The following is a 55839-nucleotide window of genomic DNA, read 5'->3' as shown; positions in this document are numbered from 1 at the left end:
TGGCCAGCCCCACACGCTCCAAATCGCCCCAGTCCTCACGGATTTCCCTGACTGCTCGGCCCTAACCGCACGGCCGCCTCAGAGACGATCTCCACCGGTTGTCCGGTTCACGGCCTGCGCTTCCTTGACCGTCACGTCCTGCTCGAAGGTGGACAAACCGTCGGGCAGACCCGGCTGCCGCGGTGGGCCGTCCGGATCAGCCGAGTCAGTCCAGGTCACTCGCCAGGTGATGGACGCCTTAAAGGGGTAGGTGCCGCTGCCGGAGGAACGCCGATAGGTGACGTTGCAGCCGGCGCCCTCGCTGTCGGCTGTGTAGCCGTCCTTGCCCTTGACCAGGTCGTACGTGCAGGTCTGCGGATCTGCATCGGCTGTACCGGCCTCGACCTTGAGCGCCACAGGGGTGGCAACGGTGGTCGCCGCGAGTTGGACGCCCTTGTAGTCGAGGCTGGCGGTCGTCCACACGCGGTCGAGATCGCCCTTGAACGCGACTCGTGCACCGAGGTTCACAAGCAGCCGGTCCGCACGCGGCTGCAACTCCACCGGAGGGGTGGGCAACTTGGTCGAGTTGAAAGCCAGTTCAGAGAGGATCTCGGGCGTCACCTTGTTCGGGTCCGGCTGCGGATCGGCTGGCGGAACCCAGATCTCCCAGTTGTCCGTGGTGACGGGGCAGGCCTCGGTGTAGGTGTCATCACGGAACTGAACCTGCCACCACAGTCCGTCATCGCCCTTGTGGTACTTCTGCGCTTCCCGCTCCTTGGCGTAATCGGCGGCAGGCTTCCCCGCCCCCGCGTACGCGGTCTTGATGAACTTCTCGTACTCCGTCGGCGTGTACATGGGCTCGTACCAGCACACGGGTGGCTTCCAGTTAGCGTCCGAGGAGGTGGCGGATGCGGCGGAGCCACTGGAAACGGGAGTGCTCTGGCTGATACGGATATGGGCACCGATGGAACCGCTGCCGGATTCGGCTCCGGCGTTACTACCGGACCCAGCGCCCGACTGGTCGGTCTCCGTGGTGCCGCCGTCCCCGCCGACCTGAATGTCGCCGGCATGCGCGGGACAACTGACGCTCAGCGCCAGGAGCAGCCCAGCAGCTGCGGCTGCACGAAGAGCCGGGCGACAGGCCCGACGGACCGTCCCCGACCCTACCTCTGGACGCACGATGCGTCCCCCTTCTTCCAGCTCTGCTTCTGCACCTGCCAGTCCCCCCGCGAGTCCTTCGCGGCCTGAAGCGTGAACAGGATGAAGTCCTTGTCACTCGGCTGGGTACGCAGCACCTTTTTCGTGCTGATCTCCTTGCTGTACCCCTTGCTCTGGTCTTCGCAGTAACGCACCGCCGCAGTCCGGCCGTTCGCCACGTCCGTGACCTCGAAGCCGAAGTATCGGTAGTCGCCGCTGACGGTGAGGCCGTCCTTCTTGACCGTCGCGATCCGATCAGTCCAGTAAGTGAGGGCTGAGGCCGCAAAGTAGCGATTCATGTTCGCCGTCTGGCCGCTCCCCTTACCGAAGGCCTCCAGGCGGGACTGAGCCGAGTACGCCACGTCACGCAAAATCGCGTCCTTCGTCGCATCCCCGGTCGGCTCGTTCTCGACCGCCGCCTTGACGTCCGACGGGAAGTCGAACGTCGGCGCGTCCTTATCGCCGGAGGCGGTAGCTGACGGCGTCGCCGCCGACTCTCCCCCACCGACTCCCGCGATCTTGTCGCTGCTCGCCCCGTCATCCGAATCTCCACCGCACCCGGCCGTGGAAAGGGTGACAGCAGCAAGGAGGCAGGCCGCAGCCACCCTCCGGCGCGTGGTCAGCATGGCGCTCGTCCTCAGAGGTAGATGGTCGGCGTGGCAAAGGATGATCTCACGCGAGTCATCCGCCGCCCCAAACGCCAACCAGGGCTGACGCGATCATGTGACCTTTGTGAAGACTTCTTCACGACGTCGATCGCCTGCGTCCATGAACCCATCCTGCTTCACGCCCTGAAGATGACGCGCCGCTGCATGTACATCCTCAAAGCACGAGAATCAGCGCACACCATCGAGAAGTTCGCACTGGCGAACCGCGGAACCAAGCAGATACCGTCAGTGCAGATGGCACACCGTTCTCGTTTCTCGGGGGAGTCACTTGAATCGCCGCCTTCCGCTCTGCACGCCGCCGCGTCCACCGCGGGGCCTCCGTGGCGACTCACAAGGCGAACCGTTCGACCGCGCCCCCGGCATCACCGCCCAGGCACTCACCACCGCCGAAGCTGACGTAGCGCAGGAGCGGTCCGCCGCTCCGCAGGCCGTCATACGCCTACGGAGACGGGATTCCAGCTCGGTGGCGGACATGGCCCAGGCGGCTACAGATACGCGTCAGCTACCATCCCACTTGCCGCATAACCATATGAAAAGCTGTCACACTTTCACGAGGGAGGCTCAGGGACGTGCTGCCTCTTGGAAGTGGTGAGGCGCTTTTTCGGTAACCCTCCCGGTGAATGCGCTCACCGGGAGCGGTCGATCAGTAAGTGCAAACGGAGAGGCCCATGGGGGAGCACGAGCGCCTGGTAGTCGACTACAAACTTTTGGAGTCGTCGAAGGCAAATTTGAGAGACATCAAGAAAGCCCTCAAAGGCATCGATAAACACCGGGCCGACATCCATGACATCTGGGGTCATGACAGCATCGCCGGCAAGATGGACCAGTTCGTCAGCAACTGGGACAACTACCGGCGCGAACTCCTCGAGAATGTCGAGGACTTGGGTAAGCAAGTAGAAACCGCGCTAACGAGCTTCGAGAAGCTGGACCTCGATCTCAAGAAAGCGAACGAAAAGAAGCGCAGCAAGAACGGGGGGAAATGACCGATGGGCACTGCTGAAGGTAGGCGCCGACCGGTCGATTGGCATCCGCTGGCGGAGAAGGACCCGATTCCCGGCGATCCGGAAGAAATCCGTGACGAGGTTCGCCGAATGAAGGATCTCGCCTCGACTCTCCGCGACCAGGCTCGGATTCTTCGTAAGGCCGCCGATGGCGACGCGCTACAGGGCAAGTACGCTGACAAAATCCGTGAAAAGTCGGGCGACCTCGAAAAGCGATTCCGGGAGACGGCCGGCCGGTACGAACGCGTGGTTGGCGACCTCGGCAACTGGGCAAACGACCTGGAGGGATTCCAAGAACGCGCCGACAGCGCCCTTCGAGCCGCAAAACAAGCGGACGAGGAACACGCCGCAGAGGCGAAAAAGAAGGAAGCCGAGGCGAAGAAAGACGGAAAGGATGGCGGCAATAAGTCGTCAGACGAGTCCGACCCGAACAGCCACCTGGCGCCTTACCACAAGCAGCTCAACCAGGTTATCTCAGATCGGGACTCCCGCGCCCAACATTACGCCAAGAACATCGACGGCGACATCTCGGATATCATCAAGGACAGCAAATGGGAGGACTTCAAGGACTGGGTCCACGAGCATGCGGATACGATCAAGACCGTCGTTGAGATCCTGAGCTGGGCAGCGACCATTATTGGCGTTATCGCCCTGCTCTTCACACCGGTCGGCTGGCTGGCGACCCTCATCACGGTGACCACCCTCAGCCTCACGGCGCTCGTCGGCGTCGGGCATACGCTGCTCGCCCTCTCCGGTGACGGGAACTGGGCGGACGTCGCCATGGACGTCTTCGCGTTGGCGACGCTGGGATTCGGCAGCGTCGCACTGAAGGGCGTGAAGGCCGCAACGACAACACTCAAGTCTGCCAGTAGGGCGGGACGTTTCCAGCGGTACGCGAATCTGCGCAAGCTGCTCGACAAAAACATCATGCGATACGGCACCGATTCGGCCCGCGGTGCGAAAGCAGTGCGCGCGAAGGATGCGCTACGCCGCGTCGGGGCGAAGGAAACACGGCCCGGGACGACCCGACTGGATCGCCTGCTGAGCGGCGAGGAGGAGGTCGCCAGCGCGAGCAAGTTCGCCAAGAGCATGCGCGCCGAATTCGGCGGGAATTCCGATGTGGTGAAGGCCGCCGACGCAATGGAGAAGGCAGCGCTGAAGTTCAAGCTGAACTACGGGGCTGCTACCACGGTCGATGTGGGCGACAAGCTAGGAGAAAAGGGCCCTTACGCAAACCAGTACGGTGACGCCAAGGACGTCCTGACGCGTGAAGTCGGGAGCCGCTGGTGACCACCCCGAGGTAGAAATAGACCGACCAGCCAGGCACGGCGCAAATAAGGAAAAACTCGAGGGAGCAGACAGTGGCGACAATCCCGGCTAAAAGCCCACAGGAATCGCGGGCCATGAAATGGCTCACTGCATGCACATTGGCACCGATTCTCTGTTTCGCCTTTCAGGACCTCGGTAGCAAGTACGGAGGTCTCGACTGGCTTACCTACGGCTACACGGCTTGGCCGTTGATGATCGCGCCTGTACTGATGCTGATCCTGTTCCTCAGCAACCGAGAACTTATCCGTAACCCACGGATGGGCTCCAACTTTTCCCAAACGATCAAGATCGTTGCCGCAATGTATCTGATCTGGAACATTATCGGGGCCATCGGCTACAGCTGGCTGGCCGTCATTTCGGTGCTCTCCTCCCTGACGATCCTGGTGGCCGACCGGCAGCTAAAGAAGCAGGCCCGCGCGTGAGCAAGTTCGATCCAGAGCAACAGGCACCTCCCGCCAAGGCGGCCGCTCCCCGCGGCTATGAGCTCGTCCTGCCCCCCGGATGGGTCCGCATCCCCCTCCGTGAGGGCATGAAGGAAGCGCTCGAGAAGGTCCTCTTCTCACACATGGCGCAAGTCCCGGAGGGCATTCCCCGGGACGACGCCATGCGCTTCCGACTGAACATGCGTCGTCAGTTGGAGAAGCAGGCCCGTGCGGCCAGAAGGAATGGTGGCCTTGACCTCTACCTCCCAGTGCTCCCGCGGGGAGGAATCTTCCTCATGGCCTCTTTCATCGTTGCCGAGATGCCGATCGGCCAAGACCATGCGGTTCCTCCGCAGGCGGTGATCGATAAACTGGCCGACGAGGACGTCCCCGACGGAACGGCGACGAAGGTCGAGGTGGCGGGGGCCCCCTCACTCCGCCGTTCCTACCGCTCCGTTCTTGACGAGGACAAGCTGAATTCCTCCGCCGAAGCCGTACCGGAGGCCACTCTGCCGACGCGGCGGGTCGAGTATGTGGTCCCCGTAGTAGACGATCCAGGTCGCTGGATAAGCATCAATTTCTCCACACCGGGTGACGGCGATATCGACAGTGAGTTCACCGACGTGCTGGTCGAGTTGTTCGACGCGGTGGTCGGCACGTTCAGATGGAGTTATGAGTGAGCTGGCTCAACGTCAAGCACGCCATGGAGTTGTCTCCTTGGATTCGCATCCCGCTCATGTGGCCGGAACCAGGCCTTGAGGACGTCGAGGAGGCACAAACGCCCGAAGCGTGGGCCCGCTACTTCGCCGAGGGCCTCTGGGAGGATTGCGCGTCAGACAAGCCAGAAGCGGGAGAAGTCGACCTGCTGGCCAGAATCTTGTTGATGTATGCGATCAGGGCTCCCACAGCCTTCCCGGACTTCGAGGTCTTCCTCCATCTCCCGCACCCGCGGGAAATTCCGCTCCCTGCCTACGTCGACCTGGTGGAAATCGAGGAGGATGAAGACCGGGAAACGGCACTGCGTGAGCTGACCCACGCCGACGCGAGTTACACGGTCGAGCCCCCTATCGTCGAGGACTTCGACTCCCCGCATCTTGGTGCCGGCTTGCGGGTGCTGCGCTACTACCAGGACGAGGACAGCAACGAGGTGCACGTTGGCCTGCGTTACGCCTGGCGCTATGAGAAGGGAACGGAGGCTGCGGACGTTCTGGTCATCGTGGCCGATCCTGACGCCGGCCGGCTCCTCCGGGCTCTCGACGATATCGACGAATTCGCCCGTACCATCCGGATCAGCGCGGATGAGGAAGTGGACACCTGGAAGTCCTCATGATCCTGGTCGTTGATGCAGATGCTAAAGCCGGTCCGGGCTCGTGTGGTCGGCGTGCTCGGCCGGCGTCCAGCAGTTCTTCCGCGGCAGCCCGGCCAGCAGCCTGAGCACGAACTCCCGGGCGGTGGTTCAACTCGCTGGAGCCCGGGAGGCGATCAGGCCCACCAGGGTTTCGAACGTGTCCTGCCAGCGGTCAGGACTTATGTTGTGCCCTGCGGCCACCAGCTGTTCTTCTGGCTTCACACACCGATGATGCAAGAACACGATCTGCGGCTGGAGTACTAGCCGCCTGGAGATGAACATGCCTTGGATTCCGCCCGGAAATGTGCCCCATGGCGCCATCAATGTCTTGATGTGTAGTGGCGGAATCGTCTTCTCGTTCGGTGGCGTGTGGCTTCTGTTCTCCTCCCCAGTTGGACGATTCACCGTGCTGGGTTGCCTGCTGGCTGGGGTGGGAGGGGCAGCCCTGCGCCACTGGTGGCGCTATCGATGACCTCGCGGGCGTCGTGACACTGGTCCCAGGCTGGATTTGGCAGTGGTGATCGACTCCGCCACGCCGCCGCGAGCAGGCTGAGCGAGTGTCACATCAACAACATTCGCCCCGTCTTGCCGGATGGAGCCGCAGCAGGTAGCCGTTGGGCGCGGTCCGCGTAGTCTCGCGGGGTGCATTCCCATCTGAGCTTCGAGAACCCTCCCGCACTGCCCCACGAGGTGGTGGTCGAGACGTTGGAGCGCGCTCTGCGTGACCGTTCGGCAGAGGGCGAGGCGGCGGGAGTTCTGGTAGGCACCGCGTTGAACGACGATGACGCGGGGTTCGTCGAGCACTGGTGCGTGCAGGTCGGGACACGGGCAGTGCCGGGGAGTCCGTTGCTCGGGCTGGCTGGGCTGTGCTTGGGACATACCGCTCGACGCTTTGGGCATCTCAGCGATGAGGCCCGTGCCCTGGTGGAGTCGCTGGCGACGCGGGCCGAGGCGGACCCGTCGGATGTGGACGGTCGCGCCCTCGACGGCTGGGACGATGCCCGGAGCTTCCTTCACCTGTGGTGACGTCGCCTGTTGCCGCTGCTGTTGCAAGGTCAGGTTGCAGTGGCGCAGCTTTGATCGCTACCGCTGCCGTGCCGCCCGGCTCTTCCCCTCCCCCTCTTCCGAAGCCTCCGCAACCTCTCCCGCTCCCGAGCCCGTCGCCGCTCACCCCGTGCCCTGTCCTGGCAATACAGGAGCCAGCCGACCAGACCGGCGCTGACGGCGTACGTCAGGAACGCGGTGCCCGTCCCGGGAACGTACGCACAGGCAGACGACCGGCAGTTCCTACTGCGCAGTCCGCTGAGCAGGTACAGGAACGGGCCGATTGCCGCCGCGCAGCAGACGGAAATGAGGACCGTGTGCCCGACGCGCGTCAGACGGGTCGTGGCGGTGGGCGAAGGCGCGGCGCGGAGGCCTGTCGTCGCGCCCTGGGCCGTGATCAGTCCGAGGGCGGCGCCGGCCACCCAGAAGCCGCCCAGTGCATCCCCCAGTTGAGGGATCGTCTCGCGCGCGAAGCGTTTGGACAGGCCCAGCACCAGCAGGATGACCGCCAGGGCTGCGACCAGGAGGACGACCATCCCGGTGATCCCGAAGCCGTCGCGGACTCGGGACCGGTCATCGGTTCCGGCTTTTCCGTCAGCCGGCTTTCCGGTCTCTTCGGTGAGGGGCTCAGACATTCGTCGTCCTCCTCCGCCTCACTAGACCCGCAAGCCCGCAGACCCGTAGCAGAGGGGGGGTGCGGCGCGGCCAGGAGCTCCGCACCCCGCCGCACCGCCCGAGCTCTCAGCAGGCCGTCACTTGCTCCGAGCCTGCTTCGCCAGCTCCTCGTCGATCTGCTCGAACTTGTCCGCAGCCATGGTCAGGTAGTCACCCATGCCGTCGAGACCGTCCAGCGTGTCCTTCATGCCGCGCACGAACTCGTCGAAGTTCTCGTCGAACGCCTTCGACGAGCTCTTCGTGACGTAACCGCCCTGCACGAGGTTGTTGATGTACTTCTTCAGGCCTTCGAGCTTCTCCTGGAGCTTTTCCTTCTCCTTCACGACATGCTTGGCTGCATCCCGCATGTCCTGATAAGTGACATCAAGGTCCTTGGCCATGAAGCCGCTCCCTTTCACAACGCCGCAGGGCCAACCCCCGTGGCTCCCTGTTTGCGGACTCGTCGGCCCATGAGCCGAGTTGCCGGTCGCACGTGGCAACCGGTGTGATCGTCCGTTCTTGCGTCAGCAGCTTACGGGTGTGGCCTGCGGGGCCACATCCCCGGCTTGTGAACGAGCCGTCATGAAAGCGTGTACGCCGTTGCCATCGGGAACGTCACGGCGCTCCCCATTGCCCCGCCGTCGTACCGAGCGGATATCGTCCCTGTACCGCTGTGACCCGCGTGGCTGAAGAGCACGGCAGACGATCGGCACCGCGGTACCAGCGACAGACACCACAGCGGCCGCACCGGCCCAGTGGCACGGGGAGGACAAGTCGTGCGCCTGACTCTGACCGTCGTCGACCCGTACGGCGGTGGCACCGCCGACGTGGTGCTCGATGCCGATCCTGAGTCCACTGTGGGGGACATCGCGCAGGAGCTGGCCAAGCAGGTGGGGCACAGCGGGGCGCAGGTCATCCCGTTCGGGCAGCACCGGCACGCGCCGGCCAACAACGCGCCCCTCGTGTACGTGGACGGGTACGCGGTCGATCCCGGCGCTACCGTCGTCGGGTCGCCCTTGCGCGAGGGCGCCGTCGTCAGCCTGCAGGATCCCTCCGGATGTCTTCCCGGTGAGCCCACCGGGCTCGTCGAGCTGCGCGTGGTCGGTGGACCGGCCGCCGGGTTCGTGCACCGGCTCGGCGTCGGGCGGTACGACATCGGCAGCGGTGCTGCGTCGTACATCCGTGTCGACGACCCCGAGGTCGACGCCCGGGCCCTCACCCTCTCCGTCGCCACCGACGGCACCTGCCGGGTCGCCGTGCACATGGACAAGGAGCACGTCACCCTCGACGGCACCTCCCTCGCGGAGGACGAGGACAAGGACGAGCCCAGCGGCAAGAAGCGCGGCAGGAAGAAGAAAGGGACCCAGCAGGACAAGAAGGAAGAGAAGAAGGACGGGCCCGTCGAGTGGCCCCTCGGCGCTCAGATCGGGCTCGGCAACACCCTCCTCGAACTCACCCGTTACACACCCCCGAACGCCGCCCTCAAGTGGTCCGACGACGGGATCGGCCTCGACTACAACCGGCCCCCTCGGCTGCGGCCCCCGGAGCGCCAGACCAGCTTCCGGCTGCCGTCACCGCCCCGTGAGTACGAGGCCAGGCCGCTGCCCTGGCTGATGGCGCTGACGCCGCTCGTCGGTGCGGTCGTATCGGTGATGATCTTCCAGCGCTGGTACTACCTGATCATGGCGGGCCTCAGCCCGATCCTGCTCTTCGCCAACTACTACAACGACAAGAAGCACGGGCGTAAGTCGCACGCCAAGCAGGTCAAGGAGTACGAGGAGCAGAAGGAGCGGATCGAGAAGGACGCTCAGGACGCTCTGATCGCCGAACGGAACGACAGGCGGCAGGCGATCCCCGACCCGGCGACCGTGCTCGCCCTCGGGACAGGCCCGCGCACCCGCCTGTGGGAGCGGCGGCGCACCGACCGCGATCACCTTCTGATCCGTTTCGGGACCGGGCAGTTGCCCTCCGAGGTGGTGCTCGACGACCCGGAGCAGGACGACCACCGACGCCAAGTGACCTGGAAGATCGAGGACGCCCCGGTCGCGCTGCATCTGCGCACCCTCGGTGTCGTCGGCATGGCCGGGCCCGGGGATTCCGCGCGTGCCCTCGGACGCTGGGCGGTCGCGCAGACCGCTGCCCTGCACAGCCCGATGGACGTGCAGTTCTACGTGCTGAGCGACAACGCCGCGCGGGAGTCCTGGGACTGGGTGCGCTGGCTGCCGCACGCCCGGCCGTCCGGCGGGCAGGACGTGAACGCGCTGATCGGGACGGACGCCGAGACCGTCGGTGCCCGCATCGGTGAGCTGACGCAGATCCTCGACGCGCGCAAGAAGGCCGCCGAGGAGAACAAGTCGCAGGGCAATTCGAGCTTCAGCGACCCCGACATCGTCGTCGTGTGGGACGGCTCACGGCGGCTTCGGTCGCTGCCGGGCGTGGTGCGGCTGCTGCGCGAAGGACCGTCCGTGTCCATGTTCGCGATCTGCCTGGACGCCGAGGAGCGGTTCCTGCCCGGCGAGTGCCAGGCGTACGTCGTGGCCGAGCCGAAGGCCGAGGAGTTGCAGACGGCCGCCCAGCAGGTGCAGCCGTCCCACCAGGTCGCCAGCGGGTTTCCCTCGTTCCAGGCCTGGCACACCACCGCGCAGCAGCCCGAACAGGCGGAGCGCACCGAGAAGTTGCGGCTGCGGGTGGAGGAGGCCGGTGCCGAGCGCCTGAAGGACGTGCGGCCCGACTTCGTCTCCGCCGCCTGGTGTCTGCGGCTGGCCCGGTCGCTGTCGCCGCTGCGGGACATCAGCGGTGAGACCGAGGACTCGGCGCTGCCGGGTTCGAGCCGGCTGCTGGACGTGCTCCAGCTGGAGCCGCCGACCAGTGACGCGATCGTGGCCCGCTGGCGGATGGGCGGGCAGTCGACGCTGGCCGTCATCGGTGAGTCGTACGACGGGCCGTTCGGCATCGACATCCGCAAGGACGGGCCGCACGGTCTGATCGCCGGTACGACCGGTTCGGGTAAGTCGGAGCTGCTGCAGACCATCGTGGCGGCGCTGGCGGTGGCGAACACGCCGGAGAACATGACGTTCGTGCTCGTCGACTACAAGGGTGGCGCGGCGTTCAAGGACTGTGTGCATCTGCCGCACACCGTCGGCATGGTGACCGACCTCGACGCCCATCTGGTGGAGCGGGCCCTGGAGTCGCTCGGTGCGGAGCTGCACCGGCGCGAGCACATCCTGGCCGCCGCGGACGCCAAGGACATCGAGGACTACCAGGACCTGGTGCGCCGGGACCCCTCGCACCGGCCGGTGCCCCGACTCCTCATCGTGATCGACGAGTTCGCCTCGATGGTGCGTGACCTGCCAGACTTCGTCACGGGCCTGGTGAACATCGCCCAGCGTGGTCGTTCCCTCGGTATCCACCTGCTGCTGGCGACGCAGCGGCCGTCGGGTGTCGTCTCGCCCGAGATCCGGGCCAACACCAACCTGCGGATCGCGCTGCGGGTGACGGACGGCGGCGAGTCGTCGGACGTCATCGACTCGCCCGAGGCGGGGCACATCTCCAAGAACACCCCCGGTCGCGCGTACGCCCGACTCGGGCACGCCTCGCTGGTGCCGTTCCAGTCCGGCCGGGTCGGCGGCCGCAGGCCTGGTGCGGCCGACCCTGCGCTGCTCATGCCCTGGGTGGGCCCCCTGGCCTGGGAGGACCTGGGCCGGGCGGCGCTGGTCAAGCCGAAGGCCGAGTCGCGGGAGGACGAGGAGATCACCGATCTGAAGGTCCTCGTGGACACCATCCGCGACGCCAACCGCTCGCTCGGGATCCCGCCGCAGCACAGCCCGTGGCTGCCGGCACTCGACGAGACGCTGCTGCTGGACGAGATCGAGCTGCCCGCCTTCGCCGGTGGCCCCGGCAAGCTGCCGCCCGCCCCGTACGGCATCGAGGACCTGCCCGCGAGCCAGGCCCGCCGTCCGGTCGTCGTGGACTTCTCCTCCTTCGGCCATCTGATGATCGGCGGTGCGCCGCGCAGCGGCCGCTCCCAGGTGCTGCGCACGCTGGCGGGTTCCCTGGCCCGTACGCACTCGGTCGCCGACGTGCACCTCTACGGCATCGACTGCGGCAACGGCGCGCTCAACGCCCTGACCCGGCTGCCGCACTGCGGTGCGGTCGTGAGCCGTAACCAGACGGAGCGGGTCGTGCGGCTGGTGAACCGGCTCAAGGGCGAGATGGGCCGGCGTCAGGACGTGCTGGCGGAGAAGGGCTTCGCGGACATCGGCGAGCAGCGGGCGTCGGTCTCGCAGGACGAGCGGCTGCCGCACATCGTGGTGCTGCTTGACCGCTGGGAGGGCTGGGTGCCCACGCTCGGCGAGGTGGACCACGGGTCGCTGACCGACGAGCTGCAGACGATGATGCGTGAGGGGGCGAGCGTCGGCATCCACCTGGTCCTGACGGGTGACCGGACCCTCCTGGTGGGCCGGATCGCGACCCTCACCGAGGACAAGTACGGTCTGCGGCTGGCCGACCGCAGCGACTTCTCGGCGCTCGGCATCCCGGCGCGCAAGGTCCCGGAGGAGATCCCGCCGGGGCGTGCGTTCCGCAACGAGTTCGGTACGGAGACGCAGTTCGCGCTGCTGGCCGAGGACACGACCGGTCAGGGCCAGGCGGCGGCGCTGGCGGCGATCGGCGAGGCTGCCACGGTCCGTGACGCCGCCGTCCCCCGGGCACGCCGGCCGTTCCGTGTCGACAGCCTGCCCAGCCGCATCTCCTTCCCGGAGGCGTGGGAGATGCGCGACCCGGAGGCGTCCCGGTCGCGGCTGTGGGGTCTGGTCGGCATCGGCGGTGACGAGATCATCGGCTTTGGCCCCGATCTGGCGGAGGGCGTACCGGCGTTCGTCGTCGCGGGCCCGGCCAAGTCGGGCCGCTCGACGGTCCTGCTGAACTTCGCCCACTCCTTCCTGTCCCAGGGCACCCGCCTGGTCATCGCGGCTCCGCGCCAGTCGCCGCTGCGCCAACTCGACGGCGAGGAAGGCGTGCTGAAGGTCTTCACCGGTGACGACATCGACGAGGACGAGTTCGAGGAGCTCGTCGACCAGGCGGCCCCGGAGGAGCCGATCGCCGTCCTGGTCGACGACGGCGAGATCCTGGAGGACTGCGACGCCGAGAGCCAGCTGAAGAAGCTGGTCTCGCGCGGCGCCGAACGCGGGCTCGCGCTGGTCATCGCCGGTGACGAGGAGGACGTCTGCAGCGGCTTCTCGGGCTGGCAGGTCGACGCGAAGAAGGCCCGCCGCGGCATTCTGCTCTCCCCGCAGGAGTCCTCCAGCGGCGACCTCGTCGGCGTCCGCCTCAACCGCAGCATGGTCGGCGGGCAGGTCGTCCCCGGCAAGGGCATGCTGCACCTCGGCGACGGTGAGCTGCGCACGGTCGTCATCCCGGGGTGAGCGTCGGGCGGGGGCTCGGCGGATCCGCAGCGGAGGAAGGCGGCCGGGCCCGCCTTGCGGTGCGAGCACAGTCCAGGACGTCCACCGCCCCTCCGCCGGGCGAAACCCGTGTCGGAGACCGGTTGTTCGGCTTGCACGGCGCTGCCGGGCTTCGTCCTCCCCGGCTTCGTCCTGCCCGGGCCGGCCGCGGGACACCCGGTCCACCGCGCTGCGGCTCACCTGCTCCACAGCGCCCCGGGCAGCCACCCGCCCGACACCAGCCGGGCCGCGCCCTCGGGGGCCAGTCGGCGGGCCACGTCCGCGGGGGCGGGCCGCGCGCCGGGGTCCTTGGTGAGGCGCGCTGCCGTGACGCCGCGCAACTCACCGTCCAGCAGGCCCAGTTCCGGCTTCTCGTAGACGACCTTGTAGAGCAGCGCGGCGGAGGAGTCCCCGGGGAAGGGCGGCTCGCCGGTCGCCGCGTACGCGAGGACCGCGCCCAGCGAGAAGACGTCGGCCGCGCCGGTGACGGCCTTGCCGAGGATCTGCTCGGGCGCCATGTAGCCGGGCGAGCCGACGGACACGCCGGTGGAGGTGAGGGACGCCGTGCCGTCCGTGGCCCGGGCGATCCCGAAGCCGATCAGCAGGGGGCCGTCGAGGGTCAGCAGGACGTTCGACGGCTTCACGTCCCGGTGCACCAGACCCAGCTCGTGCACGGCCGCCAGCGCCTCGGCGAGGCCCGCGCCCAGGGCCCGTACGGTCGGGGGCGGCAGGGGTCCGCCGTCGGCGACCGCGGCCGACAGGGACGGTCCGGCGGCGTACGCCGTCGCCACCCACGGCACCGGCGCGTCCGGGTCCGCGTCCAGGACGGGCGCGGTCCAGGCGCCGCCCACCCGGCGCGCGGCCTCGACCTCGCGCCGATGGGGGTCCCCCCTGCTCGAGCGCAGCCGAGAGCTTGGGGGAGGGCCCGGAACTCCTCGTCCAGCGCGAAGTGCGGATGCACGATCTTCACGGCGACGGTGCGGCCCCCGGCGCTGCGGCCCAGGTAGACCCGGCCCATGCCGCCGGCGCCCAGCCGGCCGAGCAGCCGGCCGAGCAGCCGGCAGGGCCCCAAGGCCGTGGGTTCGTCGGCGTCGAGCGGTCGCATGGGCGTCACCCCTCCCCCGTGGGCAGGCGGGGACGGCTCCGGTCCCGGTACGCCTGCGTTCCCAGCAGGGTGGTGCGGGAGCGCCGCCCGGCTCAGGGCTGAAGCAGGTCCACCTTCACGTCCGCCGGGAAGCCGGTCGTCGGGCCGACCCGCCGGGCGAACTCGGCGACCGCCGCCAGCTGCGGACCGCCGAACCGGAAGTCGAGGGTCGTGAAGTAGCGGGCGAGGGTCTCCTCGTCGAAGGCCTCCCAGCGGGCCGCCTGCTCGGCGACCTTGCCGACCTCCTGGAGGGAGAGGTTGCGGGATTCGAGGAAGGCCTCGTGCACCCGGCGGGTGATGACCGGCTCGCGCTCCAGGTAGTCGCGGCGGGCCGCCCAGACCGCGAAGACGAACGGCAGCCCCGTCCACTCCTTCCACAGCGCGCCCAGGTCGTGCACGGCCAGGCCGAACCGGGGCCCGTCGAGCATGTTCGCGCGCAGCGCCGCGTCACCGATGAGGACGGCGGCGTCGGCCTCCTGCATCATCAGGCTCAGGTCGGGCGGGCAGGTGTAGTAGTCCGGTTGGACGCCGTAGCGCTCGGCCAGGAGCAGCTGGGCGAGGCGGACGGAGGTGCGGGAGGTCGACCCGAGGGCGACGCGGGCGCCGTCCAGGCGGTCCAGGGGGACCTGCGAGACGATCACGCAGGACATGACCGGGCCGTCGCAGCCGACGGCGATGTCGGGGAAGGCGACCAGGTCGTCGGCGTGCCTGAGGAACTCGACGAGGGTGATCGGACCGATGTCGAGTTCGCCCTGCACCAGCTTCTCGCTGAGCTTCTCGGGGGTGTCCTTGGAGAGCTCGAAGTCGAGGAGCGTGCCCGTTCTCGCGAGCCCCCAGTACAGGGGCAGGCAGTTCAGGAACTGGATGTGGCCGACGCGCGGCCGGGTGCGAGGATTGTCCACATCGTGAGGCTAGCCCTCGGGGCGCGCGGACCGGCGCGCGGGCCCGGCGTCGGGGTGTGGGCCGTTGTGGGCACCCCCTCCGCCAGTCGGCCGGACGATGTTCAAACATTCGGGTGACGTGATCTTGACCCCTATTGCATTCCCCGGTCTGCGTGCTAGGCTCGTCGCAAGTTGCAGTTTGGTTTCCCTTGCAGTACAGAGCCTGCGGAGCATGTGACCGCGGGCTCTCGTCATTCTCAGACATATGCAGTTGTGCAGAATTCATCTTCACACTTGCTGGTTCTGGAGCAGGGCAACCCTTTTGGGCCCAAGGAGGGCTTATGGCTACCGGAACCGTTAAGTGGTTCAACGCCGAAAAGGGCTTTGGTTTCATCGCCCAGGAGGGCGGCGGCCCCGACGTCTTCGTCCACTACTCCGCGATCAATGCGACCGGCTTCCGGTCGCTCGAGGAGAACCAGCAGGTGTCTTTCGACGTCACGCAGGGTCCGAAGGGCCCGCAGGCTGAGAACGTCACGCCGGTCTGATTCGTAGTACCCAAGGAGCCCCGCGCCGCCAGGCGACGGGGCTCCTGCCCTTTCCGGGCTCTGCCGCCCGGTGAATTCCCGGCGAATTCCGGCCATGGGACGATGGGCGGATGCGCAACGACCCGGAGAAGAACGGGGAAGCCGACGGCTCTCCCGCCGACAAGGCCCTGGCCATGGGCCTCTCGACAGGTGTGGCTGTCGGCACGGCCCTCGGCCTCGTGCTCGGCATGACCGTCTTCGACAATCTCGGCCTGGGGCTGGCCCTGGGCATCGGCTTCGGCACGGCGATCGGAGCGGGCGTGGGGTCGGGCATCGGGGCGGCACGGCCGGGCCAGGGGGACGACGACCCGCGCTAATGTCTGCGGCCATGACAGCTGCCGACTTCCTGAGCGAGACCCGCCGGTTCTACGACACGGTCGCCGAGGAGTACGCCGCCCACTTCGGTGACCTGGGCGCGGGGACGCCGCTGGACCTGGGGGTGCTCTACGGGTTCGCCGGGCTGGTGGGCGAGGGGGGCGAGGTCGCCGACCTGGGGTGCGGGCCCGGGCGCGTGACGGCGTTCCTGGCGTCGCGGGGGCTGTCGGTGTTCGGGCTGGACCTGTCGGAGTCGATGCTCGCGATCGCCCGGCGCGAGAACCCGGGCCTGCGGTTCGTGAAGGGCTCGATGCAGGAGCTGGACCTGCCGGACGACTCGCTCGACGGTGTCGTGTCCTGGTACTCGACCATCCACACCCCCGAGGAGCACCTGCCCGCCCTGTTCGCCGGTTTCCACCGCGTCCTGCGCCCCGGCGGCCATCTCCTGCTCGGCTTCCAGTGCGGTGACGAGCCCCGCCACTACGAGGAGGCCTTCGGCCACTCGGTGGGCCTGACCTTCCGCCGCCGCCGGCCGGAGCGCGTCGCGGCGCTGCTGAGCGGTGCGGGGTTCACCGTCCGGGTCACGACGGTGCGAGAGCCCGACGAGGCCCAGGGCGAGCCGGTCGCGCAGGCGAGCCTCGTGGCCCGGAAGCAGGGGTAGCAGAGGGAGCGGGGGTCAGCAGGGGGAGCAGAGGTAACGGGGCCAGGGGCAGCGGGCCGCCCGGGCACGCCCAGCCCGCCCCTACCCCACCCCCGCGATGTCCCGCGCCGCGACATACCCGAACGTCATCGCCGGGCCGATCGTCGAACCGGCCCCCGCGTAGCTGTGGCCCATGACCGCCGCGCTGGCGTTGCCCGCCGCGTACAGGCCCGGGATCGCCGAGCCGTCCTCGCGCAGCACCCGGGCCCGGGCGTCCGTGCGGAGGCCGCCCTTCGTGCCGAGGTCGCCGGGGACGATGCGGAAGGCGTAGTACGGGGGCAGCCAGAGGGGGGCGAGGCAGGAGTTGGGGAGGACCGAGGGGTCCGTGTAGTAGTGGTCGTAGGCGCTGTCGCCGCGATGGAAGTCGGGGTCCTCGCCCTGCCGCGCCTGGGCGTTGAAGCGGTTCACGGCGGCGCGCAGGGCCGCCGCCGGGACGCCGATCGAGGCCGCCAGGGCGTCCAGGGTCCACTCCTTGTGCGCCGCGCCGGAGTCGTACCAGTCGTCGGGCAGGGGCAGCGTCGGCAGGACGTCCTTGAAGAGGTAGCGGTTGCGGTAGTTCTGGTCGACGATCAGCCAGCAGGGGATGGCCGGGTCGGTGTCGTGGACGTCGTACATGGTGTGCACGACGTCGCTGTAGGGCGCGGCCTCGTTGACGAAGCGGCGGCCCGCGCCGTTGACCAGGAGCCCGCCGGGCAGGGTGCGCTCGGCGAGGCAGAAGTAGGGGCGTCCGGGGACCGGGATGGCCGGGCCCCACCAGGCGTCGTCCATCAGGTCGAGTGCCGCGCCGAGCCGCTCCCCCGCACGGATGCCGTCGCCGGTGTTCTCCTTCGCCCCGACGGTCCAGTCCGTGCCGATGGGCTGCCGCTGGAACCGTTCGCGCATGGCGGCGTTGTGCTCGAAGCCGCCCGAGCCGACGATCACGCCCCGGCGGGCGCGGACCAGGCCGGGAGCGCCGTCGCGGGTGACGACGGCTCCGGTCACCGTGCCGTTCTCGACGTGCAGGTCGGTCAGGGGGGTGTTCAGCCAGACCGGCACCCCGGCCGATCGCAGCCCCGCCCGCAGGCCCGCCGCGAGCGCCTGGCCCATCGTCAGGGGCTTCTGGCCGAGCGTCGCCGCCTTCGCGCCGCGGGCGAGGCACTGCGCGGCGACGGCCGCGCCGCGGGCGTTCACCGCGGCGAGGGCGATCCACTTGTAGTCGGCGCTGAAGACGACCATGCCCGCGGGGACGTCCATGTACGGCGGGTTCAGGTGCGCCAGGTCGGCGCCCAGGAGGTTGCCGTCGAACTGGTCCGGTTCGATGGAACGGCCGTTCGGCAGGCCGCCGGGCAGCTCGGGGTAGTAGTCGCTGTAGCCCTCCATCCAGCGGAAGCGGAGCGGGCTGTCGGCCATGACGAGGGAGATCGCCGCCGGACCGTGGGTGAGGAAGGCCCGCTGCCGGTCGGCGGGGACGTCCGGGCCGACGACCGCGGCGAGGTAGGCGGCGGCCTTCGCCGGGGTGTCCGGGACCCCGGCCGCGAGGAGCACCGGGTTGTTCGGGATCCAGATGCCCGCTCCGGAGCGGGCGGCCGAGCCGCCGAAGGTCGGTGCCTTCTCCACGACGACACAGCTCAGGCCGTGGCGCGCGGCCGTCAGCGCGGCGGTCATGCCGGCGGCGCCGGAGCCGATGACGACGACGTCGTAGGTGCCGAGCGGGGGTAAGCCGGCCGCCCTGGCCCCCTGTTGCAGACCCGTGGCGGTCGCGAGACCTGCGCCGGCGGCCCCGGCCAGCAGTCGTCTCCGGGAGGGGGCGCCGGCAGTGCCCGTGGTATCCGTGCGTGTGGTCATGGCCGCTCCAGCCCGACGAGAACGCGAAAGGGGTGGGGAATGTCGCGCGGGCACCCGAGGAAGTCAAGACCCGTGCGGCACCACCGTGCTCGCGCTACTTCAGGCCGATCGCCGCGCAGTCCGCCTTGTACTTCGGCGTGCAGATGTCGTCCACGGTGTACACGCCGTCCGTGATCACCGTGTCCTCGATGTTGTCCTTGGTCAGGGCGACCACCGGGACCAGCATCGCCGGGATGTTCTTCTGCGTCGGGCTGTCCACGGTCTCCCGGGTCAGCGCGGCGAACTCGATCGCACGGCCCTGCACCTTGGCCACCGCGATCTTCGCGGCGTTGGTCGCCTCCAGCAGGAAGGACTTGTACACGGTCATGTACTGCTCGCCGGAGACGACCCGCTGCACCGCGTCGAGGTTGGCGTCCTGGCCGGTGACCGGGGGCATCTTGGTGGCACCGGCCTCCTTGAGGGCCTCGATGACGGCGCCCGCCATGCCGTCGTTGGCCGAGTAGACGGCGGCGATGTTGTTCAGCCCGACCTCCCGGATCGCCTTCGTCATGTTCGCCTTGGCGATCGAGGGCTTCCACTCCTTGGTGTCGTACTGCTCGACGATGTCGACCTGGCCCTGCAGTTCGCTGAGCGCGCCGTCCTTGAAGCGTGCGGTGTTGGGGTCGGCGGGGTCGCCGTTCATCATGACGACCTTGCTCTTCTCGGCCTTGTCGCCGAGTTCCCCGATGATCGCGCGGCCCTGCACCTGGCCGACGAGTTCGTTGTCATGGGAGACGTACGCGTCGATGGGCCCCTCGGCGAGCCGGTCGTAGGCGATGACCGGGATGCCCGCGTTCTTGGCCTTCTGGACGTCCGTGGCGATGGTCTTGGAGTTCAGCGCGTCGACCAGGATGACGTCGACCTTGTCCGCGATCATCTTGCGGAACTGCTCGCTCTGTCTGGACGTGCTCGCCTCGGCGTTGGCGTACCGGACCGTGCCCTGGTTGTTCGTGAGGGAGGCGACCTCCTGCTTGATCAGCGGGTAGTCGAACTTCTCGAAGCGTGCCGTGTCCCGGTCGGGCAGCAGGAGGCCCACCGTGATGTCGTCGCCCTTCTTCGCGGCGGCGTCGTCACTCCCGCCGCCGCCGCACGCGGCGAGGGACAGGGCCGATACGGAGACCGTCAGGGCGATGGCGGTGCGCCGCAGGGCGGCCTGACGGGGGTTGCGCGCTATCACTGCTGGTGCCTTCCGAGGGGGGAGCATCGTGACGAGGTGGTCGAAAGCCAACGGGCAGACGCCGTGCGTCGTCAAGAACCACGTGTGAAGAGATCGCAAAGGTGCGTCACCGCTCGTACAGGCCTTCCACTTCCGCGGCGTACGCGCGCAGCACGGCCTCCCGGCGGAGCTTCATCGACGGCGTCAGCAGGCCCGCCTCCTCCGTGAAGTCCTCGGGGAGGACGGCGAAGCGGCGGATGGACTCCGGGCGGGAGACCATCTTGTTGGCCTCGTCGACGGCCCGTTGGAGCACGGCGCGCAGTTCCTCGTCGTCGACGAGGAGTCCGGGCGGCACTGGGTGTTTGCCGTTCATCCGGCGCCAGTGGGTGATACCGGCCGGGTCGAGGGTGATCAGCGCCGTGACGAAGGGGCGGCCGTCGCCGAGGACGAGGCACTGGGAGATCAGCGGGTGCGCGCGCAGCCAGTTCTCCAGCGGGGCCGGGGCGACGGACTTGCCGCCCGCGGTGATCAGCAGTTCCTTCTTGCGGCCGGTGATCGTCAGATAGCCCTCGTCGTCGAGTTCGCCGATGTCGCCGGTGGCGAGCCAGCCGTCGGGGGCGGCGGGGACGACGCCGCCGGCCTGCGGGTCCCAGTAGCCGCGCAGCACGTGGTCGCCGGCGACGAGGATCTCCCCGTCGGCGGCGATGCGGACACGGGTGCCGGGCAGGGGCCAGCCGACGGTGCCCAGGCGCGGTTTCAGGGGCGGGGTGACGGTGGCCGCGCCGGTGGTCTCGGTCAGGCCGTAGCCCTCGAAGATCTCGATGCCGGCACCGGCGTAGAACGCGGCCAGGCGGCGGCCGAGCGGGGAGCCGCCGCAGATGGCGTAGCGGACCCGGCCGCCCATGGCGTTGCGGATGCGACGGTAGACCAGCGGGTCGTAGAAGGCCCGGGCGGTCTTGAGGGCGCGGCTGGGGCCGGGGCCGGTGCCCGTCTGCTGGGCCTCCAGGGCCTCGCCGTAGCGCTGTGCGACCGCCACGGCACGGTCGAACGAGGCGACCCGGCCGCCCGCCTCGGCCTTGGCCCGGGCGGAGTTGAAGACCTTCTCCAGCATGTACGGGATGGCCAGCAGACAGGTCGGCCGGAAGCCGGCGAGGTCGGGCAGCAGGTGCTCGGCCTTGATGCTGGGCGCGTGGCCGAGCCGTACGCGGGCCCGGACGCAGGCGATGGCCACCATGCGTCCGAAGACGTGGGACATCGGCAGGAACAGCAGGACCGAGGCCTCTTCGCTGGTCTTCACCCGGAAGACGGGGTAGAGCAGCTCGATGGCGTTGTCGACCTCGGCGAAGAAGTTGCCGTGGGTGAGGGCGCAGCCCTTGGGGCGGCCCGTGGTGCCGGAGGTGTAGATGAGGGTGGCGAGGGTGTCGGGGCCGAGCATGCCGCGCCGCACCTCGACCTCCTGGTCGGGCAGGTGGGCCCCGGCTTCCGCGAGCCGCTCCACGTGGCCCTTCTCGATGACCCATAGGTGCTTGAGGTCGGGCAGGCGTTCCCGTTCGGGGCCGAGGGCGGCGGCCTGCGCGGCGGTCTCGGTGACCAGGGCGACCGCGCCGGAGTCCTGGAGGATCCAGCGGGCCTGGAAGACGGAGGAGGTGGGGTAGACGGGGACGGTGACGAGTCCGGCCGCCCAGGCGGCGAAGTCCAGGATCGTCCACTCGTAGACGGTGCGGGCCATCACGGCGACCCGGTCGCCCGGCATGAGGCCCTCGGCGATCAGCCCCTTCGCCACGGCGCGCACCTGCTCGGCGAAGCGCGCCGCCGTGACGTCGCTCCAGCGCCCGTCGGCGTCCTTGCGGCTGAGCGCCACGGCTGCCGGGTTCGCGCTCGCGTTGTCGAAGGGCAGGTCGGCGAGCGATCCGTGGGTCCACGGCGGGGCCAGCGGCGGTACGGAGGCCTCCCGTACGGCTCCGTCCAGCCGCCGCACCTCGGGCTCGACCAGCATCGGCCCGCCGTACGCGTCGTGGTGGGCGAAGGGGGGATGCGCAGTGGACACGGGGCGGCTCCTGGGGCGTGCAGCGGGGAACTGCTTGCTGCATGACGTACGTGCCTCGCACGCCGAGGCGCTCAACCGGCGAACCCCCCGAAAGGGGTTACTGCCGGTAGGAACGGGATCGTACGGTGTTCACGTGGCGGGTTGGTGCGGGTTCGGGGATGGTCCGGAGCCAGGCCTGTGCATGCTCGGGGGTTACGTGAGGGTTCTTCAGGTTCGGTGCGCCCCAGCGCGTGTCGGTGAAGTCCCTCAGGCCCGTTCCAGGATCGCCGTCACGCCCTGGCCGCCCGCCGCGCAGACGGAGATCAGCCCGCGGGCGGGGGCGTCGCGTTCGGTGAGGAGTTTGGCCAGGGTGGCCACGATCCGGGCGCCGGTGGCGGCGAAGGGGTGGCCGGTGGCGAGGGAGGAGCCGGCCACGTTCAGCCGGGCGCGGTCCACCGTGCCGAGGCCGCGCTTCTCCCAGGCGGCGAGGGTCGCCAGCACCTGGGAGGCGAACGCCTCGTGGATCTCGACGAGGTCGAAGTCGTCCAGGCCGAGGCCGGCCCGCTCCAGCATGCGCGGGACGGCGTGGGCGGGTGCCATGAGCAGCCCGTCCTCGCCGCCGGCCGCATCGCCGTCCACGAAGTCGACGGCCGCCGTCTCGTAGGCGGTGAGGTACGCCAGGGGCTCCAGGCCCCGCTCGCGGGCCCACTCCTCGCTCGCCAGCAGGACCGTGGCGGCGCCGTCGGTCAGCGGGGTGGAGTTCCCGGCCGTCATGGTCGGGTCGGGGTGGTCGAGGCCGAACACCGGCTTGAGGGTGGCGAGTTTGTCCACCGTCGAGCCGGGGCGCAGGTTCTGGTCCCGGGCCAGGCCGCGGAAGGGGACGACCAGGTCCTGGAAGAAGCCGCGTTCGTACGCCGCCGCCAGCCGCTGGTGGCGGCGAGTTCGTCCTGTGCCGTGCGGGCGATGCCCCGGGCGCGGGCGGTGACGGCGGCGTGTTCGCCCATGGACAGGCCGGTGCGCGGCTCGGCGTTGCGCGGGATGTCGGGGACGAGGTGGCCCGGGCGCACCTTCGCCAGGGCCTTCAGCCGGGCGCCCGGCGACTTGGCCCGGCGGACCTCCAGCAGGATGCGGCGCAGGGAGTCGTTGACGCCGAGGGGTGCGTCGCTGGCCGTGTCGGCGCCGCCCGCGACGGCCGACTCGGTCTGCCCGAGGGCGATCTTGTTGGCGGCGGCGATGACGGCCTGGAGGCCGGTGCCGCAGGCCTGCTGGATGTCGTAGGCGGGGGTGCGGGGGTGGAGTTTCGAGCCGAGGACGGTCTCGCGGGCGAGGTTGAAGTCGCGGCTGTGCTTGAGCACGGCCCCGGCGACGAACTCGCCGACCGCGCCGGGCTCCTGGAGCGCGTACCGCTCGACGAGGCCGTCGAGGGCGGCGGTGAGCATCTGCTGGTTGGAGGCGGTGGCGTAGGGGCCGTCGGAGCGGGCGAAGGGGATGCGCGCTCCGCCGATGATCGCCACGCGCCGGACCGACGGCGACAGCTGCTGGGGGCTCATCTCGACCTGCTCCTCGTCTGTGACATAGCCTTACCTCCGGTAACCTTACTCCAGAGTAAGCACCTGCGGGCTTCAGTGAGCCCTCCTCGGAACTGGGAGTTGGACATGGCCGACCGCTATCTGCGCTTCACCGGTACCGCGCCCGGCCGTTTCCTCACCCGCCGGCTCGGGCTGCCGCAGCCCGCGGCGCTGACCCGCTTCTCCCCCGAGCGGCCCACCCTGGACGGTGGCCTGCTGCACCTGACCGCCGGCCGGTCCGGCCTCGGCCTGGCGCCGGTCCTGGCCCGTACCGGACTCGGCCCGGCCGGTTCCGGGCGCACGGCCGCCGTCGTCCTGGACGCGACCGGGGTGCGGGACGTCGAGGGCCTGGCCGAGGTGCACGCCGCCCTGCATCCGGTGCTGCGGTCCGTCGCCACGAGCGGACGCGTGGTCGTGCTCGGCGCGCCGCCGGACCCCGCCGACCATCACCAGGCCGCGGCCCAGCAGGCCCTGGAGGGCTTCACGCGCTCCCTCGGCAAGGAGATCGGCCGGGGCAGGACGGTGAACCTGGTCCGGCTCACGGACGCGGCCGCCGCGGAGTCCACGCTGCGCTTCCTGCTGTCGCCGAGGTCGGCGTACGTGAGCGGACAGGTGATCGAGGTAGGAGCGCCCGGGGAGACCACCGCCCCGGACGGGGACCGGCCCCTGGCCGGGCGCACCGCCCTGGTCACCGGCGCCGCCCGGGGCATCGGCGAGGCGGTCGCCGAGACCCTCGCCCGCGACGGGGCCCGGGTCGTCGTCCTCGACGTGCCGCAGGCCGAGCAGGACGCCCGGCGGGTCGCCGAGCGGCTCGGCGGCACCGCGCTGGCGCTCGACATCACGGCCGCCGACGCGGGCGCGCGCATCGCCGGGGCCCTGCCCGACGGCCTAAACCTGCTGATCCACAACGCGGGCATCACCCGTGACCGGCGGCTGGTGAACATGCCGGCCGAGCGCTGGATCTCCGTCCTCGAGGTGAACCTGGCGAGCGTGCTGCGCACCACCGACGCCCTGCTGAAGGACGGCACGCTGAAGCGCGGCGGCCGGATCGTCGCCACCGCCTCGATCGCGGGGATCGCCGGCAACGCCGGGCAGACCAACTACGGCGCGAGCAAGGCGGGCGTCGTCGGCATGGTCCGCTCCCTCGCCCCGCGCGCGCTCGAGGAGCACGGCGTGACGGTCAACGCGGTCGCGCCCGGCTTCATCGAGACGAAGATGACGGCCGCCGTCCCACTGTTCATCCGCGAGGCGGGCCGCCGGATGAACTCCCTGGCCCAGGGCGGACTTCCGGCCGATGTCGCCGAGACCACCGCCTGGCTGGCCCACCCGGCCTCGGGCGCGGTCAACGGCCAGGTCGTCCGCGTCTGCGGCCAGAGCCTGCTGGGGGCGTGATGGACGGCGCCACCGCCCTCGTGCTCGGGGAGTCCCCCTCCCTCGCCCCGCTCCTCGCCCGCGGCGCCCTGCTGTCCCCCTTCAAACGCCCGGGCCCCGGGGCGCGGTTCCCCCGCACGCGGCTCGTCCTGCCCGGCGCGCGGGCCGACCTCGCGCGGCTCGCGGCGTACGAGCGGGTCTGCGGGTTCCCGACCGGGGAGGACGCGCTGCCGGTGACCTATCCGCACGTGCTGGGGTTCCCGCTGGCCATGCGGCTGATGAGCGGCCGGGACTTCCCGCTGCCGCTGCTCGGTCTCGTCCACACGTCGATCACCGTCACCCGGTACGCCCGGATGCCGGCCGGTGACTCCTACGAACTCGCCGTGCACGTCGAGGGGTTGGCCCCCCACCGGCGCGGCACCGAGGCCACGGTCGTCACCGAGGTGCGGAGCCGCGGGGACCTCGTGTGGGAGTCGCGGAGCACGTACCTGGCCCGGCACCGCACCCACGGGCCGGCCGCGGCCCCGCACGGGACGCGGGTGCGCGAGCCGCTGCCCGAGGTCGCCGAGTGGCGGCTCGGCGGGGATGTCGGGCGCCGTTACGGGGCCGCCTCCGGGGACCGCAACCCCATCCACCTGTCCCCGCTCACGGCCCGGCTGTTCGGCTTCCCGCGGGCCATCGCCCACGGCATGTGGACCGTGGCCCGCTGCCTGGCCGCGCACGGCGTCACGGAACGCTGCCATCTGCGCGCCGAGTTCCGGGCGCCGGTCCTGCTGCCCGGGACGGTGACGTACGCGGCGCGGGACGGCCGGTTCGAGCTGCGCGGCGGGGCCGGCCGGATCCATGTGACGGGGGACGTCTACCCGGCCTGAGGGCCCTCCTGGTCCTCCGGAGGTGCCCAGGGCCGCCCCGCCATGAGCTCGCCGAGGCCCGCCCAGGCGAAGTTCATCAGTGTGGCCGCGGCCTGGCGGGCCGTGACGCCCGGGGTGGCGTTGGCCCAGGCGGCGAGCGACTCGGCGGCGCCGACCAGGGCCTCGGCGAGCCCGGCGACCTCGCCCTCGGGCAGGTCGGGGTCGCGGTGGGCCTCCCGGGCGGCGGCGAGGATCAGTTGCGTCACGAACGCGACGATCTCCTCGCGCATCGCGGTGACCTCGGCGGCGAACGGCTCACCGTGCGTACGCGCCTGGAGGTGCAGGACGGACCACGCGTCGGGGTTCTCACCGGTGTGCGTGAAGAAGGCGCCGAGGCCCTCCCACAGTTGCCGGTCGGCGGGCAGGTCGCGGCGGACCCCTGCGCGTACCGCCTGCACGAGCGCCCGCGCCTCCCGGCGGATGCAGGCGGTGAAGAGGTCTTCCTTCGAGTTGAGGTACAGGTAGACCAACGGCTTGGACACACCGGCGAGTTCGGCGATCTCGTCCATCGACGCGGCCATGTAGCCCCGTTGGCCGAAGATGCGCACGGCGGCGTCCAGCATCTGCTGTTCACGGACCGCGCGCGGCATCCGCTTGGTCTTCACGGCACCCATACCGCTTAGCGTACGGGCCGAGCGGACCATCGCCCGCTGTGGCCGGAGAGGCGACCAGGTGGTGCTGCCGGAATCTCGCCAGCGCGCACGCCTGCCGCGACCTAGGGTCGCGAGCATGTCACAGCAGAGCCGTCTCGCCGTCCAGAACGCCTGGAGGGCGTTCGCCAGCCACGACGCCGACCGGATCTCCGCGGTCCTCACGGAGGACGCGGAATGGCTCGCGCCGGCGGGCAACGCCACGGCCCTCGCGCTGGAGGCCCCCAGCCACATGGTCGGCCGAGAGGCGATCGTGCGGTTCCTCACCGAGGATTTCCCCCGCCTGTTCACCCGGGACGTCACCGTCACCTTCCACGGGTTCCACGTGGACGGCGAGAGGGTGGTCGTCGAGGAGACCATGACGGCGACGCTGGCCGACGGCAGGCCGTACGCCAACGACTACTGCTTCGTCTTCGAGCTCCGGCACGGGCTGATCCACCGGGTGCGCGAGTACATGGACACGGCAAGGGGGCATCGCTTGCTCTTCGGCGAGTTGCCGCGGTAGCAGGCGATGCCCCCGGGCGGTCCGTCAGGCGGTCGCGTGGACCGCTCCGGTCCTGTCGCGCGGCTCCTCGTCGGCCGGCTCGTCGAGCGGCTCGTCCAGGGAGGAGCCGTCGGCCGTGGCGTAGGCGTCACGGTCGAGCAGATTCTCGCGGGCCGAGACCAGGACCGGGATCAGCGCCTGCCCAGCCACGTTGGTCGCGGTGCGCATCATGTCGAGGATCGGGTCGATCGCGAGGAGCAGGCCCACGCCCTCCATCGGCAGGCCGAGGGTGGACAGGGTGAGGGTCAGCATGACCGTCGCGCCGGTGAGACCGGCCGTGGCGGCGGAGCCGACCACCGAGACGAACGCGATGAGCAGGTAGTCGCCGATGCCCAGCTGGATGTCGAAGATCTGGGCGACGAAGATCGCGGCGATGGCCGGGTAGATCGCGGCGCAGCCGTCCATCTTGGTCGTCGCGCCGAACGGCACGGCGAAGGAGGCGTACTCCTTCGGCACGCCGAGCCGCTCGGTGACCTTCTGCGTCAGCGGCATGGTGCCCACGGAGGAGCGGGAGACGAAGGCCAGCTGGATCGCGGGCCAGGCGCCCTTGAAGAACTGGATCGGGTTGGCCTTGGCGACGGTCGCGAGCAGCGCGGGGTAGACGCCGAACAGCACGATGAGGCAGCCGATGTAGATGTCGGCGGTGAACGTCGCGTACTTGCCGATCAGGTCCCAGCCGTAGGTGGCGATGGCATGGCCGATGAGGCCGATCGTGCCGATCGGGGCGAGGCGGATGACCCACCACAGCGCCTTCTGGAGCAGGCTGAGGACCGACTCGCTCAGGGTGAGGATCGGCTGGGCCTTCTCGCCGAGCTGGAGGGCGGCGATGCCGGCGACGGCGGCCATGAAGACGATCTGGAGCACGTTCAGCTGAGTGAACGGCGTGATGACGTCGGTCGGGATGATGCCGGTCAGGAAGTCGATCCAGGAGCCGGTGTGCTCGGGCTTCGCGCCGTCCTTGGGCGTGAGGCCGGTTCCGGCGCCGGGGTTGGTCAGCAGGCCGATGACCAGGCCGATGCTGACCGCGATCAGCGAGGTGATCATGAACCAGAGGAGGGTGCGCGAGGCCAGGCGGGCCGCGTTGTTGACCTTCCGCAGGTTGGTGATCGACACCAGGATCGCGAAGAAGACGAGCGGGGCCACGGCCAGCTTCAGCAGGCCGATGAAGGTGTCGCCGACCTTCTCCAGGGTCGTGGTCAGCCAGGACAGGTCCTGGTCGCGGGCGATCCAGCCGAGGAACACACCCAGGAGGAGGCCGGCGAGTATCTGAGCCCAGAAGGGCACCTTGAAGGACTTCGTGTGTGAGGACACGGGCTGACTCCGGTTGGGGGGACGCGTGGGGGACTGACGTGGGAGACGACGGGGGTTGCGTGACGTCAGGGACGACAGAAAGCGGACGCGCACCGGCAGAGATCCACGTGCAGCCGCGCCACGAGCACAACGCTCAGGGGCGCAGGGGGCGCGACTGCTGACTTCATGACAACGACCTTAACACCTGAACTTTGAGTACCTCAAAGCCTGGCTTTGATAGGTGACTACGCACACACACCCTTACAACGCAAAGCGCCCCGTTTCCGAGCATGTACGGAAACGGGGCGCCGGAAGGGCGTGTGAGGGACCTTACGAGGCCTGCCCCTGGGTCCGGGCGGTGTCGTCGGCCACGTCTTCCTGGCTGCGGTTGGCGTCCAGGTTGGCCTTCATCCGGTCGACCCGCTGCGCGACCTGAATGGACGCCCGGTCCCGCTCCCCGCGCAGCGCGACGAAGCTGATGGGCGCGGAGATCAGCAGAGCGAGCAGCACGACCCACAGGCCGTTGCTGTTGCCCAGCCCGCGCGGGGCGATGCCGGAGTAGACCGCGCCCCAGACGACCACGAGGCATGCCACGAAGATCCCGAGGCGCATCAGCGTGTAGCGGAGCATCTCAATCCACTCTTCCGGTTCGAACGGCCAGAACGCACCCAAAGGGGCACCGTCCAGTGAAGCACGCCGGGCGGCCGGTCCCGCACGGGGGTCAGGCCAGGGGCAGCAGCATGATGACGTCGTCCCGGTCCTCCCCGGGTGCCACCCGGATGGCGCCGGGGACCCGCCCGACCTCCTTGTAGCCGCAGGACGCGTAGAAGCGCTCGAGACCGAGACCGCCCCGGCAGGTCAGCCGGATCGCCTCGATCCCGTCCATGCGGCGGGCCGCGTCGGCGGCGGTGGCCAGCAGCTCGCGACCGTAGCCCTTGCCCTGGTGACGCGGATGCATCATCACCGTGTACAGCCACAGCCAGTGGGTCATCAGGTGGTGCGTGTTGAAGGTCAGGAACGCGGTCGCCGCGACCCGCCCCTCCTCGTCGTGCCCGGCGAGGAGTTTCACGCGCCCCTCCGCCATCGCCGCGAAGTGCTGCACCAGCGCGGGGCGGATCTCCTCCCGGGTCACCGGTGGCACGTATCCGACGGCGCCCCCGGCGTTGGAGACATCGGTCCACAGATCGAGCAGGCCGTCACGCAGCGCGGGGGTGACGGCGGGCTCCAGCGTGAAGGTAAGGGGCATGTCGCGATTGTAGCTATTACGCCAAGGCGTCCGCCGCAACCTTCAGGTCCGACACCAGCCCCCGGTAGGCCGCCTCCCGGTCGTCGGAGCGCAGCACCGACGAGGGATGCACGGTCGGCACCAGCCGCTCCGGCCGCCCGTGGATCTCCTCCTCCAGCACCGTGCCGCGCACCTGCGTGACCCGGAAGGAGGACCCGAGCAGCGCCTTTCCGGCGGTGGCTCCGAGGACGACGATCAGCTCCGGCTCCACGACCGCGAGCTCCGCGGCGAGCCAGGGCCCGCACGCGGCCGTCTCCCGCAGGGTCGGCGCCTTGTGGATCCGCCGCTTGCGCGGCTCGGCCTGCGTGAACTTGAAGTGCTTCACGGCGTTGGTGACGTAGGCCTCGGACGGATCGATGCCGGCTTCCGCCAGGGCCCGGTCCAGCAGCTGCCCGGCCGGCCCGACGAACGGCTTCCCCTGCCGGTCCTCCTGGTCCCCGGGCTGCTCCCCCACGAGCATGACCCGGGCGTCCTTGCTCCCGTCCCCGAAAACCGTCTGAGTGGCGTCCCGGTGCAGGGGACAACCCCGACAGTCGGCGGCGGCCCGCCGCAGGGCGACAAGGCCGCCGCGACCGGGAAGGAAGGGTTCGGCGGTGTAGGCGTCCTCAGGCGCCTCGGTCCTGACCATGCCCTCCGGGTACCCCCGTCAGGGGCGCGGGACTCTGCCGACATGCGGCTCCGCCGCGGGGCGCGACCAGCCCCCACGCACCCGCACCCGCCATCACACCCGCATGGGCTGCGGCGCCTCGCGAAGCAAGGGGTCGGGCCCCTCATACTCCCGAATGATCTCGTACCGAGTGTTCCGCTCCACCGGCCGGAACCCGGCGTCCCGGATCAGATCGAGCAGATCCTCACGCGTCAGCTTGTTCGGCGTCCCGTAGTTGTCCGCGTCGTGCGTGATCTTGTACTCGACGACCGACCCGTCCATGTCGTCCGCACCGTGCTGAAGCGCGAGCTGCGCCGTCTGCACCCCGTGCATGACCCAGAACACCTTCACGTGCGGCACGTTGTCGAACAGCAGTCGCGACACGGCGAAGGTCTTCAGCGCCTCCGCCCCCGTCGCCATCTGCGTCCGCGCCTGAAGGCGGTTGCGCACCTTGCCGTCCCGCATGTCGACGAAGTCGTGCTGGTACCGCAGCGGGATGAAGACCTGGAAGCCGCCGGTCTCGTCCTGGAGCTCGCGCAGCCGCAGCACGTGGTCCACCCGGTGCCGGGGCTCCTCGATGTGCCCGTACAGCATCGTGCACGGGGTCTTCAGACCCTTCTCGTGCGCGAGCCGGTGGATGCGGGACCAGTCCTCCCAGTGGGTGCGGTGGTCCACGATGTGCTGCCGGACCTCCCAGTCGAAGATCTCGGCGCCACCGCCGGTCAGCGACTCCAGACCGGCGTCGATCAGCTCGTCGAGGATCTCCGACGCGCTCATCCCCGAGATGGTCTCGAAGTGGTGGATCTCCGTGGCCGTGAAGGCCTTCAGCGACACGTTCGGCAGGGCGGCCTTCAGCTCCCGCAGCGAGCGCGGGTAGTACCGCCACGGCAGGTTCGGGTGCAGCCCGTTGACGATGTGCAGCTCGGTGAGGTTCTCGCCCTCCATCGCCTTGGCGAGCTTGACGGCCTCCTCGATGCGCATCGTGTACGCGTCCTTCTCCCCCGGCTTGCGCTGGAAGGAGCAGTACGCGCAGGAGGCCGTGCACACGTTGGTCATGTTGAGGTGCCGGTTGACGTTGAAGTGCACGACGTCGCCGTTCTTGCGGGTGCGCACCTCGTGCGCCAGGCCGCCGAGCCAGGCCAGGTCGTCCGACTCGTACAGCGCGATGCCGTCCTCACGGCTCAGACGGACACCCGCCCTGACCTTCTCCTCCAGCTCGCGCTTGAGCCCGAGATCCATGCCCACACCTTTCTCCGACGACGTCCCCACCGTACGACTACTCCTCTTCGGGCAGTTCCCCGACCCGGTTCTCCCACTTCGTGGAGAGCACGATCGTGGTCCGCGTCCGGGAGACGCCCTCGATGCCGCTGAGCCGCCTGATCATCTTCTCCAGGCCGTCCACGTCGGCCGCCCGCACCTTGAGCATGTACGAGTCCTCACCCGCGATGAACCAGCAGTCCTCGATCTCCGAGAGGTCCTTGAGGCGCTGCGCCACGTCCTCGTGGTCGGTGGCGTCGGAGAGCGAGATGCCGATGAGGGCGGTGACGCCGAGGCCGAGCGAGGCGGCGTCGACGGTGGCCCGGTAGCCGGTGATGACCCCGGCCGCCTCCAGCCGGTTGATCCGGTCGGTGACGCTGGGTCCCGACAGTCCGACGAGGCGTCCCAGCTCCGCGTAGGAGGCCCGGCCGTTCTCCCTCAGGGCCTGGATGAGCTGCCTGTCCACCGCGTCCATTGCGATCGAAGCCTTCCGCTGAAGTTGTCTGTGGTCGGATGAGGTTGGGGTGCTGCTCAGCCGTCGCGGTGCGCGCCGCCGCCGAGCTCACCTTGCCAACGGCGGTAGAGCCCGTGCGGCACGCCCGCCGCGTCGAGTACGCGTCCGGCGACGAAGTCCACCAGGTCCTGGATGTGTGTCGCGCCCGCGTAGAAGGCGGGTGAGGCGGGCAGGACCGTCGCGCCCGCGTCGTCCAGGGTGACCAGATGCCGCAGCGTCTGGCCGCTCAGCGGGGTCTCGCGTACGGCCACGATCAGCTTGCGTCCCTCTTTGAGGGTCACGCTCGCCGCCCGCTGCAACAGGTCCTTCGACAGCCCGAGCGCGACCCCCGCCACGCTCGCCGTCGACGCGGGCACGATCAGCATGCCCTTGGTGGGGTACGACCCCGAGGAGGGCCCGGCGGCCAGGTCCCCGGCGCTCCAGTGCCGTACGGCGCCGAGGTCGACGGAGAAGGCGTGCGGCTTGCCGTCGGCACCCCGGGACAGCCATTCCCGCAGGTCGTCCTGCCAGTGAGCGTCCCGGAAGGCGATCCCGGTCTCGTCCAGGAGGGTGAGCCGGGACGCCCGGGACACCACGAGGTCGACGCTCTCGCCGGCGGTGAGGAGGGCACGCAGCACGGCAGCGGCATACGGGGTGCCGGAGGCCCCGGACACCCCTACGATCCAAGGCGTACGCGGCATCTCGCCTGGCTTGACTGGGTTCACAACACCGAGCCTATCCGGCGTCACAGGGTGGGAACCGGCCCAGGGGTACGGGCCGTTGCCGTGAGGGGACGAGCGAGCACTGGGGGTCGCCGTGTCGGATGCCGGAGCCGGGTGGTCCAGGGGCGACCGCGCGCTGGCCGCGGGGAAGCTGATGGCGGCCTGGATCGCGCTGTTGTGGCTGCTGGAAGCGGTGGACGCGGTGACGGGCCACGCCCTGGACCGCTTCGGCGTCACCCCGCGCGAGCCGTCGGAGCTGGTCGACGTCGTCCCGTCGGCGTTCATCCACTTCGGCTTCGCGCATCTCGCGGCGAACACCCTGCCGCTGCTCGTGCTGGGCTTCCTGGCCGCGCTCGCCGGGATCCGCCGCTTCCTGCTGGTGTGCGCACTGGTCGTCGTCGCCGACGGCCTGGGCGTGTGGCTGATATCCCCGGACGGCACCAACACCGCGGGCGCCTCCGGCCTGATCTTCGGCCTGTTCGGCTTCCTGCTGGTCAGCGGCTTCGTGGAGCGCCGCCCGCTCGGGATCCTCGTGGGCGTCCTGATCGCCTCGGTCTGGGGCGGGTCGATCCTGGCGGGCCTGGCCCCGACGCAGACGGGCGTCAGCTGGCAGGGCCATCTGCTGGGTCTGCTGGCGGGCGTGGCGGCGGCGTTCGTGCTGGGCCGCCGCCCCGCGCCGCCCGTTCTCACACGGTGAGGCCGCGCACCAGCAGGTCCAGCAGCGCGCACACGAACAGGGCGATGCCGATGAAGCCGTTGACGCTGAAGAACGCGCGGTTGACGCGGGACAGGTCGTGGGGCCGGACGATGGAGTGCTCGTAGAGGAACGCGGCGGCGACGATCAGCAGACCCAGCCAGAAGAAGGCTCCGGCGCCGGTCGCCAGGGCGTACCAGACGAACAGGGCCGTCGTCAGCGCGTGGCAGACCCGGGCGCCCCAGATCGCCGACGGGATGCCGAAGCGCGCGGGGACGGACATGACGCCGATCTCGCGGTCGGTCTCCACGTCCTGGCAGGCGTAGATCAGGTCGAAGCCGCCGATCCAGATGCCCACGGCGAGACCCAGTATCACCGCGTCCCACGACCAGGATCCGGTGATCGCCAGCCAGCCGCCGATCGGGCCCATCGCCTGGGCGACACCGAGGATGGCCTGCGGGAAGTTCGTGAACCGCTTGCCGTACGGGTAGACCACCATCGGGATCACCGCGATGGGGGCCAGCGCCAGGCACAGCGGATTCAGCAGGGCGGCGGCGCCGAGGAAGACGGCCAGCGCGATCAGCGCGCCCGTCCAGGCGTGCTTCACCGACATCGCGCCCGTCACCAGCTCGCGCTGCGCCGTGCGCGGGTTCCGGGCGTCGATCTCCCGGTCGATGATCCGGTTGACCGCCATCGCGAAGGTGCGCAGGCCCACCATGCAGACGGTGACCAGCAGCAGCCGGCCCCAGTGGATGTTCTTGTCCCACTGGAACATCGCGGTGAGCGCGGCGATGTAGGCGAAGGGCAGCGCGAAGACCGAGTGCTCGATCATCACCAGCCGGAGGAAGGCCTTGGTGCGTCCCGGCTGCGGGATCGCGGCGGAAGCGGAGGTCACAGGCCGTACTCCTTCCAGCGGCGGTCCACCTTCGCCGCCGTCTGTGGGTCGGACTCCACCATGTCGGGCCAGCCGCCGTCGCGCGTGTAGCCCTCCTCGGGCCACTTCTTCGTCGCGTCGATTCCGGCCTTGCCGCCCCAGAACTGCTGGTAGGAGGCGTGGTCCAGGTGGTCGACGGGGCCTTCGACGATGCTCAGGTCCCGGGCGTAGTCCGTGTTGCCCAGCGCCCGCCAGGCCACCTCGTGCAGATCGTGCACGTCGCAGTCGGAGTCGACGACCACGATGAGCTTGGTCAGCGACATCATGTGGGCGCCCCAGATGGCGTGCATGACCTTCTGCGCGTGCTTCGGGTACTTCTTGTCGATCGAGACGATCGCGCAGTTGTGGAAGCCGCCCGCCTCCGGCAGGTGGTAGTCCACGATGTCCGGCACGATGATCTTCAGCAGCGGCAGGAAGAAGCGTTCCGTCGCGCGGCCCAGCGGCCCGTCCTCCGTCGGCGGCCTGCCCACGACGATCGACTGGAGCAGCGGCCGCTTGCGCATCGTGATGCAGTCGATCTTCAGCGCCGGGAAGGGTTCCTGCGGCGTGTAGAAGCCGGTGTGGTCGCCGAACGGCCCCTCGGGCAGCATCTCGCCGGGCTCGAGCCAGCCCTCGATCACGACCTCGGCCTGCGCGGGCACCTGGAGCGGGACGGTCTTGCAGTCGACCATCTCGATCCGCTTGCCGGCGAGGAACCCGGCGAACAGGTACTCGTCGATGTCCCCGGGCAGCGGCGCGGTCGAGGCGTACGTCACGGCGGGCGGGCAGCCGAAGGCGATCGCGACGGGCAGCCGCTCACCCCGGCGCGCGGCCACCTGGTAGTGGTTGCGGCTGTCCTTGTGGATCTGCCAGTGCATGCCGATGGTGCGCTTGTCGTGGCGCTGGAGCCGGTACAGCCCGAGATTGCGGACACCGCTCTCCGGGTCCTTGGTGTGGGTCAGCCCCAGGTTGAAGAACGACCCGCCGTCCTTCGGCCAGGTGAACAGGGCCGGGAGCTGCTCCAGGTCGACATCGTCGCCGGTCAGGACGACCTCCTGCACGGGGCCGTCCTTCACCTTCTTCGGCGGGACGTGGGTCATCGCGCCGAGCTTGCCGAAGGCCTCGCGCACACCGACGAAGCCGTGCGGCAGCTCGGGCTTGAGCAGCCCGCCGATCCGCTCGGAGATCTCCGCGTACGACTTCAGGCCCAGGGCCTTCAGCAGCCGCCGGTCCGTGCCGAACACGTTCATCGCGAGCGGCATGCTCGACCCGCGCACGTTCTCGAAGAGCAGGGCGGGGCCGCCGGACTTCTGCACCCGGTCGACGATCTCCCCGACCTCCAGGTACGGGTCCACCTCGGCCTTGATGCGCTTGAGGTCGCCCTCGCGCTCCAGCGCCCTGAGCAGGGAGCGAAGATCGTCGTAAGCCATGGGGTCCAGTATCCCCGAGCGGCTACCCTGGCCTGGAACCGCCCACCGCTTTGCTGAGAGGCCGCGCATGCTCCGGGTACTGATGTTCCTCGTGCCGCTGGCGCTGAGCGTGTACGCGTTCATCGACTGCATCAGCACCAAGGACGACGACATCCGCCACATGCCCAAGCCGCTGTGGGCGATCCTGGTGCTCCTCTTCCCGCTCGTCGGCTCGATCTCCTGGCTGATCGCCGGCAAGAAGCGCAGCCCCGCCGCCGACGGCTGGTCCGGCGCCCGTGCCGGCCGCTCCCGCCAGTGGGTCGCCCCCGACGACAACCCCGACTTCCTGAAGTCCCTCGACGAGGACAAGAAGAAGGACGACGACCCCAGGCGCCCCGACGAGTCCTGACCCCTCCGGTCCCCCGCCCGGTTCGTGAAATCACTTGCTCTGGGGACACGCACCGTCGTCAATGGTGTTCACGCAGTCACGGCTGCCACATCGCACCCGCCGGCGCTCAGGGGGATCACATGGAGACACAGCAGCCACCGGGCCAGTACGACGTGCCGCCCCCGCCCGCCACGCCGCCCCGGTCCGTCACCGACGTCGAACTGCGGGTCGCCAAGGGGCTGTTATGGGTGGGCGGCGCGGCCTACCCGCTGCGCAACATCGCCCGGGTGTACACCTTCACCCTCCACCCCCGGCGCAAGGAGGCGGTCATCCGCTTCCTCGCCCGCACCGGGATCATCCTGGCCGTGGCGGTCGGTCTGTCGATCATCGCCGGCCTGACCGTCCTCGCCGACGAGTCCACGGCCGGCGGGCTCCTCGTCTTCGTGTGGCTCATCGCGGGCGCCGCGCTCATCTCCTTCTTCGTCGACATGCTGTCCGTGCTCACGGCCCCGTCGCACTACGTCCTCGCCGTCGAGACGGCCGGCCCGTCCACGGCGATGGTCACCAGCCACAACCCGCAGCACCTGGACCAGCTCGTGGGCTACGTCGCCGGCGCGCTGGAGAACCCCGACACGGAGTTCCGGGTGACCGTGGAGCGACTCACGATCAGCTCGCCCACGAACTACTACTTCGGCGACAACGTCAACATGTACGGCGGCAACGGGAACGTGGGGATCGCGGCGTGAGCGGCAACAACTACTACTACGGCGACAACGTCACCATGCACGGCGGCAGCGGCAACACGGGCATCGTGAAGAACGGCACGGGCGGCGACCCCGACCCCGCCCTACGGCTGGCCCTCGCCGAACTCCTCCAAGGGGTACGCGAGTTGCGCGAACAGCTGCCGCAGCCCAGCGTGCGGCTCATCGACGAGTCGCTGCCGGTGCTGGCCGCGGACGCGGCGCCGCCGGCCGAGCGGCACCGCGCGCTGATGGCCGTCGCCGCGATCGCCGCGGCCGTCGGGGCGGTGGGGCAGCCGGTGGCGGAGGCCGCGAACCGGGTCCTGCAGATGCTGAGCGGGCAGTAGGTCAGCGCACGGAACCGATGAACGCCGACCAGGCGGACCGGCCGACGACCAGGACCGGTCCGTCAGGGTTCTTGCTGTCGCGCACGGGGACGGTTTCGGGGAAACCGGGGGCTATTTCGATGCAGTTGCCGCCGTTTTCCCCGCTGTAGCTGCTCTTGATCCAGTTCGCCGCGCAGAGTTCGTGCCTGTTCATGCTGCTCGTACCCCTTCATCGCGTCGCTGATCAGGGCGACGGACTCGCGGACTGACAGAGCGTCTGCCCTGAGCACATCATAGGCGTGGCTGTGTCGGCTGTAGACGGCCGGATCGTCGTTGAAATGTCCGCGGTCAAGCGACTCCGAGTAGACCCATCGGTGCCCGTCCGGCAGCTCGATCAGCGACATGGAGACGTTGGGGCGAAGCAACTCCGAGAAGCTCGCCGGGGCCACCTGGATGCGGATGTTGGGGCGTCGCCCGACGCTCAGCAGGTGGGCACACTGGTCTCTCATGATGGCCGGGCCCCCCACCATGTTGCGCAGGCAGCTTTCGTCCAGAACGGCGATGTACAGCGGACCACCCTCGGCCAGGAACCGTCGCTGCCTGCTCAGTCGTGCGCGAGCCCGCTCCTCAACCTCGTCACCGGTGGCGACTCGCGAGAACAGCGCCCGGACGTACTCCCCGGTTTGCAACAACCCCGGAATCAACCGCTCCTGATACTCCCGAAGGGTTACCGCCTCCTCATCCATCTCGGCGCGGCGACGGAACCAGTCGGGATGCTCCACCTGCGGGTACCAGTCGATCCGGCCCCACAGCCGGAGCAACACCCCACCCGTTCCCAGCAGTTCGTCACAGGCCTTGGCGAACGTGTCCTGCGGCACCCTCGTGCCCGCCTCCACCCGCGCCACGTGCGAACGGTCGCAGGGGATCTGCCGCGCCAACGCCTCCTGCGTGAGCAGCGCGGCCTCGCGGAAATGCCGCAGCACCTCCCCGAACACCGCGGCCGTGCTCGCCCCCGACTCCGCCCCGCCGTTCCGTCGGCTCACGGCTTCCCCCCTCCGTGACAGTGCACCGGTGTCACACGCCAAGCATTGAACCGGACTGTTCCCGTGCGCGACGCTCTGCACACCCAGAGTGACGGAGGTACGCGAAAATGGAACCGGGAAAGCTCGTCTACGACCCGCACACGCGCAAGGTCGGCGAGTACCAGGACAGAACCGGTCCGTATGTGATGCTGCGCCCGGTCGGCGGCGGCCGGGAGTGGCAGGCGGACCCGTCGAGGATCCGGGAGGCCACCCCGGACGAGCGGCTCAGTGCCGGCCTGCGCGCGCTCAACGACCGTTCCAGGGAGGGGCTGGCGGTCGATCCGGCCCGGCCGCCCTCCCCCGTGCCCGGGTGCGCGACGTGCGAGGAGTTCGCGACCCGGCGGGACCGGGCGCGCGCGGCGTTCGACGGCAGTGCCGTGACGGACGCGAACGTGCTGCTGCGCCAGCACCAACGGGCGGAGCACGGTGGGGAGTCGGCCGGCCGCAGGGTCTTCCGGTACGTGCCGTACTCGATCGTGCAGGACGCGTCGGCCCAGCCCGAGTACGAGGCGTTCTGCGTCTCCGGTGAGGAGGAGGACTGCGGGGCGGGCTCGGGCCCGTGCCAGGCGCCCGGCGAGGTCGAGGAGTGGCAGCGCAGGCACACCCAGGAGACGAGGCACCTGCGCTACCGCCGCAGTTTCGCCGACTACGCGGTACTGGAGCGGCAGGGCTGACGCCCCGCCCGGTGCCCGTCAGGAGCGGTCGGTCATCTTCCGCAGCTCCGGCGGGAGTTCCCTGACGGACTCGGCGACGACGAGACGGTACGCGCCGGGGTCCTCGGCCACCGCGACGGCGACGGCCGGATCCACCCCCCGCACGGCGAACGCCGTCATCAGGGCCGGGCCCTCTCCGTCGTCGCCGTCGCCGGGGGTGTCGTCGCACGCCGGGCGGGTGGCGCTGCCGAGCGACTCCCCCACGGGGATGTCCGTCTCCTCGCGGCCCAGGTACCTGCGGCTGTCGTACTCGACGACGTACGCGCAGGACGCCTGGGCGCGCCCGCCGCCGTCCGCGGACGTCGCCGTGCAGCCCACCGAGAGGGAGAGCAGGGTCGCCGCGAGCAGCGCCCGTGCGGGGCCTTGGTCGACGCGTGGGAGTGACGCCTTCATCGGTGGGCCTCCTTGGGGGAGCGGGCGCTCCGGCGGGGTGGATACGCAACGAAGACGTGGGGGGCTACGGATCGGTTCGGATCCCGGGCGTATGCGGTCGTCCATTCCTTCGAGTTCCGTAACCTTCCCATCGATGACGAACGACCGTCGCCTCCGTTCCGTCGACCTGGCCCGGCTGGCCGGTGTCTCGACGCAGCAGATCCGCAACTACGAGGACGCCGGTGTGCTGCCTCCTGCAGCGCGGACCGCGTCCGGCTACCGCGTCTTCGGGGAGGTGCACCGCGGCGCGCTGCTGGCGTACCGGGCACTGCTGCGGGGGTACGGTCCGGTGACGGCCGCCGGGATCATGCGGACCCTGCACGAGGGGGACGCCCCCGGCGCGCTCGCCCTGCTCGACGCGGCCCATGCCGCCCTGCACGAGGAGCGGGTGTCACTGCGGACGGCGAGCGAGGCCCTGGAGCTGCTGGCGGCCGAGCCGCCCGCCCCGCTGCCGCGGTCGGGCGGACTGCGCATCGGCGAGGTCGCGGCGCTGCTGGGCGTCCGCACGTCCGCGCTGCGGGTGTGGGAGGGGGCCGGGCTGCTCACGCCGGGGCGCGAACGCGGGACGGGCTACCGGACCTACGCGCCGGCCGATGTGCGCGACGCCCGGTTCGTGCACACCCTGCGCCGCAGCCACTATCTGTTCGACCAGATCAGGCCGGTGCTGGAGGGGCTGCGGCGGGAGGGCGGCAGCGCGGCGCTGCGCGCGGCGGTGACGGCCCGCGGCGCGGCGCTGACGGCCCGCAGCAGAGCCATGATCGAGGGCGCGGGCGCCCTGCACGCGCATCTGGAGTTCCTCGAAGCGGACGGTTGCGATCGCCAAGCCACGCGGTGACACCGGGCCTCTGATCTGCTAAATCGGCCCGCACGTCAACGACGCACCCCGCTCGGGGCCCGTATCACCGTTCGAGGAGCCATCCGTTCCACGGAAAAGTGGCGACACCTGGTGTGGGCGGTGGCTCCGTCGTCATTCCCTTGGTCGGGTCTGTCCCATCTGCGAACGGAGACGCCTCGTGCGAATGACTGACATCCAGCGTTGCGACGTCCGGCCCGGGCGACTCGTCGAATGGACGCTCAGTCCGGCGACCGTCGCGACGGCCAAGGCCCTGCCGGAGGACTCCAGGCCGCCCGCCTACATCCAGGAGTCGCACCTGCGCACGGCACGGACCGTGCGCGAGGACGGCCTGTTCGTGCCGACCTGGATCGGCGCGGCCTTCGACCTCCCGGGCCGGGCCGACCTGGACGCGCTCGGTGAGGCGCTGCGCGACTGGACGCTGCGGCACGAGACGCTGCGCAGCGGCTTCCGCTGGGCGGGCGGCCCCGGCGACTCGCTGCGCCGCTTCACCCTCGACGCCGACGCCGTGGCCCTGCACCGCGAGGACGGCGGGGAGTTCACCGACCCGGCCGAGCTCGCCCAGCACCTCCAGGACCGCTTCGACACCACGGCGGACGCGCTGCGCTGGCCCAACCTCATCTACACGGCCGTCGTCCGGGACGACTCCACCAGCGTCTACATGGCCTTCGACCACAGCAACGTCGACGCCTTCTCCATCTACCGCATCCCCGCCGAGATCCATGAGCTGTACGCCGGGCACCTCACGGGACGCACCTCGCAGCAGCCCCCCGTCAGCAGCTACGTCGACTTCTGCGAGGCCGAGCGGGCGAACGCGGACCGCATCGACGCCGACCACGAGATCGTCGCCCGCTGGCGGGACTTCATCCGCCGCTGCGACGGGCGGCTGCCGAGCTTCCCGGTCGACCTCGGGCTGGATGACGGGGGCGGGCTGCCGGCCCAGAAGCTCATGCGCGAGATGCTCGTGGACGCGGAGGCCGCCGCCGCGTTCGAGGCGTACTGCCGCCCCTACGGAGGCTCTCTCGTCGGCCTCCTCGCGGCGACGGCCCTGATCGTCCACGAGATCGGCGGCGAACCCGTCTACCGCACGGTGGTGCCCTTCCACACCCGGGCGAAGTCCGCGTACTCCGACTCCGTGGGCTGGTACGTCGGGGGCGCCCCCATCGAGGTGCCCGTCGCCGGGACCCCCGACTTCCCCGACGTGCTGAAGACCGTACGGGCCGCCCTGCACGCCAACCGGCCGCTCGCGCGCATGCCCCTGGCCCGCGTACTGCGCCTGCTCGGCGCGGACTTCCGGCCCACGTCCCCCGACATGTACTCCATCGTGTCCTTCGCCGACGCCCGCGACACCCCCGACTCCACCCTCTGGACCGAGCGCAACGCCTACGGCCTGATCAGGGTCTCCTACGGCGACCAGGTCTGCGCCTGGATCACCCGCCTCCACGAGGGCCTGTGGTTCGCGGCCCGCTACCCCGACACCGACGTCGCGCACAAGAACCTGCGGCTGTACACCGAACGCCTGCGGGACATCGTGACCGGCACGGCCCGCCGCCCCTAGCCGGGCCGGACACGATGATGCCCTGCCCGGACACACCGAGCAGGGCGTCGCGGCCTGGGCAGCGGCTACTCGCCGCGGCCCTTGAGGTACTCCTCGACCACATCGGGATTGCGCCTCATCGCCGCCAGCAACTGACCGCGCCGATAGCGATTGCGCCCCTCCTCGACCCGCTTCTCCCAGCCCTCCCGGCCGTCGGCCAGCCGTTCGGCGATCGCAGACAGGTCTCCAGAGCCTCATCGGTGAAGATGCCGCAGTAGGACGAATGGACCGTCAAGAAGTCGGCTTCTTCATCGAGACGAACCTGCATCCAGGACCGCGACAGGACCGACCGCGGAACGCGGGCGCAGCACGGCGGTGATCCGCACATGCTGGCACACGGTCCCGTTGAGGGTCTCCTGTAACTCCCTGGCGAACTTGTAGGCCTGTTTCGACAGGTCAGAGATCAACCGTGCCGCCGATGGACACCCACAGAGCATGCGCCTGCGACGAGGTGAAGTTCCCCTCCTTCGCCTGCTCTTCGAGCTCGGCGTAGGTGAGTCCGAGCTCGTCCAGGGCTCGCTGCGCGGCATCCCGGTAGTCGGCGTCGGACACGATGATCACGATGTCGTCCTCGTGTTCCGAAATCGCCCGCTCGTCGATCGTCACACTCATCGTCTACCCCCCAGACGGTTGTGGCGTGCTGCGTGACCTGCACAGCATCGCGTATTCAACCGCTCGCCGACGGTTACATACCCCGGATGGCTGAATCTACCGACCGGCAGGGCTGGTCGTCGCACATCCTGTCGGGAGGGCTCAGACGCCGGCGTAGGAGTGCTTGCCGGAGACGAAGATGTTCACGCCGTAGTAGTTGAACAGCCAGCAGCCGAAGGCGATCAGGGCCAGGTAGGCGGCCTTGCGGCCCTTCCAGCCGGCGGTGGCGCGGGCGTGCAGGTAGCAGGCGTAGGCGACCCAGGTGATGAAGGACCAGGTCTCCTTCGGGTCCCAGCCCCAGTAGCGGCCCCAGGCGTCACCGGCCCAGATGGCGCCCGCGATGATCGTGAACGTCCACAGCGGGAAGACGGCCGCGTTGACGCGGTAGGAGAACTTGTCGAGGGAGGCGGAGGAGGGCAGCCGCTCCAGGACGGAGGTCGCGAAGGTGCCGGGCGTGCCGCCGCTCGCGAGCTTGCTCTCGTAGGAGTCCTTGAAGAGGTACAGGATCGTGCCGACCGCGCCCACGTAGAAGACCGCGCCGCAGAAGATCGCCGTCGAGACGTGGATGTACAGCCAGTACGAGTGCAGGGCCGGGACCAGCTGGTCACTGGCGGTGTACAGGACCGTGACCGCCAGGCCCAGGTCGAGCAGGACCGAGGTGATCAGGAACAGGCCCAGCCAGCGCACGTTCTTCTTCAGGGCCAGCAGCCCCAGGTACACGCCGACCGCGACCGTGGAGAACGTGATGTTGAACTCGTACATGTTGCCCCACGGCGCGCGCTCCACCGACAGGGCGCGGGTCAGGACACCGCCGAACTCGATCAGGAAGGCGAGCACCGTGAGGGAGATGGCGATCCGGCCGTACAGGTCGCCCTGCTCGTCCCCGCCGTGCGCCCCGGGGCCGTCGGGCACGTCGCGCTGACCGGACGCGGCCCGCACGGTGACCTTCGGCCGCTCCAGCACGGCGGTGCCGCCGGCCTGGTTCACGGTGACGGCCGGCGCCGCCTTCTTGGCGTCCGCCTTGCTGGTGAGCGCGGCGGCGGTCCGGGCGACCTTGCTGCGGCTGCCGAAGAGCCATTCGGCGATGTACGCGAAGAAGGCCAGGGTGTAGACGGCCATCGCGGAGTAGATCAGCACATTGCTGATGTTCGCGAGGTTTTCGTTCGTGGCGGCGGCGAGGGTCACTGCTTCTCAGCCCCTTCGGCAGGTACGGGGGTTGCGGTACCCGGCTCCGGGTCGGTGTCGGGGGAATCGGTGGGGTCGTCCGGGTCGGGCGCGCCCGGGGCCTGCTCGTACAGGGCCCCGGCGAGGTCTCCCAGTTCCTCGGGGACCTTGGCGGACTCACTGCGGCCGAGGCCGGCCATCTCGACGACGGTGACGCCGTCGGCGCCCTCGACCGCGCGCACCCAGACGCGGCGGCGCTGGATGAACAGGGATCCGGCGAGGCCGCCGATCGCGGCGAGGGCACCGGCGAGGGCCCAGCCGCTGCCGGGCTGCTGGACGACCTGGAAGCCGGCCCACTCCTTGATGTCCTTGCCGAAGGTGACCGAACCGGCGCCGTTCGGGAGCTTCATGGTCTCACCGGGCTTCAGCAGCTTCTTGAACAGCTTGCCCTGGGAGTCCTTGAACTCCTTCATGTTGGTGCGGTCCATCTGGTACACGCTCTGCGGGATGCCGGAGTCGGCCCCCAGGTCGCCGTGGTAGGCGGACAGCGCCAGCAGCGGATTGTCCAGCGCGGGGAACTGCGACAGCATCGTGCCGCTGGCGGAGCCGCCGAATGTCGGCACGAAGAACGCGTTGAAGCCGAGCTGTTCCTTCTTGCCCTGGGCGTTGCGGTAGCCGTCGAGGACCTTGACGACGCCGGAGGAGGTGACGTTGGAGTCGAGCGGCAGCAGCGGTACGGCGTCGTCGAAGACGACCTTGCCCCTGGCGTCGCGGACGGTGATGACCGGGGCGTAGCCGTGGCTGACGAGGTAGACCTTGGAGTCGCCGATCTCCAGCGGGTGGTTCACCTCGACGGTGTCGTTCTTGTCCTTGCCGTAGGCGCCCGTGCTGTAGGTGATGTCGGCCTTGTAGACGCGCGGGGTGCCCTTGTTGGGGCCGGTGCGCTCGTAGGTGCCGGTGAACTTCTTCAGGTTGAAGCTGAAGGGCACCAGGTCGTCGGAGGTGAAGAGGTTGCCGGACTTGAAGTCGTCGTACTGGGTGAGGGTGTTGGAGAACCCCGGGGCACCTTCGACGACCAGCTTGTTGCCCTCGGACTTGTACAGCTGGCCCCAGGCGAAGGCGGTCAGCATCACGATGAGGGCGATGTGGAAGACAAGGTTGCCCACCTCGCGCAGGTAGCCCTTCTCGGCGGCGACGGCGCCCCCGGTGAGATGCGTGCGGAAGCGGCGCTTCTTCAGCAGGGCCAGGGCGGCCTGGTGGACCTGCTCGGGTTCGGCGGTGGTGCGCCAGGTGGTGTGGGCGGGCAGCCGGTTCAGCCGCCGGGGCGCGCCGGGCGGCAGGCCGCGCAGCTGGCCGACAAACTGCCAGGTGCGGGGCACGATGCAGCCGATGAGGGAGACGAACAGCAGGATGTAGATCGCGGAGAACCACACCGAGCTGTAGACGTGGAACATGCCGATCTTGTCGTAGACGTCCCCGAGGGCCGGGTGGGCCTTGCGGAAGTCGGCGACCTTCGTCTCGTCCTGGCCGGACTGCGGGATGAGCGAGCCGGGGATCGCGCCCAGGGAGAGCAGCAGGAGCAGCAGCAGGGCGACCCGCATGGACGTCAGCTGCCGCCAGAACCAGCGCACCCAGCCGACGACGCCCAGGGCGGGCAGGTGGGGCGCGTCCTCCTTGGGGGCGGTGGACAGCTGGGAGCCGGCGTCGCCCAGCTCCTGGTCCTCGGCGGCGGACGGGGCCGGGTCGGAGGCGGTGGTCTTGCTCATCGATCAGATCCCCACAGTGAAGCCGTCGGACCAGACCTGCATCTCCTGCACGATGCGGTCCCAGGCGCCGGTCAGCAGGAGCAGACCGGTCACGATCATCATGGTGCCGCCGACCCGCATCACCCAGACGTAGTGGCGCTTGATCCAGCCGAAGGCTCCGAGGGCCTTGCGGAAGGCGACCGCGGCGAGCACGAAGGGCACGCCCAGGCCCAGACAGTACGCGACGGTCAGGACGGCACCGCGTCCGGCGCTGCCCTGTTCGGAGGAGAGGGCGAGCACGGAGGCGAGTGTGGGGCCGATGCAGGGCGTCCAGCCGATGCCGAAGAGCGCGCCGAGCAGGGGCGCGCCGGCCAGCCCGGCCACCGGCTTGCGGTGAAGGCGGAACTCGCGCTGGGTGAACCAGGGCATCAGGCCCATGAAGAAGACGCCCATGAGGATCATGAGCACGCCGAGCACCTTGGACAGGACGTCCTTGTGCTCCTGGAGCGTGGTGCCGAAGTAGCCGAACAGCGCCCCGGAGGAGACGAACACGGCGGTGAAGCCGAGCACGAACAGCGAGGCGCCCGCGACCATCCGGCCGCGCCGCGCCTCGGCGAGGTCGGTGCCGGCGACCCCCGTCACATAGGACAGGTAGCCGGGCACCAGCGGCAGGACGCAGGGCGAGAAGAAGGAGACGAGTCCGCCGAGCAGCGCGATCGGCAGAGCCGCCAGCAGGGCGCCCTTGAGCACCGTGCCGTTGGGGTCCGCCACCGCGGCGAGGGTGGTGACTGCGCTCACGTCCCGGCTCCGCTCACTTCTCGGCGACGACCGGCTTGAGCATCTTCAGCAGCCGTTCCTCGCTGAGCGCCGACAGCGAGCGGGCCGCGATCCTGCCGTCCCGGTCGAGGATGAGCGTGGAGGGGATCGCCTGCGGGTTGAGCGTGCCCTTCTTGAAGCGCAGCAGCAGCTTGCCGGTGGGGTCGTAGAGGCTGGGGTAGGTGATGTCCCAGTCCTTCTCGAAGGCGAGGGCCGCGCCGGTGGAGGTGTCCCGGGTGTTGATGCCGACGAACTGCACGCCCTTGCCGGCGTACTCCTTGGAGACCTTCGCGAAGTACTTGGCCTCGGCACGGCAGGGGTTGCACCAGGAGCCCCAGACGTTGAGGACGACGACCTTGCCCTTGTAGTCGGCGACGTCGAGGGTCTTGCCCGCGATGGTCTTGCCGGACAGGTCGGGTGCCGGGGTGCGCTTGCCCTGGGCGACGGTGGCGACGCCGTCGGTGCCGGTGACGAAGTTGGTGTTGCCGCCCCCGCCGGAGGTGCCGCCGGAGCCGCACGCGGAGACGAGCAGCGCGGTCGCGGCAAGGCCGGCGGTCAGGGCGGCGTGACGGCGGACACGTCGGCTGCGCCCGGTGGCACGGGCCGTGCGGTTCGAACGCGGGGGGGCGCTGGCAGCACTCATGTGAAAAGTTTCGCATGCCCGTTCTGGGGGTCTCGCCCACCCCCCTTGCGGGCGGAAAACCGCATTTCAGGCAGCGTTTCCGGAGGCCTTCCCGCTCGGCTCGGGGGCCTGCCGGGTGAACTCCCGCCAGCCACCGGCGGGCTGCTGTCCGACGCCCAGCGTGCGGAGCCTGTCGAGCACCTCGGGCCTCTGCACGTCCAGCCAGTCGGTGAACTGCCGGAAGGAGACGAGGCGCACATCCGCGCCCTTCTCCTTCTCGCGCGCGATGTGCTTGAAGGCCTCCTCGACGGCGTCCATGTAGATGCCGCCGTTCCACTGCTCGAAGTGGTTGCCGATGAAGAAGGGCGCCCGATTCGTCTCGTATGCCCGTTTGAATCCCTGGATGTACGCCTGCGCCGCCTGCTTCCGCCAGCCCGGGTAGTTGTGGGCGGGGGCCTTCGTGGTGGCGAGGGACTGGTTGGCCAGCATGTTGTAGTCCATCGACAGGACCTCGAAGCCACGGCCGGGGAAAGGTATCTGCTGCAAGGGCAGGTCCCATATGCCCTGGCGCTTGCGGGGCCAGACCTGGAGGCCGCCGGGCGAGGAGGCGTCGTAGCGCCAGCCGAGCTCACGGGCGGTGGGCAGCAGGTTGTCCTGGCCGAGCAGACACGGCGTACGGCCGCCGACGAGCTCCTTGTCGTAGTCGAACGGCAGCGGCGGCAGGTCGGTCCAGCCGGTGTTGGTGCGCCACTCCTTGACGAAGGACTTCGCCTGGTCGATCTCGCTGCGCCACTGCCGCGGGGTCCAGTTCTTGACCGAGCCGTGGGACTCGCCGCAGAAGTGCCCGTTGAAGTGGGTGCCGATCTCGTGGCCCTCCAGCCAGGCGCGGCGGACGTTCTTCAGCGTGTCCTTGATGTGCGCGTCGGTGAGGTAGCCGATGTCGGAGGCGCCGCGCGGGTTGTTCGGCGGGTCGTACAGGCGCTTCTTCGACTCGGGCAGCAGATACAGCCCGGACAGGAAGAAGGTCATGCTCGCGCCGTGCTCCTCGGCGAGGTCCAGGAAGCGCGGGAAGAGGCCGTTGCCGACCTCGCCGGCGCCGTCCCAGGAGAACACGACGAACTGCGGGGGCGTCTGCCCCGGCTCCAGCGGCTCGGGCTTGGCGGGCTGGTGGGGCTGCTTGCCGGTGTGGGCGGTGGAGCCGTCGCCGATGGGGCGGGCGGCGGGCTTGGACTTCGGCTTCGATCCGCTCCGCACGGAGTCGCCGCCGGAACCGTCGGCGCGGCCGGAGTCGTCCGACCCCGTGAGACCGCCGCAGCCGGCGAGCGAGACGGCGGCGGCTCCCGCGCCGATTCCGAGCATTCCCCTGCGGGAGAGAGCGCGCATGGCATCCCCGATTCGTACGTCGTGCTGGTCACCCAGTGAGAGGACGTGACGAACGCAGAGGTTCCGCTAAAATGCGCAGATTCCGTAACGAAGCAGTCGTAAGCGATCAGAAGGGGTCGAACCGTGGGTGCCCAGGCGTCTTCGCGCCTACCGAACGCCCCGCGCGGGACGTACCCACCCTCACCGACCACTCCGGCGACGAGCCCGCGAGCTTACGCGCTCCCCGCCGCCGAGCGTGGAGCGGCTGCGGGCGATCACCGGCTCCGCGACGCCGTCGCCGGGACCGGAGCCGGTGCCCGATCAGCGCTTCTCAACGACGCCAAGAGTTTTATGTAGGCACTGTTGAACCGAGCACCTGTGTCCATGTAGGCAGCCCCGACCATGGCGCCTTCCCGGAGGTACGCGACGAGCACTCCCTGGTCCGGTTGGTCCAGATCCCCGCAGACGATCTCCATCGAATCCGAGACCTTCGGGTTGCCGGCCATCTGGATACGCAGGCCGAGCACTTCCGTGGACATGCTGGGGAAGTACCGGATCCGGGAGGTCACCGCACCGTATCCCAAGGCCGACGCCAGAGACCTGCCCGCGAGATCACCGGTGTCGATCGCGTTCTTCCAGAATTCCATGCGCGTCAGGCTGCCGGCCGCCCACGGGTCGGGGTAGCGGGCTATGTCCCCGGCCGCGACAACATTCGGCCACGGCGACACACGCATGTATTCATCGACGGGCACCCCGTCGGACAGATCCAGACCATTCCCATGCAGCCATTCCACGTTGGGAACACTGCCGATCGCCTCGATGAAAAGAGAGCGGTCGGGCGGGCCGGAGGCGGGATCCGGACGCGACGGTGTCCCCTCACAGAGCAGTTCCCTCGCGGAATCGCCCGTCAAGAACGTGATGCCGTGCTGAACGAGCCAGCGGCCGAGCGCCCTCGCGACACGCTCACCGAGGATGCTCTCGAACGGCCCGCCTCGCAGCGCTTCCAGCATGAGGACTTCGCAGCCGTACCCTCTGGCCAGCGAAGCCAGCTCACACGCGACGAATCCGGCGCCCGCCAAGGTGACCTTGTCGCTCGCCTGGAGCCGATGGTGGATGTAGCGCGCATCGCCCAGACCACGCAGGGTCCGATGCGTATGAAGCTCGCACTCCCCGGCGCCCGGGGCCGAGGCACGCGGGCGTACACCCGCGGCGATCACGAGGCCGTCGTACCGGAATGCCTCGCCTGTGCTCAGACGCAGAGTCCTGTCACGCAGGTCGGCTGCCTCGACCCTGGTGCCGAGGCGCCAGGTCAGGGCGTCGTTCTCGGCTCCATTGACCTTCACGTCCTCGGCGATCGTCATGTCGAGGGCATCCGACAAGGGATACCGCTTCTTCGTCAGACCCGGCCGATTGTAGGTGCGGTGGGCCTCGTCGCCGAAGATGACGATCCTGGCGTCCGACGTGCACTTGAGTATCGCCTTGGCCGCCCGCAGTCCGGCTATACCGGAGCCGACTATGCCGACAAGCGGCCGCCCATCAACCGCCGGCGGCATCACGATTTCAGGTGGATCGCTTGCAGAGGGCAGGAGTCGACAGCGTCCTCGATATCGCTGGCGTTCTCCTCATCGAACGCTTCCTGGTATTGAAGCTCCCCATTGGCGTCGAGCTCGAAGTTGGTCGGGGCCGAGATCGCGCACTGTCCATGATTCTGGCACTTGACCCTGTCGACGAAAATCTTCATGATCCCTGATCTTCCATCGCTCGTCCCTTTCGCCGGCCCAAGTTCCGGCGATCATGACCCTACGAGCCTCCGTGCGGCGAAGGAAGAAGCGACGGGTGGCCTGAAGCGGACCTGACCTGTTCAGGCCGGTGACGGACGGTCCGCGGGCCGGTCCGGCGAAGCCTGCGCACCGCGCCGTGTTTCCTCAACCGGCCGCCGGGCACCCGGAGTTGACCTTGGAGGGGGAGGGCATGCGGATCCCCGAGTTGCGTAGAACCATATGTGGTGGTTCGCGTATGCTTGCGCTGCAGGAGTCAACCGGCTAAGGTGGTTCCATGGCGGTGGTTTATTTCCCTGAGTTCCGTCTGGGCAAGGTGCTCGCGACCAGCTTCACGGGGACCCTGTCGGAGCGTTACGGCGAGACGCTGGAGCGCATCCCTGTGCCGTCCCGGCTGGCGGACTGGCTGGAAGTCCATGGACTCGCCGTCGACGCCTGCAGCCACTCCCAGCTCGACCACGCCCGGGAGCTAAGGGAATCGATTCACGCAGCTGCAACCGCCGTCGCGAACCAGGACCCGCTTCCCTCGTCGGCCGTCCAGGTCATCAATGACTGCAGTATCGACGGGCTGGCCTCGGCGATCCTGACGCCCGAGGGCAAGCTGGAATGGCGGCTGGCTTCCGCTTCCACGGAAGACGCGCTCAGCGTGATCGCCGCCGATGCGATCAGCCTCCTGGCAGGAGAACGAGAAGGAAAAATCTCGTTGTGCGCATCGCCGACGTGCCGAGCCGCGTTCTTCGACACCAGCCGCGGCCACACCCGCAAATGGTGCGACATGAACACGTGTGGGAATCGTGAAAAAAAGGCGCGCTTCCTCGCCAACAAGCGCAAGCAGTCAAGCCTTTCCGACTGACCGTGCTGTCCGGTCGCTGGTCATCGTGATTTCGTGGTAGCGAGACTTCCGTGCTCCGTGGTCTCGCCACCGCACGCTGCTCAAAAGGGGGAATCACATGTTCGATGTTCTGGGAATGGACGCCACGGCCGAAGTGGTCTACCGCGAGATGCTGGCGCACCCGCAGGACGGCGTGGCCGATCTGATGCGCCGTCTCCAGCTGACCGAGCAGGCAGTATTGACAGCGCTCGACACCCTCAGCGAACTGGCGTTGATACGGAGTTCCTCCGAAGACCCCCGGAGCTTCCACGCAGTTGACCCGCACCTGGCCGCGGACATTCTGCTGGCGAGGCAGCGCGCCGAGCTCGCCGCGCAACAGAAACGTGTACAAGAGGCTCAGGCCGCCGCCGTACGTCTCAAATCGGAATTCACCCGGGACAGGGAAGAGTTACTCCGCCTGAACGGGGTCGACTGCGTCCGCGACTACCTGGCGACTCTGTACGACAGGGTCGAGGAGGAGCTGTTGACCTTCGCTCCGGGCGGAGCCCAGACGGCGGCCAATGTGCGCAGTTCGCGGCCCCTCGCCGAGAACCTGCTCGAACGCGGCGTGCGGATGCGCACCGTCTATCTGGACAGCGCCCGCAACGACCCCGCCACGGTGGCGCACGCGGAGTGGCTGGCAAGGCTCGGCGGGCGGATACGGACGGTCCCCTGCTTACCCAACCGCATGATCATCTGCGACCGGAGGATCGCCGTCGTCGCCGCCGACTGTGATGACACCGCCGCCGGGGCGGTGGTTCTGCAGACGCCGGGAGTGGTCTCCTCTCTGTACGCCCTGTTCGATTGTGTCTGGCAGTCCGCCCGGCCGATGGCCGCGACCGCCTTACCCGCGGATACGCAGCGGCTGAACCCGCAGCAGACGGAGGTCCTGCGGCTGTTGTCGCAAGGGCACACCGACGAATCCGTCGCGGCCCGGTTGGGTGTGTCGGCTCGCACGGCACGCCGCATCGCCACAAAACTCATGGACCACCTCGGCGCGCGGAGCCGCTTCCAGGCCGGTGTTCACGCGGTCGCGAGGGGACTCATCCGGCCATGACGGTCCGTGTGCTCGTCGGTCGACAGGTATGGAAGGGTTGACGATCCGAAGAGGACAATTGCCTCATGTATCTTGTCCATCTCGCTGTCTCCCCTCCGGGCGACGCCCCCTTGCCTGCCGAGATCAGGCAGATGCTGGAAGCCACCGCACCGGACGTCCTCGAACACGTCAGTGTGCATCTCCAGTCACGACCTCACCCTGTCATCGGCCTCTTCCTCCGCGTCGCGTCGCTGAACGAGGCCGAGTCGACCGCGGAGCAGATCTGGGTGCGCGCGGCCACCGCCTGCCCTCAGCTGGCCGAATGGTGCCTGCGACGCGCTGAAGCGCCCCTCATGCGCTACGAGACGGATTGAGATCTCTCAGCCTGATCCGATCCGTATCAGGGTGCCCCCGCCGGCGAGTGGGATGACGCCGCCGCCCTGCTGCCGAGCGATCTCCTGCGGATGTCCTTGATGGCCTTTTTCTGCATGCCGTCACGAACACTCGACCGGTACGCCGCGCCCGTTGGCCATCACGGAAACGTGGCCTTTTCCATAAGTTTGATTCATGATGCACGGGGAATATCGCGGCGCCTGCGACCCATTGGGCGGACACCCCGTTCGTCCGGGGCCTGAATAGGTCAGGACCGATTTAGTCCAACCGCCAGTTCTTCCTTTGCCGCGCGACAGCTCGCAGAATCGTGATTGCTGGAGAACGGACCAGTGAGAGAGGCGAGCGATGAAAGAGCGGACATCCACCTCAGGCAGCTCACTCACGAGGGAGCAGGCCGTAAGCCGCCGGCTCGATGACGGCGGATGGCAGTGATTGCATGACCACCTCGAACGGCCACATTCAGGGCAATACGATGGCGGCACTCGCCGACGAGTTCGGTACCCCGCTGTTCGTCTACGACGCGGACATCCTGGAAGACACGTATCGCACGCTGCGCGGTGTGCTCCCCGACCGTGTCGATGTGTTCTACTCGCTCAAAGCCAACCCGAACGTCAGTGTCTGCGCACTGCTGAACTCGTTCGGGGCCGGCGCCGAGGTTTCCTCCTATGCGGAACTGGTCACCACTCTGCGAGCCGGGGTCGCACCCCAGGACGTCATCTTCCTCGGTCCCGGCAAGGACGAACGAGAACTCACCGCGTGCATCGAAGCCGGAATCCACGCGATTGTCTGCGAATCCCTGGACGAACTCGACCTGTTGGACTCCCTGTTGGCAACCGCCGACCGTGACGAGTTCCCGGTGCTTTTGCGAGTAAACCCTGCCTTCGGCAGCAAGGGGTCGGGACTGGCCATGGGAGGCAAGCCCCGGCAGTTCGGCATCGACGAAGCCGAACTGCGTGACTCCAAGGACCGACTCGCAGCCCTGCGCCACATCCGGGTGAAGGGGGTGCACGCCTACATGGGGACGCGCTTCCTGAACCACGAGGACGTCGTCCACAACACCCGGCAGATCCTCGCCACCGCGGAGGACCTGGCCGGACGACTCGGCTTCCCCCTGGAGACCGTGGACTTCGGCGGCGGGCTCGGCGTCGCCTACTTCGACAACGAGCAGGACCTGGACCTCGACGCGCTGGGAACCGGACTGGCGGACGTCCTCTCCTCCTTCTCCGCGCGCAACCCGCACTGCCGGATGATCATGGAGCTGGGCCGGTTCCTGACAGCCATGGCCGGCACTTACCTCATCCGGGCCCGCTATGTGAAGACCTCGATGGGCGAGAGCTTCGTGGTCGCCGACGGCGGCACCAATCACCACATGGCCGCCGTCGGTGTCGGAAGCTTCGTCAAGCGCAACTTCCCGATCCGCCACGTGGGGAACCGGGCTGCCGGGGCGCTGCGGCCCTACAGCGTGACCGGGCCGCTGTGCACACCCAACGACGTCATCGCCAAGAAAATCCGGCTGCCGGAGGTGCGGCCGGGGGACCTGCTGGCAGTGGAGCGGTCCGGGGCCTACGGGCCCACCGCCTCACCCGGACTCTTCCTCAGCCACGGTTTCCCGGCCGAGGTGATGGTGCACCGCGGGCGGGCCCATCTGATCCGGGAACGCGACACCACGGAGGATCTGCTGGCCAAGCAGCACCTCGTCGACTTCCGCACCGCGTCCGGATGACCGCCGCGGCAAGCCGGGCCGCCCGGGTCGGGCTGGACATCCTGGACTGCTCGGAACTGCGCCGCCTGGTCGAGCGACCTTGGTTCCTGCGCTTCAGTTTCGCCCCCGAGGAACTGGTCCATGCCGAGACCCTCGGAGACCGTCGGCGCCTGGAGTTCCTCGCGGGCCGCTTCGCCGCCAAGGAGGCCATCCTCAAGGTCTTGGGCATCGGCTTCCTCCAGGGCGTGGCGCCGCGGGAGATATGCGTGGAGCACACACCGCATGGCGCCCCCGTCGTCCGCTTCCGCGGGAGAGCCGCCCGACTGGCCCCGCCCTCCGTCTCCGTGTCCATCACCCACAAACAGTCCGTAGTGGCCGCGGTCGCCATCGGCATCCCCGACGCCGGCGGTGTGGCAGCCGCGGACGGACGCACAGCATCCACAGAGCTGAAGGAGCCTGACGCCGTGTCGCCGCCCAGCACCAGCACGACAGCCCCCGCCCAGCAGGGCGCCCGCGATGAACAGACCCCGCCGACCACGGCCTTCCTCCGCGTGCGGATCGGCCAGGAGGAAGCCCACTACGGGGGTGACCTGGTGGACGGCGCCCGCATCCTGCGGCTGTTCGGCGATCTGGTCACCGAGATCACCATCCGCACGGACGGCGACGAGGGGCTGCTGGCCCAGTACAGCGATGTCCGCTTCGCCGCACCCGTGAAGCCGGGCGACTACATCGAGGCACGCGCACGGCTGGTACGCCGGACCAGGCTGCGCCGGGTGGTCGAACTCGAGGCGCACAAGGTCCTCAGCGCCCGCCCAGGAGCGGCAGACAGCGCCGCCGCCGTACTCGACGCCCCCCAGCTCGTCTGCTCCGCCACCGCCACCACCGTCGTCCCCTACCGCAGGACGGACGCGGCGACCGACCCCGACCCCGTTGCCGAGGAGAGCTGATGGCCCGTACAGCGCAGCTGCTGCACGAACTGCTGGAGGCGGCCGCTGAGCGCAGCCCTCGATCCGCCGCGTTGAGTTCGCAGAGCCGCAGCCTGACCTACGGAGAACTCGCCGCCGCCAGCACCAGGATGGCCGCACTCCTGCGACGCGAAGGACTGCGGCGCGGCGACCGGATCGTCGTCACCGCGGCCGACGGGATCGGCATCGCCGTGCTGCTCTACGCGGCCTCCCGCCTGGGCGCCGTCTTCAGCGTGCTGCACGAACAGGTACGCGGCGGGCCTTTGGAACATGTGCTGCGGGACTGCGAACCCAAGCTGCTGGTCTCCGACGATCCCGACGCGGGGCGGACCGCCGCCGGGCACGAGGTGCGCTTCCTCGAGCTCGACGAGCTCGTCCGGACCGCGCTCGATGCGGGCACCGACGTGTCGCTCACCCCCAGTGGCCAGAGCGCCTTGCCCGTTGACCCGGTGAGCCTGATCTACACCTCGGGTACCACCTCGCTGCCCAAGGCCGTGGTCAGCACCCACCAGCAGGTGCTCTTCGCCGTCTCCGCGATCCAGGAGTGCCTGCGGTATCGCAGCGACGACGTCGTGTACTGCCCCCTGCCGCTCTCCTTCGACTACGGCCTCTACCAGGTCTACCTCGCGGCGCTGAGCGGTGCCCGGCTGCACCTGGGCACGGTCGCCGAGGTCGGTCCCCCGCTGCTGCGCAGCCTGGAGGAAGCCGGGGCGACCGTGCTGCCCGCCGTGCCCTCCATCGCCGACCGGCTCGCCTGGCTGCTACGCCGCAGCAGCGGTGCATTGAGCCGGCTGCGGCTGCTGACCAACACCGGAGCGGCCCTGTCCGACACCACCATGTCCGCGCTGCGTGCCGCACTGCCCCAGCTGAGGATCCAGGTGATGTACGGCCTCACGGAGTGCAAGCGCACGGCGATCATGCCGCCGGACGGAGACCTCGACCATCCGGGGTCCTGCGGGCTGCCGCTGCCGGGCACCGAGGTCTTCGTCATCGACGACGACGGGAACCGGCTGCCTCCCGGACAGACAGGCCAGTTCGTCGTGCGCGGCCCGAACGTCATGGCGGGCTACTGGAAACGCCCCGAACTGACCGCCGAGC

Annotated in this window: 56 protein-coding genes and 3 pseudogenes (1 of these 59 cut by a window edge); 26 read left to right on the top strand and 33 right to left on the bottom strand. The window is 69.3% G+C overall.

All coding sequences use genetic code 11. From position 1 onward, the window contains the following. Positions 1-78 precede the first annotated feature (78 nt). Together AC0665_RS00560 and AC0665_RS00555 are read right to left on the bottom strand one after the other, a co-directional pair. Positions 79-834 carry a hypothetical protein gene (locus tag AC0665_RS00560; RefSeq protein ID WP_478704169.1) on the bottom strand — a complete coding sequence of 252 codons (756 nt, stop codon included), beginning with the start codon at positions 832-834 and terminating at the stop codon, positions 79-81. 308 nt (positions 835-1142) lie between these two features. Beyond that, a complete protein-coding gene (locus AC0665_RS00555) occupies positions 1143-1802 on the bottom strand; it encodes a hypothetical protein (RefSeq protein ID WP_478704168.1) in 660 nt (219 codons plus the stop codon). A gap of 710 nt (positions 1803-2512) precedes the next feature. Between AC0665_RS00555 and AC0665_RS00550 the strand changes: the two genes are divergently transcribed. The 5 genes from AC0665_RS00550 to AC0665_RS00530 all read left to right on the top strand — a co-directional run bounded on the left by AC0665_RS00550 (position 2513) and on the right by AC0665_RS00530 (position 5926). Then, positions 2513-2827, top strand: coding sequence for a hypothetical protein (locus tag AC0665_RS00550; RefSeq protein ID WP_478704167.1), 315 nt, complete (start codon positions 2513-2515; stop codon positions 2825-2827). Between the two features lie 3 nt (positions 2828-2830). Further along, entirely contained in the window at positions 2831-4135 is a 1305-nt protein-coding gene (locus AC0665_RS00545) for a putative T7SS-secreted protein (RefSeq protein WP_478704166.1), read from the top strand. 71 nt (positions 4136-4206) lie between these two features. Next, positions 4207-4596 carry a hypothetical protein gene (locus AC0665_RS00540; protein ID WP_478704165.1) on the top strand — a complete coding sequence of 130 codons (390 nt, stop codon included), beginning with the start codon at positions 4207-4209 and terminating at the stop codon, positions 4594-4596. Next, the gene (locus tag AC0665_RS00535; protein ID WP_478704164.1) at positions 4593-5276 is read left to right on the top strand and encodes a hypothetical protein; all 684 of its coding nucleotides are present in this window, start codon (positions 4593-4595) and stop codon (positions 5274-5276) included. Before AC0665_RS00540 ends, AC0665_RS00535 begins: the two co-directional genes overlap by 4 nt. After that, positions 5273-5926, top strand: a complete 654-nt coding sequence (locus AC0665_RS00530; protein ID WP_478704163.1) for a hypothetical protein — start codon at positions 5273-5275, stop codon at positions 5924-5926. The genes AC0665_RS00535 and AC0665_RS00530 overlap by 4 nt, the downstream gene beginning before the upstream one ends. Before the next feature lie 24 nt (positions 5927-5950). Here the strand turns inward: AC0665_RS00530 and AC0665_RS00525 are convergent. Then, a pseudogene (locus tag AC0665_RS00525) lies at positions 5951-6091 on the bottom strand (IS701 family transposase); the annotation flags it as partial. 495 nt (positions 6092-6586) lie between these two features. On the opposite strand from AC0665_RS00525, the gene AC0665_RS00520 reads away from it, so the two are divergent. Then, positions 6587-6970, top strand: a complete 384-nt coding sequence (locus AC0665_RS00520; RefSeq protein WP_478704162.1) for a hypothetical protein — start codon at positions 6587-6589, stop codon at positions 6968-6970. A gap of 29 nt (positions 6971-6999) precedes the next feature. Here AC0665_RS00520 and AC0665_RS00515 read toward each other — a convergent pair whose 3' ends face one another. Then, positions 7000-7623, bottom strand: a complete 624-nt coding sequence (locus tag AC0665_RS00515; RefSeq protein WP_478704161.1) for a hypothetical protein — start codon at positions 7621-7623, stop codon at positions 7000-7002. A gap of 117 nt (positions 7624-7740) precedes the next feature. Beyond that, positions 7741-8043 carry a WXG100 family type VII secretion target gene (locus AC0665_RS00510; protein ID WP_033309092.1) on the bottom strand — a complete coding sequence of 101 codons (303 nt, stop codon included), beginning with the start codon at positions 8041-8043 and terminating at the stop codon, positions 7741-7743. A 375-nt stretch (positions 8044-8418) separates the two neighbouring features. Here AC0665_RS00510 and AC0665_RS00505 point away from each other — a divergent pair, with 375 nt between their 5' ends. Beyond that, complete coding sequence (locus AC0665_RS00505; protein WP_478704160.1) at positions 8419-13065, top strand: FtsK/SpoIIIE domain-containing protein; 4647 nt, start codon at positions 8419-8421, stop codon at positions 13063-13065. A gap of 198 nt (positions 13066-13263) precedes the next feature. Here AC0665_RS00505 and AC0665_RS00500 read toward each other — a convergent pair. Together AC0665_RS00500 and AC0665_RS00495 are read right to left on the bottom strand one after the other, a co-directional pair. Next, positions 13264-14188, bottom strand: a pseudogene (locus AC0665_RS00500) (serine/threonine-protein kinase); the annotation flags it as partial. Positions 14189-14280: 92 nt separating this feature from the next. Continuing rightward, positions 14281-15129: a menaquinone biosynthetic enzyme MqnA/MqnD family protein gene (locus AC0665_RS00495; protein ID WP_468414746.1), complete on the bottom strand. Its 849-nt coding sequence runs from the start codon at positions 15127-15129 to the stop codon at positions 14281-14283. Between the two features lie 320 nt (positions 15130-15449). Between AC0665_RS00495 and AC0665_RS00490 the strand changes: the two genes are divergently transcribed. From AC0665_RS00490 to AC0665_RS00480, 3 genes are all read left to right on the top strand, one after another. Continuing rightward, entirely contained in the window at positions 15450-15653 is a 204-nt protein-coding gene (locus AC0665_RS00490) for a cold-shock protein (RefSeq protein WP_004984723.1), read from the top strand. Between the two features lie 110 nt (positions 15654-15763). After that, positions 15764-16009, top strand: coding sequence for a hypothetical protein (locus AC0665_RS00485; RefSeq protein WP_478704159.1), 246 nt, complete (start codon positions 15764-15766; stop codon positions 16007-16009). Between the two features lie 11 nt (positions 16010-16020). After that, positions 16021-16668 (top strand): class I SAM-dependent methyltransferase, encoded by a 648-nt coding sequence (locus AC0665_RS00480; protein ID WP_478611205.1) that lies wholly within the window; start codon positions 16021-16023, stop codon positions 16666-16668. 81 nt (positions 16669-16749) lie between these two features. On the opposite strand, the gene kstD is transcribed toward AC0665_RS00480, so the two are convergent. From kstD to AC0665_RS00460, 4 genes and pseudogenes are all read right to left on the bottom strand, one after another. Then, entirely contained in the window at positions 16750-18531 is a 1782-nt protein-coding gene (kstD, locus tag AC0665_RS00475) for a 3-oxosteroid 1-dehydrogenase (RefSeq protein WP_478611208.1), read from the bottom strand. A gap of 94 nt (positions 18532-18625) precedes the next feature. Then, positions 18626-19747, bottom strand: coding sequence for a sugar ABC transporter substrate-binding protein (locus AC0665_RS00470; protein ID WP_468414743.1), 1122 nt, complete (start codon positions 19745-19747; stop codon positions 18626-18628). Between the two features lie 106 nt (positions 19748-19853). After that, positions 19854-21773 carry an AMP-dependent synthetase/ligase gene (locus AC0665_RS00465; protein ID WP_478611210.1) on the bottom strand — a complete coding sequence of 640 codons (1920 nt, stop codon included), beginning with the start codon at positions 21771-21773 and terminating at the stop codon, positions 19854-19856. Between the two features lie 246 nt (positions 21774-22019). Then, a pseudogene (locus AC0665_RS00460) lies at positions 22020-23302 on the bottom strand (acetyl-CoA C-acetyltransferase). A 105-nt stretch (positions 23303-23407) separates the two neighbouring features. Between AC0665_RS00460 and AC0665_RS00455 the strand changes: the two are divergent. After that, positions 23408-24712, top strand: coding sequence for a 3-oxoacyl-ACP reductase (locus AC0665_RS00455; RefSeq protein WP_478704158.1), 1305 nt, complete (start codon positions 23408-23410; stop codon positions 24710-24712). Continuing rightward, entirely contained in the window at positions 24712-25563 is an 852-nt protein-coding gene (locus AC0665_RS00450; RefSeq protein WP_478611219.1) for a MaoC/PaaZ C-terminal domain-containing protein, read from the top strand. Before AC0665_RS00455 ends, AC0665_RS00450 begins: the two co-directional genes overlap by 1 nt. Here the strand turns inward: AC0665_RS00450 and AC0665_RS00445 are convergent. Continuing rightward, positions 25551-26216, bottom strand: coding sequence for a TetR/AcrR family transcriptional regulator (locus AC0665_RS00445; protein ID WP_363120925.1), 666 nt, complete (start codon positions 26214-26216; stop codon positions 25551-25553). The two genes, AC0665_RS00450 and AC0665_RS00445, sit on opposite strands and share 13 nt — an antisense overlap. A 115-nt stretch (positions 26217-26331) precedes the next feature. Here AC0665_RS00445 and AC0665_RS00440 point away from each other — a divergent pair, with 115 nt between their 5' ends. Next, positions 26332-26757, top strand: coding sequence for a nuclear transport factor 2 family protein (locus AC0665_RS00440; RefSeq protein ID WP_468414738.1), 426 nt, complete (start codon positions 26332-26334; stop codon positions 26755-26757). Between the two features lie 24 nt (positions 26758-26781). Here AC0665_RS00440 and AC0665_RS00435 read toward each other — a convergent pair whose 3' ends face one another. From AC0665_RS00435 to AC0665_RS00400, 8 genes are all read right to left on the bottom strand, one after another. After that, on the bottom strand, positions 26782-28107 hold the full coding sequence (locus AC0665_RS00435; RefSeq protein ID WP_468414737.1) for a dicarboxylate/amino acid:cation symporter: 1326 nt from the start codon (positions 28105-28107) through the stop codon (positions 26782-26784). 65 nt (positions 28108-28172) lie between these two features. Further along, a complete protein-coding gene (locus AC0665_RS00430) occupies positions 28173-28274 on the bottom strand; it encodes a putative leader peptide (RefSeq protein ID WP_468414736.1) in 102 nt (33 codons plus the stop codon). 142 nt (positions 28275-28416) lie between these two features. Next, complete coding sequence (locus AC0665_RS00425) at positions 28417-28716, bottom strand: DUF4229 domain-containing protein (protein ID WP_468414735.1); 300 nt, start codon at positions 28714-28716, stop codon at positions 28417-28419. Positions 28717-28807: 91 nt separating this feature from the next. Then, the gene (locus tag AC0665_RS00420; protein WP_478611223.1) at positions 28808-29332 is read right to left on the bottom strand and encodes an N-acetyltransferase family protein; all 525 of its coding nucleotides are present in this window, start codon (positions 29330-29332) and stop codon (positions 28808-28810) included. A 16-nt stretch (positions 29333-29348) separates the two neighbouring features. Next, entirely contained in the window at positions 29349-29999 is a 651-nt protein-coding gene (locus AC0665_RS00415) for a UdgX family uracil-DNA binding protein (RefSeq protein WP_478507522.1), read from the bottom strand. Between the two features lie 93 nt (positions 30000-30092). Further along, positions 30093-31256: an aminofutalosine synthase MqnE gene (mqnE, locus tag AC0665_RS00410; protein ID WP_468635279.1), complete on the bottom strand. Its 1164-nt coding sequence runs from the start codon at positions 31254-31256 to the stop codon at positions 30093-30095. A gap of 37 nt (positions 31257-31293) precedes the next feature. Further along, complete coding sequence (locus tag AC0665_RS00405) at positions 31294-31749, bottom strand: Lrp/AsnC family transcriptional regulator (protein WP_031141000.1); 456 nt, start codon at positions 31747-31749, stop codon at positions 31294-31296. 56 nt (positions 31750-31805) lie between these two features. Further along, on the bottom strand, positions 31806-32468 hold the full coding sequence (locus AC0665_RS00400; protein WP_478704157.1) for a UbiX family flavin prenyltransferase: 663 nt from the start codon (positions 32466-32468) through the stop codon (positions 31806-31808). Between the two features lie 175 nt (positions 32469-32643). Between AC0665_RS00400 and AC0665_RS00395 the strand changes: the two genes are divergently transcribed. Further along, the gene (locus AC0665_RS00395) at positions 32644-33186 is read left to right on the top strand and encodes a rhomboid family intramembrane serine protease (protein WP_468414752.1); all 543 of its coding nucleotides are present in this window, start codon (positions 32644-32646) and stop codon (positions 33184-33186) included. Here AC0665_RS00395 and mqnP read toward each other — a convergent pair. Further along, a complete protein-coding gene (mqnP, locus tag AC0665_RS00390; RefSeq protein ID WP_468414730.1) occupies positions 33176-34078 on the bottom strand; it encodes a menaquinone biosynthesis prenyltransferase MqnP in 903 nt (300 codons plus the stop codon). The genes AC0665_RS00395 and mqnP overlap by 11 nt on opposite strands. Then, positions 34075-35526, bottom strand: a complete 1452-nt coding sequence (locus tag AC0665_RS00385) for a menaquinone biosynthesis decarboxylase (RefSeq protein ID WP_468414729.1) — start codon at positions 35524-35526, stop codon at positions 34075-34077. The genes mqnP and AC0665_RS00385 overlap by 4 nt, the downstream gene beginning before the upstream one ends. A gap of 67 nt (positions 35527-35593) precedes the next feature. Here AC0665_RS00385 and AC0665_RS00380 point away from each other — a divergent pair, with 67 nt between their 5' ends. The 3 genes from AC0665_RS00380 to AC0665_RS00370 all read left to right on the top strand — a co-directional run bounded on the left by AC0665_RS00380 (position 35594) and on the right by AC0665_RS00370 (position 36980). Continuing rightward, positions 35594-35914, top strand: coding sequence for a PLD nuclease N-terminal domain-containing protein (locus tag AC0665_RS00380; protein ID WP_468414728.1), 321 nt, complete (start codon positions 35594-35596; stop codon positions 35912-35914). A 119-nt stretch (positions 35915-36033) separates the two neighbouring features. Beyond that, on the top strand, positions 36034-36639 hold the full coding sequence (locus AC0665_RS00375; protein ID WP_478704156.1) for a DUF6232 family protein: 606 nt from the start codon (positions 36034-36036) through the stop codon (positions 36637-36639). Next, positions 36636-36980, top strand: a complete 345-nt coding sequence (locus AC0665_RS00370) for a hypothetical protein (RefSeq protein WP_468414726.1) — start codon at positions 36636-36638, stop codon at positions 36978-36980. Before AC0665_RS00375 ends, AC0665_RS00370 begins: the two co-directional genes overlap by 4 nt. A gap of 1 nt (position 36981) precedes the next feature. Here AC0665_RS00370 and AC0665_RS00365 read toward each other — a convergent pair whose 3' ends face one another. Both AC0665_RS00365 and AC0665_RS00360 read right to left on the bottom strand, forming a co-directional pair. Then, positions 36982-37095, bottom strand: coding sequence for a DUF397 domain-containing protein (locus tag AC0665_RS00365; RefSeq protein WP_363121047.1), 114 nt, complete (start codon positions 37093-37095; stop codon positions 36982-36984). Next, the gene (locus AC0665_RS00360; RefSeq protein ID WP_478507524.1) at positions 37043-38002 is read right to left on the bottom strand and encodes a helix-turn-helix domain-containing protein; all 960 of its coding nucleotides are present in this window, start codon (positions 38000-38002) and stop codon (positions 37043-37045) included. The genes AC0665_RS00365 and AC0665_RS00360 overlap by 53 nt, the downstream gene beginning before the upstream one ends. 107 nt (positions 38003-38109) lie before the next feature. Here AC0665_RS00360 and AC0665_RS00355 point away from each other — a divergent pair, with 107 nt between their 5' ends. Continuing rightward, on the top strand, positions 38110-38715 hold the full coding sequence (locus tag AC0665_RS00355; protein ID WP_468635268.1) for a DUF7848 domain-containing protein: 606 nt from the start codon (positions 38110-38112) through the stop codon (positions 38713-38715). 18 nt (positions 38716-38733) lie between these two features. Here the strand turns inward: AC0665_RS00355 and AC0665_RS00350 are convergent, their stop codons facing one another. Further along, positions 38734-39147, bottom strand: a complete 414-nt coding sequence (locus tag AC0665_RS00350; RefSeq protein ID WP_478507525.1) for a DUF6281 family protein — start codon at positions 39145-39147, stop codon at positions 38734-38736. A 133-nt stretch (positions 39148-39280) separates the two neighbouring features. Here AC0665_RS00350 and AC0665_RS00345 point away from each other — a divergent pair, with 133 nt between their 5' ends. Continuing rightward, positions 39281-40021, top strand: coding sequence for a MerR family transcriptional regulator (locus AC0665_RS00345; protein ID WP_478704155.1), 741 nt, complete (start codon positions 39281-39283; stop codon positions 40019-40021). Positions 40022-40199: 178 nt separating this feature from the next. Further along, positions 40200-41597 (top strand): condensation domain-containing protein, encoded by a 1398-nt coding sequence (locus AC0665_RS00340; RefSeq protein WP_478704154.1) that lies wholly within the window; start codon positions 40200-40202, stop codon positions 41595-41597. A gap of 435 nt (positions 41598-42032) precedes the next feature. Here the strand turns inward: AC0665_RS00340 and AC0665_RS00335 are convergent, their stop codons facing one another. The 8 genes from AC0665_RS00335 to AC0665_RS00300 all read right to left on the bottom strand — a co-directional run bounded on the left by AC0665_RS00335 (position 42033) and on the right by AC0665_RS00300 (position 49737). Beyond that, the gene (locus AC0665_RS00335) at positions 42033-42242 is read right to left on the bottom strand and encodes a hypothetical protein (RefSeq protein ID WP_478704153.1); all 210 of its coding nucleotides are present in this window, start codon (positions 42240-42242) and stop codon (positions 42033-42035) included. Between the two features lie 147 nt (positions 42243-42389). After that, positions 42390-43472 (bottom strand): c-type cytochrome biogenesis protein CcsB, encoded by a 1083-nt coding sequence (gene ccsB / locus AC0665_RS00330; protein WP_363120906.1) that lies wholly within the window; start codon positions 43470-43472, stop codon positions 42390-42392. Further along, complete coding sequence (resB, locus tag AC0665_RS00325; protein ID WP_478704152.1) at positions 43469-45217, bottom strand: cytochrome c biogenesis protein ResB; 1749 nt, start codon at positions 45215-45217, stop codon at positions 43469-43471. The genes ccsB and resB overlap by 4 nt, the downstream gene beginning before the upstream one ends. A gap of 3 nt (positions 45218-45220) precedes the next feature. Then, positions 45221-45994, bottom strand: coding sequence for a cytochrome c biogenesis CcdA family protein (locus AC0665_RS00320; protein ID WP_030840207.1), 774 nt, complete (start codon positions 45992-45994; stop codon positions 45221-45223). A gap of 13 nt (positions 45995-46007) precedes the next feature. Beyond that, complete coding sequence (locus tag AC0665_RS00315) at positions 46008-46655, bottom strand: TlpA family protein disulfide reductase (RefSeq protein WP_468635254.1); 648 nt, start codon at positions 46653-46655, stop codon at positions 46008-46010. Positions 46656-46721: 66 nt separating this feature from the next. Beyond that, the gene (locus AC0665_RS00310) at positions 46722-48017 is read right to left on the bottom strand and encodes a polysaccharide deacetylase family protein (protein ID WP_478704151.1); all 1296 of its coding nucleotides are present in this window, start codon (positions 48015-48017) and stop codon (positions 46722-46724) included. 254 nt (positions 48018-48271) lie between these two features. Further along, on the bottom strand, positions 48272-49549 hold the full coding sequence (locus AC0665_RS00305; protein WP_478611330.1) for an NAD(P)/FAD-dependent oxidoreductase: 1278 nt from the start codon (positions 49547-49549) through the stop codon (positions 48272-48274). After that, positions 49549-49737 (bottom strand): ferredoxin, encoded by a 189-nt coding sequence (locus AC0665_RS00300; RefSeq protein WP_468635250.1) that lies wholly within the window; start codon positions 49735-49737, stop codon positions 49549-49551. Before AC0665_RS00300 ends, AC0665_RS00305 begins: the two co-directional genes overlap by 1 nt. A 314-nt stretch (positions 49738-50051) precedes the next feature. Here AC0665_RS00300 and AC0665_RS00295 point away from each other — a divergent pair, with 314 nt between their 5' ends. The 6 genes from AC0665_RS00295 to AC0665_RS00270 all read left to right on the top strand — a co-directional run. After that, positions 50052-50627, top strand: a complete 576-nt coding sequence (locus AC0665_RS00295; RefSeq protein ID WP_468635248.1) for a CGNR zinc finger domain-containing protein — start codon at positions 50052-50054, stop codon at positions 50625-50627. 97 nt (positions 50628-50724) lie between these two features. Further along, on the top strand, positions 50725-51702 hold the full coding sequence (locus AC0665_RS00290; protein WP_478704150.1) for a LuxR C-terminal-related transcriptional regulator: 978 nt from the start codon (positions 50725-50727) through the stop codon (positions 51700-51702). Positions 51703-51833: 131 nt separating this feature from the next. After that, complete coding sequence (locus AC0665_RS00285) at positions 51834-52055, top strand: hypothetical protein (protein ID WP_478611250.1); 222 nt, start codon at positions 51834-51836, stop codon at positions 52053-52055. Between the two features lie 455 nt (positions 52056-52510). Beyond that, positions 52511-53797 (top strand): type III PLP-dependent enzyme domain-containing protein, encoded by a 1287-nt coding sequence (locus tag AC0665_RS00280; RefSeq protein WP_478704149.1) that lies wholly within the window; start codon positions 52511-52513, stop codon positions 53795-53797. After that, entirely contained in the window at positions 53794-54723 is a 930-nt protein-coding gene (locus tag AC0665_RS00275; protein WP_478704148.1) for a holo-ACP synthase, read from the top strand. Before AC0665_RS00280 ends, AC0665_RS00275 begins: the two co-directional genes overlap by 4 nt. Next, positions 54723-55839: the 5' portion of a class I adenylate-forming enzyme family protein gene (locus AC0665_RS00270; protein WP_478704147.1), read on the top strand. The gene runs 434 nt beyond the window's last position; only the first 1117 of its 1551 coding nucleotides appear in the window; it begins with the start codon at positions 54723-54725; its stop codon lies off the right edge, out of view. Before AC0665_RS00275 ends, AC0665_RS00270 begins: the two co-directional genes overlap by 1 nt.

The organism is Streptomyces sp. NPDC043685 (genome assembly GCF_056436585.1).
The sequence above is the reverse complement of the archived record's forward strand: the minus strand, read 5'-3'. Positions and strand labels throughout refer to the sequence as shown.

What these genes read in the sequence shown, in the direction of transcription:
- AC0665_RS00375 (WP_478704156.1), top strand. Translation starts at nt 36,034, where the DNA reads ATGGAGACACAGCAGCCACCGGGCCAGTACGACGTGCCGCCCCCGCCC.
- AC0665_RS00385 (WP_468414729.1), bottom strand. Translation starts at nt 35,526, where the DNA reads ATGGCTTACGACGATCTTCGCTCCCTGCTCAGGGCGCTGGAGCGCGAG.
- AC0665_RS00315 (WP_468635254.1), bottom strand. Translation starts at nt 46,655, where the DNA reads ATGAGTGCTGCCAGCGCCCCCCCGCGTTCGAACCGCACGGCCCGTGCC.
- AC0665_RS00560 (WP_478704169.1), bottom strand. Translation starts at nt 834, where the DNA reads ATGTACACGCCGACGGAGTACGAGAAGTTCATCAAGACCGCGTACGCG.
- AC0665_RS00350 (WP_478507525.1), bottom strand. Translation starts at nt 39,147, where the DNA reads ATGAAGGCGTCACTCCCACGCGTCGACCAAGGCCCCGCACGGGCGCTG.
- AC0665_RS00285 (WP_478611250.1), top strand. Translation starts at nt 51,834, where the DNA reads ATGCTGGAAGCCACCGCACCGGACGTCCTCGAACACGTCAGTGTGCAT.
- AC0665_RS00305 (WP_478611330.1), bottom strand. Translation starts at nt 49,549, where the DNA reads ATGCCGCCGGCGGTTGATGGGCGGCCGCTTGTCGGCATAGTCGGCTCC.
- AC0665_RS00405 (WP_031141000.1), bottom strand. Translation starts at nt 31,749, where the DNA reads ATGGACGCGGTGGACAGGCAGCTCATCCAGGCCCTGAGGGAGAACGGC.
- AC0665_RS00380 (WP_468414728.1), top strand. Translation starts at nt 35,594, where the DNA reads ATGCTCCGGGTACTGATGTTCCTCGTGCCGCTGGCGCTGAGCGTGTAC.
- AC0665_RS00295 (WP_468635248.1), top strand. Translation starts at nt 50,052, where the DNA reads ATGGCGGTGGTTTATTTCCCTGAGTTCCGTCTGGGCAAGGTGCTCGCG.
- AC0665_RS00415 (WP_478507522.1), bottom strand. Translation starts at nt 29,999, where the DNA reads ATGGTCAGGACCGAGGCGCCTGAGGACGCCTACACCGCCGAACCCTTC.
- AC0665_RS00355 (WP_468635268.1), top strand. Translation starts at nt 38,110, where the DNA reads ATGGAACCGGGAAAGCTCGTCTACGACCCGCACACGCGCAAGGTCGGC.
- AC0665_RS00480 (WP_478611205.1), top strand. Translation starts at nt 16,021, where the DNA reads ATGACAGCTGCCGACTTCCTGAGCGAGACCCGCCGGTTCTACGACACG.
- AC0665_RS00310 (WP_478704151.1), bottom strand. Translation starts at nt 48,017, where the DNA reads ATGCGCGCTCTCTCCCGCAGGGGAATGCTCGGAATCGGCGCGGGAGCC.
- AC0665_RS00425 (WP_468414735.1), bottom strand. Translation starts at nt 28,716, where the DNA reads ATGCTCCGCTACACGCTGATGCGCCTCGGGATCTTCGTGGCATGCCTC.
- kstD (WP_478611208.1), bottom strand. Translation starts at nt 18,531, where the DNA reads ATGACCACACGCACGGATACCACGGGCACTGCCGGCGCCCCCTCCCGG.
- AC0665_RS00445 (WP_363120925.1), bottom strand. Translation starts at nt 26,216, where the DNA reads ATGGGTGCCGTGAAGACCAAGCGGATGCCGCGCGCGGTCCGTGAACAG.
- AC0665_RS00420 (WP_478611223.1), bottom strand. Translation starts at nt 29,332, where the DNA reads ATGCCCCTTACCTTCACGCTGGAGCCCGCCGTCACCCCCGCGCTGCGT.
- AC0665_RS00515 (WP_478704161.1), bottom strand. Translation starts at nt 7,623, where the DNA reads ATGTCTGAGCCCCTCACCGAAGAGACCGGAAAGCCGGCTGACGGAAAA.
- mqnE (WP_468635279.1), bottom strand. Translation starts at nt 31,256, where the DNA reads ATGGATCTCGGGCTCAAGCGCGAGCTGGAGGAGAAGGTCAGGGCGGGT.
- AC0665_RS00455 (WP_478704158.1), top strand. Translation starts at nt 23,408, where the DNA reads ATGGCCGACCGCTATCTGCGCTTCACCGGTACCGCGCCCGGCCGTTTC.
- resB (WP_478704152.1), bottom strand. Translation starts at nt 45,217, where the DNA reads ATGAGCAAGACCACCGCCTCCGACCCGGCCCCGTCCGCCGCCGAGGAC.
- AC0665_RS00345 (WP_478704155.1), top strand. Translation starts at nt 39,281, where the DNA reads ATGACGAACGACCGTCGCCTCCGTTCCGTCGACCTGGCCCGGCTGGCC.
- AC0665_RS00440 (WP_468414738.1), top strand. Translation starts at nt 26,332, where the DNA reads ATGTCACAGCAGAGCCGTCTCGCCGTCCAGAACGCCTGGAGGGCGTTC.
- AC0665_RS00290 (WP_478704150.1), top strand. Translation starts at nt 50,725, where the DNA reads ATGTTCGATGTTCTGGGAATGGACGCCACGGCCGAAGTGGTCTACCGC.
- AC0665_RS00545 (WP_478704166.1), top strand. Translation starts at nt 2,831, where the DNA reads ATGGGCACTGCTGAAGGTAGGCGCCGACCGGTCGATTGGCATCCGCTG.
- AC0665_RS00510 (WP_033309092.1), bottom strand. Translation starts at nt 8,043, where the DNA reads ATGGCCAAGGACCTTGATGTCACTTATCAGGACATGCGGGATGCAGCC.
- AC0665_RS00450 (WP_478611219.1), top strand. Translation starts at nt 24,712, where the DNA reads ATGGACGGCGCCACCGCCCTCGTGCTCGGGGAGTCCCCCTCCCTCGCC.
- AC0665_RS00550 (WP_478704167.1), top strand. Translation starts at nt 2,513, where the DNA reads ATGGGGGAGCACGAGCGCCTGGTAGTCGACTACAAACTTTTGGAGTCG.
- AC0665_RS00400 (WP_478704157.1), bottom strand. Translation starts at nt 32,468, where the DNA reads ATGCCGCGTACGCCTTGGATCGTAGGGGTGTCCGGGGCCTCCGGCACC.
- AC0665_RS00555 (WP_478704168.1), bottom strand. Translation starts at nt 1,802, where the DNA reads ATGCTGACCACGCGCCGGAGGGTGGCTGCGGCCTGCCTCCTTGCTGCT.
- AC0665_RS00490 (WP_004984723.1), top strand. Translation starts at nt 15,450, where the DNA reads ATGGCTACCGGAACCGTTAAGTGGTTCAACGCCGAAAAGGGCTTTGGT.
- AC0665_RS00430 (WP_468414736.1), bottom strand. Translation starts at nt 28,274, where the DNA reads ATGAAGTCAGCAGTCGCGCCCCCTGCGCCCCTGAGCGTTGTGCTCGTG.
- AC0665_RS00275 (WP_478704148.1), top strand. Translation starts at nt 53,794, where the DNA reads ATGACCGCCGCGGCAAGCCGGGCCGCCCGGGTCGGGCTGGACATCCTG.
- AC0665_RS00395 (WP_468414752.1), top strand. Translation starts at nt 32,644, where the DNA reads ATGGCGGCCTGGATCGCGCTGTTGTGGCTGCTGGAAGCGGTGGACGCG.
- AC0665_RS00280 (WP_478704149.1), top strand. Translation starts at nt 52,511, where the DNA reads ATGACCACCTCGAACGGCCACATTCAGGGCAATACGATGGCGGCACTC.
- AC0665_RS00485 (WP_478704159.1), top strand. Translation starts at nt 15,764, where the DNA reads ATGCGCAACGACCCGGAGAAGAACGGGGAAGCCGACGGCTCTCCCGCC.
- AC0665_RS00300 (WP_468635250.1), bottom strand. Translation starts at nt 49,737, where the DNA reads ATGAAGATTTTCGTCGACAGGGTCAAGTGCCAGAATCATGGACAGTGC.